This window comes from Candidatus Methylopumilus universalis (assembly GCF_006364435.1).
GTDB lineage: Bacteria > Pseudomonadota > Gammaproteobacteria > Burkholderiales > Methylophilaceae > Methylopumilus > Methylopumilus universalis.
On sequence record NZ_CP040977.1, the window covers coordinates 396,779 to 453,616 of the forward strand.

At 37.3% G+C, this 56,838-nt stretch carries 68 protein-coding genes and 7 tRNA genes (2 of these 75 only partly in view); 57 read left to right on the forward strand and 18 right to left on the reverse strand.

Annotated features, from left to right (window positions below):
* The 6 genes from FIT70_RS02240 to FIT70_RS02265 form a co-directional block, all read left to right on the forward strand.
* On the forward strand, nt 1-17 hold the final stretch of the coding sequence (locus tag FIT70_RS02240) for a 3'-5' exonuclease (protein ID WP_139874357.1). 760 nt of this gene lie to the left of the window's left edge; 17 of the gene's 777 nt are visible here — the last part of the coding sequence; the start codon falls outside the window, past its left edge; it ends in the stop codon at nt 15-17.
* A 10-nt stretch (nt 18-27) separates the two neighbouring features.
* Nucleotides 28-1,365, forward strand: a complete 1,338-nt coding sequence (rlmD, locus tag FIT70_RS02245) for a 23S rRNA (uracil(1939)-C(5))-methyltransferase RlmD (RefSeq protein WP_139884270.1) — start codon at nt 28-30, stop codon at nt 1,363-1,365.
* A 13-nt stretch (nt 1,366-1,378) separates the two neighbouring features.
* Complete coding sequence (locus tag FIT70_RS02250) at nt 1,379-1,861, forward strand: L,D-transpeptidase (protein WP_139874359.1); 483 nt, start codon at nt 1,379-1,381, stop codon at nt 1,859-1,861.
* A 2-nt stretch (nt 1,862-1,863) separates the two neighbouring features.
* Entirely contained in the window at nt 1,864-2,562 is a 699-nt protein-coding gene (locus FIT70_RS02255; RefSeq protein WP_139867272.1) for a queuosine precursor transporter, read from the forward strand.
* A gap of 27 nt (nt 2,563-2,589) precedes the next feature.
* Nucleotides 2,590-3,603 carry a beta-N-acetylhexosaminidase gene (gene nagZ, locus FIT70_RS02260; RefSeq protein WP_189340867.1) on the forward strand — a complete coding sequence of 338 codons (1,014 nt, stop codon included), beginning with the start codon at nt 2,590-2,592 and terminating at the stop codon, nt 3,601-3,603.
* An 81-nt stretch (nt 3,604-3,684) separates the two neighbouring features.
* Nucleotides 3,685-4,371, forward strand: coding sequence for a Bax inhibitor-1 family protein (locus tag FIT70_RS02265; protein ID WP_139884272.1), 687 nt, complete (start codon nt 3,685-3,687; stop codon nt 4,369-4,371).
* Between the two features lie 32 nt (nt 4,372-4,403).
* Here FIT70_RS02265 and tadA read toward each other — a convergent pair whose 3' ends face one another.
* The gene (gene tadA, locus FIT70_RS02270) at nt 4,404-4,865 is read right to left on the reverse strand and encodes a tRNA adenosine(34) deaminase TadA (protein ID WP_189340868.1); all 462 of its coding nucleotides are present in this window, start codon (nt 4,863-4,865) and stop codon (nt 4,404-4,406) included.
* Nucleotides 4,866-4,873: 8 nt separating this feature from the next.
* Nucleotides 4,874-5,341, reverse strand: a complete 468-nt coding sequence (locus tag FIT70_RS02275) for a phosphate-starvation-inducible PsiE family protein (protein ID WP_139868829.1) — start codon at nt 5,339-5,341, stop codon at nt 4,874-4,876.
* Between the two features lies 1 nt (nt 5,342).
* On the opposite strand from FIT70_RS02275, the gene FIT70_RS02280 reads away from it, so the two are divergent.
* On the forward strand, nt 5,343-6,023 hold the full coding sequence (locus FIT70_RS02280; RefSeq protein ID WP_317615463.1) for a nitroreductase family protein: 681 nt from the start codon (nt 5,343-5,345) through the stop codon (nt 6,021-6,023).
* A gap of 31 nt (nt 6,024-6,054) precedes the next feature.
* Nucleotides 6,055-6,444, forward strand: coding sequence for a thioredoxin family protein (locus FIT70_RS02285; protein ID WP_139867280.1), 390 nt, complete (start codon nt 6,055-6,057; stop codon nt 6,442-6,444).
* Here FIT70_RS02285 and FIT70_RS02290 read toward each other — a convergent pair.
* From FIT70_RS02290 to FIT70_RS02315, 6 genes are all read right to left on the reverse strand, one after another.
* Nucleotides 6,422-7,387 (reverse strand): peptidoglycan DD-metalloendopeptidase family protein, encoded by a 966-nt coding sequence (locus tag FIT70_RS02290; RefSeq protein ID WP_223257745.1) that lies wholly within the window; start codon nt 7,385-7,387, stop codon nt 6,422-6,424. The two genes, FIT70_RS02285 and FIT70_RS02290, sit on opposite strands and share 23 nt — an antisense overlap.
* Nucleotides 7,384-8,133 carry a 5'/3'-nucleotidase SurE gene (surE, locus tag FIT70_RS02295; protein ID WP_139930466.1) on the reverse strand — a complete coding sequence of 250 codons (750 nt, stop codon included), beginning with the start codon at nt 8,131-8,133 and terminating at the stop codon, nt 7,384-7,386. Before surE ends, FIT70_RS02290 begins: the two co-directional genes overlap by 4 nt.
* 1 nt (nt 8,134) lies before the next feature.
* Nucleotides 8,135-8,392: a DUF2069 domain-containing protein gene (locus tag FIT70_RS02300; RefSeq protein WP_420897687.1), complete on the reverse strand. Its 258-nt coding sequence runs from the start codon at nt 8,390-8,392 to the stop codon at nt 8,135-8,137.
* 74 nt (nt 8,393-8,466) lie between these two features.
* Nucleotides 8,467-9,060, reverse strand: coding sequence for an NAD(P)H:quinone oxidoreductase (gene wrbA, locus FIT70_RS02305; protein ID WP_139874366.1), 594 nt, complete (start codon nt 9,058-9,060; stop codon nt 8,467-8,469).
* Nucleotides 9,060-10,430 (reverse strand): adenylosuccinate lyase, encoded by a 1,371-nt coding sequence (gene purB / locus FIT70_RS02310; protein WP_139930468.1) that lies wholly within the window; start codon nt 10,428-10,430, stop codon nt 9,060-9,062. Before purB ends, wrbA begins: the two co-directional genes overlap by 1 nt.
* Before the next feature lie 31 nt (nt 10,431-10,461).
* Nucleotides 10,462-11,301, reverse strand: a complete 840-nt coding sequence (locus FIT70_RS02315; RefSeq protein ID WP_139930470.1) for a 23S rRNA (adenine(2030)-N(6))-methyltransferase RlmJ — start codon at nt 11,299-11,301, stop codon at nt 10,462-10,464.
* Between the two features lie 75 nt (nt 11,302-11,376).
* On the opposite strand from FIT70_RS02315, the gene FIT70_RS02320 reads away from it, so the two are divergent.
* The 42 genes from FIT70_RS02320 (at nt 11,377) to pqqA (ending at nt 44,295) form a co-directional block, all read left to right on the forward strand.
* Nucleotides 11,377-12,009 (forward strand): uracil-DNA glycosylase, encoded by a 633-nt coding sequence (locus tag FIT70_RS02320; protein WP_139874369.1) that lies wholly within the window; start codon nt 11,377-11,379, stop codon nt 12,007-12,009.
* Between the two features lie 2 nt (nt 12,010-12,011).
* The gene (locus tag FIT70_RS02325) at nt 12,012-12,191 is read left to right on the forward strand and encodes a tautomerase family protein (RefSeq protein WP_139874370.1); all 180 of its coding nucleotides are present in this window, start codon (nt 12,012-12,014) and stop codon (nt 12,189-12,191) included.
* A 4-nt stretch (nt 12,192-12,195) separates the two neighbouring features.
* Nucleotides 12,196-13,992 carry an excinuclease ABC subunit UvrC gene (uvrC, locus tag FIT70_RS02330; RefSeq protein WP_139930472.1) on the forward strand — a complete coding sequence of 599 codons (1,797 nt, stop codon included), beginning with the start codon at nt 12,196-12,198 and terminating at the stop codon, nt 13,990-13,992.
* A 13-nt stretch (nt 13,993-14,005) separates the two neighbouring features.
* Complete coding sequence (gene pgsA / locus FIT70_RS02335) at nt 14,006-14,584, forward strand: CDP-diacylglycerol--glycerol-3-phosphate 3-phosphatidyltransferase (RefSeq protein ID WP_139867299.1); 579 nt, start codon at nt 14,006-14,008, stop codon at nt 14,582-14,584.
* Nucleotides 14,585-14,653: 69 nt separating this feature from the next.
* Nucleotides 14,654-14,729, forward strand: a tRNA-Gly gene (locus FIT70_RS02340).
* Between the two features lie 54 nt (nt 14,730-14,783).
* Nucleotides 14,784-14,857 (forward strand) — tRNA-Cys (locus FIT70_RS02345).
* A gap of 69 nt (nt 14,858-14,926) precedes the next feature.
* Nucleotides 14,927-15,013 (forward strand) — tRNA-Leu (locus FIT70_RS02350).
* 22 nt (nt 15,014-15,035) lie between these two features.
* A complete protein-coding gene (locus FIT70_RS02355; protein WP_139930474.1) occupies nt 15,036-15,956 on the forward strand; it encodes a hypothetical protein in 921 nt (306 codons plus the stop codon).
* A complete protein-coding gene (gene recJ, locus FIT70_RS02360; RefSeq protein WP_139930476.1) occupies nt 15,946-17,628 on the forward strand; it encodes a single-stranded-DNA-specific exonuclease RecJ in 1,683 nt (560 codons plus the stop codon). Before FIT70_RS02355 ends, recJ begins: the two co-directional genes overlap by 11 nt.
* Nucleotides 17,629-17,697: 69 nt before the next feature.
* Nucleotides 17,698-18,450: a triose-phosphate isomerase gene (tpiA, locus tag FIT70_RS02365; RefSeq protein ID WP_028817755.1), complete on the forward strand. Its 753-nt coding sequence runs from the start codon at nt 17,698-17,700 to the stop codon at nt 18,448-18,450.
* A gap of 18 nt (nt 18,451-18,468) precedes the next feature.
* A complete protein-coding gene (secG, locus tag FIT70_RS02370; RefSeq protein WP_028817754.1) occupies nt 18,469-18,819 on the forward strand; it encodes a preprotein translocase subunit SecG in 351 nt (116 codons plus the stop codon).
* 19 nt (nt 18,820-18,838) lie between these two features.
* A tRNA-Leu gene (locus FIT70_RS02375) sits at nt 18,839-18,923 on the forward strand.
* 39 nt (nt 18,924-18,962) lie between these two features.
* On the forward strand, nt 18,963-19,319 hold the full coding sequence (locus FIT70_RS02380; RefSeq protein WP_028817753.1) for an NADH-quinone oxidoreductase subunit A: 357 nt from the start codon (nt 18,963-18,965) through the stop codon (nt 19,317-19,319).
* A 3-nt stretch (nt 19,320-19,322) separates the two neighbouring features.
* Nucleotides 19,323-19,799 carry a NuoB/complex I 20 kDa subunit family protein gene (locus tag FIT70_RS02385; RefSeq protein ID WP_028817752.1) on the forward strand — a complete coding sequence of 159 codons (477 nt, stop codon included), beginning with the start codon at nt 19,323-19,325 and terminating at the stop codon, nt 19,797-19,799.
* Nucleotides 19,800-19,802: 3 nt separating this feature from the next.
* Nucleotides 19,803-20,396 (forward strand): NADH-quinone oxidoreductase subunit C, encoded by a 594-nt coding sequence (locus FIT70_RS02390; RefSeq protein WP_139884277.1) that lies wholly within the window; start codon nt 19,803-19,805, stop codon nt 20,394-20,396.
* The gene (locus FIT70_RS02395; protein ID WP_028817750.1) at nt 20,389-21,639 is read left to right on the forward strand and encodes an NADH-quinone oxidoreductase subunit D; all 1,251 of its coding nucleotides are present in this window, start codon (nt 20,389-20,391) and stop codon (nt 21,637-21,639) included. The genes FIT70_RS02390 and FIT70_RS02395 overlap by 8 nt, the downstream gene beginning before the upstream one ends.
* A gap of 3 nt (nt 21,640-21,642) precedes the next feature.
* Entirely contained in the window at nt 21,643-22,116 is a 474-nt protein-coding gene (gene nuoE, locus FIT70_RS02400; RefSeq protein ID WP_139871220.1) for an NADH-quinone oxidoreductase subunit NuoE, read from the forward strand.
* Nucleotides 22,117-23,436, forward strand: a complete 1,320-nt coding sequence (nuoF, locus tag FIT70_RS02405; protein WP_139884278.1) for an NADH-quinone oxidoreductase subunit NuoF — start codon at nt 22,117-22,119, stop codon at nt 23,434-23,436.
* On the forward strand, nt 23,433-25,823 hold the full coding sequence (gene nuoG, locus FIT70_RS02410; RefSeq protein WP_139930478.1) for an NADH-quinone oxidoreductase subunit NuoG: 2,391 nt from the start codon (nt 23,433-23,435) through the stop codon (nt 25,821-25,823). The genes nuoF and nuoG overlap by 4 nt, the downstream gene beginning before the upstream one ends.
* 1 nt (nt 25,824) lies before the next feature.
* Complete coding sequence (gene nuoH, locus FIT70_RS02415; protein ID WP_139867313.1) at nt 25,825-26,856, forward strand: NADH-quinone oxidoreductase subunit NuoH; 1,032 nt, start codon at nt 25,825-25,827, stop codon at nt 26,854-26,856.
* Entirely contained in the window at nt 26,857-27,348 is a 492-nt protein-coding gene (nuoI, locus tag FIT70_RS02420) for an NADH-quinone oxidoreductase subunit NuoI (protein WP_046487522.1), read from the forward strand.
* A gap of 2 nt (nt 27,349-27,350) precedes the next feature.
* Nucleotides 27,351-27,977 (forward strand): NADH-quinone oxidoreductase subunit J, encoded by a 627-nt coding sequence (locus FIT70_RS02425; protein WP_139867315.1) that lies wholly within the window; start codon nt 27,351-27,353, stop codon nt 27,975-27,977.
* The gene (gene nuoK, locus FIT70_RS02430; protein WP_139867318.1) at nt 27,974-28,279 is read left to right on the forward strand and encodes an NADH-quinone oxidoreductase subunit NuoK; all 306 of its coding nucleotides are present in this window, start codon (nt 27,974-27,976) and stop codon (nt 28,277-28,279) included. Before FIT70_RS02425 ends, nuoK begins: the two co-directional genes overlap by 4 nt.
* Before the next feature lie 4 nt (nt 28,280-28,283).
* On the forward strand, nt 28,284-30,287 hold the full coding sequence (nuoL, locus tag FIT70_RS02435) for an NADH-quinone oxidoreductase subunit L (RefSeq protein ID WP_139930480.1): 2,004 nt from the start codon (nt 28,284-28,286) through the stop codon (nt 30,285-30,287).
* A gap of 1 nt (nt 30,288) precedes the next feature.
* Nucleotides 30,289-31,791 carry an NADH-quinone oxidoreductase subunit M gene (locus tag FIT70_RS02440; RefSeq protein WP_139874377.1) on the forward strand — a complete coding sequence of 501 codons (1,503 nt, stop codon included), beginning with the start codon at nt 30,289-30,291 and terminating at the stop codon, nt 31,789-31,791.
* Entirely contained in the window at nt 31,792-33,243 is a 1,452-nt protein-coding gene (nuoN, locus tag FIT70_RS02445) for an NADH-quinone oxidoreductase subunit NuoN (protein ID WP_139874378.1), read from the forward strand. It abuts the gene before it with no gap.
* Complete coding sequence (locus tag FIT70_RS02450; RefSeq protein ID WP_028817788.1) at nt 33,244-33,531, forward strand: DUF2818 family protein; 288 nt, start codon at nt 33,244-33,246, stop codon at nt 33,529-33,531.
* Nucleotides 33,522-34,370, forward strand: coding sequence for a sugar nucleotide-binding protein (locus tag FIT70_RS02455; protein ID WP_028817789.1), 849 nt, complete (start codon nt 33,522-33,524; stop codon nt 34,368-34,370). Before FIT70_RS02450 ends, FIT70_RS02455 begins: the two co-directional genes overlap by 10 nt.
* Before the next feature lie 40 nt (nt 34,371-34,410).
* A tRNA-Val gene (locus FIT70_RS02460) sits at nt 34,411-34,487 on the forward strand.
* A gap of 81 nt (nt 34,488-34,568) precedes the next feature.
* Entirely contained in the window at nt 34,569-36,476 is a 1,908-nt protein-coding gene (thrS, locus tag FIT70_RS02465) for a threonine--tRNA ligase (protein WP_028817790.1), read from the forward strand.
* A 106-nt stretch (nt 36,477-36,582) separates the two neighbouring features.
* Complete coding sequence (infC, locus tag FIT70_RS02470; RefSeq protein WP_478210059.1) at nt 36,583-37,077, forward strand: translation initiation factor IF-3; 495 nt, start codon at nt 36,583-36,585, stop codon at nt 37,075-37,077.
* 55 nt (nt 37,078-37,132) lie between these two features.
* Complete coding sequence (gene rpmI, locus FIT70_RS02475) at nt 37,133-37,330, forward strand: 50S ribosomal protein L35 (protein WP_028817792.1); 198 nt, start codon at nt 37,133-37,135, stop codon at nt 37,328-37,330.
* Between the two features lie 10 nt (nt 37,331-37,340).
* A complete protein-coding gene (gene rplT / locus FIT70_RS02480; RefSeq protein WP_028817793.1) occupies nt 37,341-37,703 on the forward strand; it encodes a 50S ribosomal protein L20 in 363 nt (120 codons plus the stop codon).
* A 60-nt stretch (nt 37,704-37,763) separates the two neighbouring features.
* Entirely contained in the window at nt 37,764-38,747 is a 984-nt protein-coding gene (pheS, locus tag FIT70_RS02485; protein WP_139930482.1) for a phenylalanine--tRNA ligase subunit alpha, read from the forward strand.
* A 12-nt stretch (nt 38,748-38,759) separates the two neighbouring features.
* Nucleotides 38,760-41,111, forward strand: a complete 2,352-nt coding sequence (pheT, locus tag FIT70_RS02490) for a phenylalanine--tRNA ligase subunit beta (protein ID WP_139874381.1) — start codon at nt 38,760-38,762, stop codon at nt 41,109-41,111.
* A gap of 35 nt (nt 41,112-41,146) precedes the next feature.
* The gene (locus FIT70_RS02495) at nt 41,147-41,449 is read left to right on the forward strand and encodes an integration host factor subunit alpha (protein WP_028817796.1); all 303 of its coding nucleotides are present in this window, start codon (nt 41,147-41,149) and stop codon (nt 41,447-41,449) included.
* Nucleotides 41,433-41,873: a MerR family transcriptional regulator gene (locus tag FIT70_RS02500; RefSeq protein WP_139874382.1), complete on the forward strand. Its 441-nt coding sequence runs from the start codon at nt 41,433-41,435 to the stop codon at nt 41,871-41,873. Before FIT70_RS02495 ends, FIT70_RS02500 begins: the two co-directional genes overlap by 17 nt.
* Before the next feature lie 20 nt (nt 41,874-41,893).
* Nucleotides 41,894-41,970, forward strand: a tRNA-Pro gene (locus tag FIT70_RS02505).
* Nucleotides 41,971-42,138: 168 nt separating this feature from the next.
* On the forward strand, nt 42,139-43,350 hold the full coding sequence (locus FIT70_RS02510) for a nucleoside recognition domain-containing protein (protein WP_223257746.1): 1,212 nt from the start codon (nt 42,139-42,141) through the stop codon (nt 43,348-43,350).
* Between the two features lie 19 nt (nt 43,351-43,369).
* Nucleotides 43,370-43,669, forward strand: coding sequence for a hypothetical protein (locus tag FIT70_RS02515; protein WP_139874384.1), 300 nt, complete (start codon nt 43,370-43,372; stop codon nt 43,667-43,669).
* Complete coding sequence (locus tag FIT70_RS02520; protein WP_139874385.1) at nt 43,666-43,935, forward strand: hypothetical protein; 270 nt, start codon at nt 43,666-43,668, stop codon at nt 43,933-43,935. The genes FIT70_RS02515 and FIT70_RS02520 overlap by 4 nt, the downstream gene beginning before the upstream one ends.
* A gap of 288 nt (nt 43,936-44,223) precedes the next feature.
* Nucleotides 44,224-44,295 (forward strand): pyrroloquinoline quinone precursor peptide PqqA, encoded by a 72-nt coding sequence (pqqA, locus tag FIT70_RS02525; RefSeq protein WP_012777389.1) that lies wholly within the window; start codon nt 44,224-44,226, stop codon nt 44,293-44,295.
* 57 nt (nt 44,296-44,352) lie between these two features.
* On the opposite strand, the gene FIT70_RS02530 is transcribed toward pqqA, so the two are convergent.
* A complete protein-coding gene (locus tag FIT70_RS02530) occupies nt 44,353-45,357 on the reverse strand; it encodes a Gfo/Idh/MocA family protein (protein WP_028817801.1) in 1,005 nt (334 codons plus the stop codon).
* 118 nt (nt 45,358-45,475) lie between these two features.
* On the opposite strand from FIT70_RS02530, the gene FIT70_RS02535 reads away from it, so the two are divergent.
* Nucleotides 45,476-45,856: a surface-adhesin E family protein gene (locus FIT70_RS02535; RefSeq protein ID WP_028817802.1), complete on the forward strand. Its 381-nt coding sequence runs from the start codon at nt 45,476-45,478 to the stop codon at nt 45,854-45,856.
* 4 nt (nt 45,857-45,860) lie between these two features.
* On the opposite strand, the gene FIT70_RS02540 is transcribed toward FIT70_RS02535, so the two are convergent.
* Nucleotides 45,861-46,175, reverse strand: coding sequence for a hypothetical protein (locus FIT70_RS02540; RefSeq protein ID WP_028817803.1), 315 nt, complete (start codon nt 46,173-46,175; stop codon nt 45,861-45,863).
* A gap of 63 nt (nt 46,176-46,238) precedes the next feature.
* Nucleotides 46,239-46,314 (reverse strand) — tRNA-Lys (locus FIT70_RS02545).
* Between the two features lie 215 nt (nt 46,315-46,529).
* Here FIT70_RS02545 and msrA point away from each other — a divergent pair.
* Genes msrA through FIT70_RS02555 form a run of 3 tightly spaced genes read left to right on the forward strand, consistent with a single transcriptional unit; the run spans nt 46,530 to nt 48,606 of the window.
* On the forward strand, nt 46,530-47,033 hold the full coding sequence (msrA, locus tag FIT70_RS02550) for a peptide-methionine (S)-S-oxide reductase MsrA (protein WP_139930486.1): 504 nt from the start codon (nt 46,530-46,532) through the stop codon (nt 47,031-47,033).
* A gap of 49 nt (nt 47,034-47,082) precedes the next feature.
* Nucleotides 47,083-47,241, forward strand: a complete 159-nt coding sequence (locus FIT70_RS06885) for a hypothetical protein (protein WP_189340869.1) — start codon at nt 47,083-47,085, stop codon at nt 47,239-47,241.
* 60 nt (nt 47,242-47,301) lie between these two features.
* Complete coding sequence (locus FIT70_RS02555) at nt 47,302-48,606, forward strand: PQQ-dependent sugar dehydrogenase (protein WP_139884282.1); 1,305 nt, start codon at nt 47,302-47,304, stop codon at nt 48,604-48,606.
* Nucleotides 48,607-48,707: 101 nt separating this feature from the next.
* Here FIT70_RS02555 and FIT70_RS02560 read toward each other — a convergent pair whose 3' ends face one another.
* Nucleotides 48,708-48,965 (reverse strand): hypothetical protein, encoded by a 258-nt coding sequence (locus FIT70_RS02560; protein WP_139930488.1) that lies wholly within the window; start codon nt 48,963-48,965, stop codon nt 48,708-48,710.
* Between the two features lie 182 nt (nt 48,966-49,147).
* Complete coding sequence (locus tag FIT70_RS06960) at nt 49,148-49,390, reverse strand: helix-turn-helix domain-containing protein (protein ID WP_139930489.1); 243 nt, start codon at nt 49,388-49,390, stop codon at nt 49,148-49,150.
* A gap of 148 nt (nt 49,391-49,538) precedes the next feature.
* Between FIT70_RS06960 and FIT70_RS02570 the strand changes: the two genes are divergently transcribed.
* On the forward strand, nt 49,539-49,772 hold the full coding sequence (locus FIT70_RS02570) for a hypothetical protein (protein ID WP_223257747.1): 234 nt from the start codon (nt 49,539-49,541) through the stop codon (nt 49,770-49,772).
* Between the two features lie 202 nt (nt 49,773-49,974).
* Nucleotides 49,975-50,103 (forward strand): hypothetical protein, encoded by a 129-nt coding sequence (locus FIT70_RS06940; RefSeq protein WP_262981976.1) that lies wholly within the window; start codon nt 49,975-49,977, stop codon nt 50,101-50,103.
* Between the two features lie 86 nt (nt 50,104-50,189).
* Here the strand turns inward: FIT70_RS06940 and FIT70_RS06890 are convergent, their stop codons facing one another.
* The 5 genes from FIT70_RS06890 to FIT70_RS02590 form a co-directional block, all read right to left on the reverse strand.
* Nucleotides 50,190-50,339: a hypothetical protein gene (locus tag FIT70_RS06890; RefSeq protein ID WP_189340870.1), complete on the reverse strand. Its 150-nt coding sequence runs from the start codon at nt 50,337-50,339 to the stop codon at nt 50,190-50,192.
* A 17-nt stretch (nt 50,340-50,356) separates the two neighbouring features.
* Nucleotides 50,357-51,886 carry a cryptochrome/photolyase family protein gene (locus tag FIT70_RS02575; RefSeq protein ID WP_139930491.1) on the reverse strand — a complete coding sequence of 510 codons (1,530 nt, stop codon included), beginning with the start codon at nt 51,884-51,886 and terminating at the stop codon, nt 50,357-50,359.
* A gap of 252 nt (nt 51,887-52,138) precedes the next feature.
* Nucleotides 52,139-53,194, reverse strand: a complete 1,056-nt coding sequence (locus tag FIT70_RS02580) for a histone deacetylase family protein (protein ID WP_223257748.1) — start codon at nt 53,192-53,194, stop codon at nt 52,139-52,141.
* 39 nt (nt 53,195-53,233) lie between these two features.
* Entirely contained in the window at nt 53,234-53,974 is a 741-nt protein-coding gene (locus FIT70_RS02585) for a TerC family protein (protein WP_028817814.1), read from the reverse strand.
* 73 nt (nt 53,975-54,047) lie between these two features.
* A complete protein-coding gene (locus FIT70_RS02590; RefSeq protein ID WP_139930493.1) occupies nt 54,048-56,186 on the reverse strand; it encodes a TonB-dependent receptor in 2,139 nt (712 codons plus the stop codon).
* Nucleotides 56,187-56,388: 202 nt separating this feature from the next.
* On the opposite strand from FIT70_RS02590, the gene tdh reads away from it, so the two are divergent.
* Nucleotides 56,389-56,838: the 5' portion of an L-threonine 3-dehydrogenase gene (gene tdh, locus FIT70_RS02595; RefSeq protein WP_028817815.1), read on the forward strand. The gene runs 585 nt beyond the window's last position; 450 of the gene's 1,035 nt are visible here — the first part of the coding sequence; the start codon lies at nt 56,389-56,391; its stop codon lies beyond the right edge, outside the window.

Sequence of the window (56,838 nt, forward strand, 5' to 3'; positions counted from 1 at the left end):
CCGCTTGGAAATCATAAGCATTTCTCAATGCAAGACGACATTAAACCTAAAAAAAAATTATTACTCGCCACAATAGAAAATATTGATCAAGAGGGTAGGGGTGTTACCCATATTGATGGTAAAGCTATTTTTGTGGAGGGTGCTCTTCAGGGCGAGCTTGTCGAATGCGAGTCCTATGTTAAAAAGCCAAGTTACGAAATCGCCTTTACAGAAAGAGTGATTCGGCAATCTAATTTAAGAGTTAAGCCCAAATGTGAACACTTTAATCGTTGTGGCGGTTGTTCTATGCAGCATTTTGAGTTCCAAGCTCAAATTGCAGCAAAGCAAAGAGTCTTTGAAAATACATTATCCCGCATTGGTAAAGTTAAAACTGAAACCATACTCACACCTCTTGCAGGACCCTCATGGCATTACCGATATAAGGGTCGCTTAAGGGTTAAGTTTGTTGTTAAGAAAAATAAAGCGCTTGTGGGGTTCAATGAAAAAAGGACACATTTCATTGCTGATATTTCTAGTTGTGAAGTGTTGCCTCAAACGCTTTCCGATATTTTGCCTCAACTTCAAGACTTAATAACTCAACTTTCGATTAAAGATAAGATTCCTCAAATCGAATTTGCTGCCGACCAAAACCATTTAGTACTCGTATTAAGAATACTAGACGTATTAAATACGAATGATGAGTTGCTCTTAAATACATTTTCATCTCAACACCCGGTGCAATTTTGGACCCAATCCAAAGGGCCTGATACGATAAAGCCTTTATCGCAGAGAGATGACGTTAAACTTTCTTATGCATTAAAAGAATTTGGGTTGCGATTTAGTTTTATGCCTTACGACTTCACGCAAATTAACCCCTTCATTAATCAAGTGTTAGTTAGAAGAGCAATGAGTTTATTAAAGCCTTCAAAAGATGATCGTATCTTCGATTTTTTTTGTGGTTTAGGAAATTTCACATTACCTATAGCAACAAGTGGCGCAAAAGTTATGGGTATCGAAGGATCAGCATCACTTATAGAAAGAGCAAAGCAATGCCGAGATGAAAATCATTTAAACGATTTTGTTGAATACCAATGTATGAATTTATTCGAAATCACTAAAGAATCCTTATTAAAGTTAGGTCACGCAAATAAATGGCTCATTGACCCGCCACGAGACGGCGCATTTCAATTGGTGCAACTGATTGATAATGACATTCAGCCATCAGTCATTGTTTACGTGTCATGTAATCCAGCGACGCTGGCAAGAGATGCTCAAATATTAGTGCATGAGAAGGGTTACAAATTAGATAAAGCTGGTATTGTAAATATGTTTCCACATACCTCACATGTTGAATCTATTGCATTATTTGTAAAGACGGAATCTTAAAAATCATTTAACTATGCATATTAAAATTTCAATTGCAGAACAGAAGCTTCATTTGTATCGTGACGATAATCTGTGGGTAAAATCTTTTATGATATCCACAGCCGAAAAAGGCACAGGTCAAAATAAAGGTAGTTTTTGTACACCATTAGGCCAACATATCGTTCGCGCAAAAATTGGTCAAGGCGCACCTCTGTATGCTCAGTTTGCAGCTCGAAGACTTACAGGAAAAATATGGCATCCATCGATGTCAGGAAACAACACGAAAGAAGATTGGATTTTAACGCGCATACTTTGGCTCTCAGGTCTCGAGATTGGATTTAATCGCCTAGGCAATCAAGATACGATGCAACGTTTTATTTACATTCATGGGACTAATGATTTATCGCGCCTAGGTAAGCCGGTGTCACATGGGTGTATTCGCATGGATAACCAAGACATCATTGATTTGTTTGAAGAGATTAATATAGGTGATCATGTATTGATCAATGAAATCTAAATATGTTTAAAAACCAATACCGATATTACGATCTTGTCATGGCAGCATTTGTGACTGTATTGATCACTTCAAACTTAATTGGACCTGCAAAAATTTCTCAATTAGAGGTTCCATTTTTTGGACTTCTTACCTTTGGTGCCGGAGTTTTATTTTTCCCTATCTCATTTATTTTTGGCGATATCTTAACTGAGGTTTATGGTTATGCCGCTTCAAGAAGAGTGATATGGGCAGGATTTGTCGCACTTGCTTTTGCATCTTTCATGGCTTGGATGATTGTGGCACTTCCACCAGCACCCTATTGGCACAATCAAGAAGCATATGAAATTGCATTTGGCTCTGCCTGGCGAGTTTCACTAGCGAGTTTGGTTGCTTTTGCCGCAGGCGAGTTTGTAAACTCTTTTGTCATGGCAAAAATGAAAATTATGACAAAAGGAAAATATTTATGGAGCCGCACGATCGGATCGACTGTTGCAGGGGAAGCGATTGATTCTATTTTATTCTATCCACTAGCTTTTTATAATAGTGGCGTGATTCCAAATGACAAGCTCATCCTTGTTGTGATTGCGCAGTTCATTGCTAAAACATCGATAGAAATTTTATTTACGCCAGCAATTTATAAGATTATTGCTTTCTTAAAAAAGAAAGAAAATCTAGATCATTTCGATACACACACCAATTTCAATCCTTTTATTTTTAAATAATATGAACGTGATGCAATCAAAATGAAGATGGGCCCATTAATGATTGATGTTGAAGGGATCGCATTAACCGATGAGGACGTTAAAAGAATTTCACACCCCTTGGTTGGCGGACTTATTTTATTTACAAGAAACTATCAAGACACTTCTCAATTAAAAACATTAACTGACGCTATTAGAAAGATCAGGGGCCATGACTTCTTAATCACTGTGGATCATGAAGGTGGGCGCGTACAAAGATTTAGAGAAGGCTTTACAGCCATCCCTGCCATGAGAAAGTTAGGTGAAATATGGGATAAAGATCCCAAAAGAGCGAATCACTTAGCTTTTTTAATTGGTCAAATTATCGCCATGGAATTAAGAGTATTCGATATCGATTTTAGTTTTACACCCGTTTTAGATATTGATTACAGCGAAAGCACCGTGATTCGAGACAGAGCCTTTCATGGGGATATAGAGGCTATTAAAGCTTTGGCATCTCATCTTTTGCAAGGTTTAAACGAAGGGGGTATGCATGGGGTTGGAAAACACTTTCCAGGGCATGGGTATATTAAGGCCGACTCACATCTAAGCATTTCAGAAGACACGAGAACGCTCGACGAGATTGAGTCTAAAGACATGAGTATTTTTATCTCATTAATCAAGCATGGATTAAATGCAGTCATGCCTTCCCACGTCCTATACTCTGCCGCAGATAAAGAACCGGCTGGGTTTTCGTCTTTTTGGCTTAAAAATCAATTGAGAGAAAAGGCTCAATTTAAAGGCGCTATTTTTAGCGATGATATGAGTATGAAAGGGGCTATACTTGGCGGTGAAATGAAGGATAGAATTGCTAAAGCACTCGAGGCTGGTTGTGACATGGTTTTATTATGTAACAGCCCTCAATTGGTAGATGAAGTTTTGGCTCAGCTAGACTGGAAGATGTCATCTGAAAGCATTGAAAGACTTCTTGCTATGAAAGGATTTAAAGCGCCTCATATAGCCCTAAAAACCACCCAAGAAAAAGGTTTCAAGGATATGACAGATCAAGTTAGGGCGATGTAAAAAAAATCACATGAATATTGAAACTATTTAGTAAGTTATATAATCTAAGAAATGTATTAAAAACTTTTAAGAGGAAAACATATGCAAGAAAATATAAGAATTGAAAGTCAGTCGCAATCAGTATTAGCGACAAATAAAGTACTGAGAAATACTTATGCTTTACTTGGTTTATCACTTATTCCAACAGCCGTAGGTGCTTACATAGGTATGAGCATGAATTTCATATTTGCTCAACAACATCCTATCATGTTTGCCATTATGCTTTTGGCAGGTATGTTTGGTTTATTTTTCGCAATTCAAGCAAATCGCAATAACAGCTTTGGCGTTGTTTTATTACTAGCGCTCACTTTATTTTTAGGTGTGATGTTAGGCCCGATTCTTCAAGTAGCCTTCAGTTTAAGTAATGGCGCTCAAATCGTAGGTTTAGCCGCGGGTGGCACAGCTGCAATATTTTTAACCTTAGCTACGATTGCTACCACCACTAAAAAAGATTTTAGCTTTATGGGAAAATTTTTGATGATTGGTATTATTCTTCTCATCTTAGCTTCCCTTGCTAATTTATTTTTCCAAATACCTGCGATGGCTTTAGCATTGTCTGGTGTAGCAGTTTTATTATTTTCTGGATTCATTCTCTACGACGTAAGCCGCATTGTGAATGGTGGAGAAACGAACTACATCATGGCAACATTAGCGCTTTATATGAACATCTATAACTTATTTGTAAATTTACTTCAGTTATTGATGGCTCTTTTAGGCAACAGAGACTAAGTTAATTTTGCTCAAAAAAAAGCCGTAGTTTTCTACGGCTTTTTTCTTTTTGAAAGAAAGAAATTTTTTAGTATTTGACTGCATTCCTTTTCTAAGACGCCACCCATAGCTTCTGCATGATGGTTAATTTCTTTAATGCCAATAAGATCAATCATACCTCCGCAAGCACCCGTCTTGGGGTCCGGAGCACCATAGATAATTTTTCCAATACGTGCATGCTGAATGGCACCTACACACATTGCACAGGGCTCAAGAGTCACATAAATCGAACAGCCTTTTAACCTATAGTTTTGGATAAATTTAGCCGCTTCTCTTATGGCATTAATTTCAGCATGTGAAGTAGGATCGTGATCGCTAATTGATGTGTTCATGCCACTACCAATCACTTTACCGTCCTGAACAATCACCGCGCCTACGGGTACCTCATCTTTTAATTCAGCTTTTTTTGCTAGCTCTAAAGCCAGATTCATAAACTTGAGATCTTCATCAGTCATGCAATAGTTTATTTTCTCTTAAGGTCGGGGATTGTTTTTCTAAACCGAATAACGAGGATATAGAGAACACCGATGAGAAATGCGCCTCCTACCCAAATACCCACTTCTTCAAGGGTTGGTTTTGTGTCCTGAACTGGAAGGACGATCAGCTTTCTAAGAAAGAGCACCATCACAACCTCAATAAAAGTTTCAACTTCCAATTTGCTTCCATTGAGATAGCGCATTTCAGCTGAAATAAGGGCTGATATCGACCAAAGCAACATTAATGTACCAAGTGCATGAATAAAGCCATGAATGAGGTTGTTAGCATGCGCTGCGACACTTATTTCAATGAAGAAAAGCCAAGTAAACATAATGATAGATGTCGCCAAAGCAAGACCAATGACAATATGAGCAAAGCCATTTAAATACAGCATAGCTTTAATAGCAAATCGATTAATACCTTTGAATTCGGAAGGGAGTTCAGTTTGAAGCATCATGGAATCCTTGTTAATTAAATTTGAAGGAAGTGAAAACTATCTTTATTATAGAGACAACTTTAAATATAAAGATACTTTCTCAATGAAAAAACCAGCAATTACTGAACAGCCTATCCATTCGATTTTGGCAGATAGATGGAGTTCAAGAGCTTACGATCCCACTCAATTTGTGTCTCAAGAATTGCTTTTATCTCTCATGGAAGCGGCACGATGGAGCCCTTCATGTATGGGAGATCAGCCGTGGCAATTTATTGTATTTAACAAGAAAGATGCGACCCCTTGGACACAGGCGCTTAATTGCTTGTCTATTGGGAATCAAAATTGGGCTATGGATGCATCTATATTAATTTTGGCTTGTGCCCATCAAAACTTCTCGAATAATGAGAAAACGAACCGATGGGGCCAATACGATACAGGCGCTGCTTCTGAAAATATCAGTCTTCAAGCCACAAGCTTGGGGTTGGTAGCTCATCAAATGGGTGGATTTGATGTTGAAAAAACCAGACAATTATTTCAAATTCCAAGCCAGTATGATTTAATGTCTTTTATTGCGATTGGTTATCCACTCGCCATAGAAAAAGTGAATGCTGAAGCATTAGCTAAAGAAAAAGAAGCTAGAAAGCGCAAACCCTTAAGAGAGATTTTTTATACCAACCAATGGGGCGAGCAGTCGTTATAGTTTTTTTAATTGAATATAACTAGGATACTCGATGGCAACAGTAAAGCTTACAAAAAAGAACTTTAAAAAAACAATCGAAGATAATGATTTTGTTATTGTTGATTTTTGGGCGCCATGGTGTGAGCCTTGTATTGAATTTACCCCATTATTTGAAGCAGCTTCAGAAAAGAATAAAGATATTATATTTGGCATGGTAGATATAGAAGCCGATCCAGAAATTGGTGAATATTTCCAAGTTGATAAAATACCAGGCCTTCTAATTATTAGAGAGCAAGCAGGTATTCATACTCAAATCGGTCAAATCGGTGACTCAGCGCTTGATGAAATCATCAAGTGGGCAAGAGAACACGATATGTCAACTGTCAGAGATTATTACGAAAGAGAAGCTAAAGGCGAAATTAAGGTTGCCCGAGAAAAGTAGTCGGATCGACTGACTGCCCTTGTTTTCTAATTTCAAAGTGAAGTTTCACTTTGTCAGCGCCAGAGTCACCCATCGTTGCGATCTTCTGCCCCTTCATAACCACCTGACCTTCTTTAACGAGAAGCTCTTTGTTGTGAGCATATACAGATAAGTAAGAGTTATTGTGTTTAACGATCACAAGTTTGCCATATCCTTTTAGATCTTCCCCGCTGTAAATGACTTTGCCTGGACCAGCTGCTTTAATTTCTTGACCAAGTGTTCCTACAATATCAATTCCTTTTTGGCCTTGCGCTTCATTAAAAAGATTTTCTAACTTACCTTTAGTAGGCCATTGCCAATCTAATTTATCTTCTAAAGCAATAGGTGCGCTTTCTTTAGGTGTGATTGATGCGACATTATTTGTAGTTTGGTTCGTCGTCTTAAGGTTATAGGCTTCATCGGTATATTTTTCTCTATAAGCCTTTGGGTTGTCTAAGTGAGTGATGCCATTTGGAACTGCTTTTGTTTGGGACTGCGGTGTAGATTCCGAATTAGCAACTGCTTCTTCATTGTTTTTTAATGGCGTAGTGACGACATCTTCATTTTTCTTAATTTCATTTGTAGTGACCACAGGGTTATTTGTTTTAACTTGATCGAATTTTATTTTTTCGCCCACTTTAATTGCATAAGGCTCTTTAATATCATTTGCCTGTGCAACTTCTTTGTAATAAAAACCACAATCAAGACTTAAGCTATAGAGTGTATCGCCTGGTTTGACGATATAAACATCTGGACATGGTTGGCTCGGATCTCTTTTTGCTCTTGCAACGGGTTTATTTTTTTGTATGGTAATTGATTTATCCGCAGGAATTTTTTTCTCTATGACGGGTGCTGGTGAATTCGATGCGCAACCGACGATCAACGAAAATAGTGCCATATAAATAATAAAAAAACTTAATCTCATTTAAAGCTATTCATCCATGTTTTTAAATCAGTAATTTGATTATGTCTTGTAAGGTCTGCGTGAATAGGCGATACAGAAACAAAACCATGGCCGACAGAATAAAAATCAGTACCTTCTCCTCCATCATTCGGCAAGCCTGCAGCACCAACCCAGTAAACGGTATTGCCATCGGCATCTTGTGTTTTATTAACAGGCTCTGCTTTATGTCTTTTTCCAAGTCTTGTGATGTGTATACCTTGAATTTTTTCTAAAGGCACATCAGGCACATTGATATTTAAGAGCATGGCTTCTTTAGGTTTATTATTTTGGTAATGCAAAATAAGATCATTTGTAATAGATGCAGCTGTTTCAAAATGAGTTGCTTCGTGTTGTGACATTGAAATAGCAAAGGAGGGAATGTCCAACAAGTAGCCTTCCATAGCCGCTGCTACCGTGCCCGAGTAAATAGTGTCATCACCCATATTAGCGCCATTATTGATACCTGAAATCACCATGTCTGGCATATGATCTAGTAATCCCGTCAATGCTAAATGCACGCAATCTGTTGGTGTGCCATCAATATAGTAATAATCTTTTTCAACCTCTGTGACTGTCAATGGACGATCAAGTGATAAGGAGTTACTTGCGCCACTTCTATTTCTATCAGGTGCCACGATAGTTACGTGCGCTATTTTTTTTAAATAGCTTGCAAGTTTTTTAATACCAGGTGCATCGTAACCATCATCATTAGATAAAAGAATATTCATATTACGTACGGCTGACTTTCACATAAAACGTTGCACATAGAAAAAATACAATACTTAAAAAAACTTCAAGAAGTGCTATTTTAGATGATAGACCCAGATCAGAATAGGATCTAACCACACCTTCAATAAAATAAATGAGTATGAGCATGCCAGACCATTTGTAGGTGTAAATTTTTCCTTTAAGAACACCCATTAACGGAATGAGAAGCGGTATGATTTTAAGCACAAGCCATGAGCTCTGATTTTTAAAGGGCGCCAAAAATAACTCCCAAGAGCATAAAAGAAAAATAAGACAGACAAGACTAACGGAAGCCCCTAACTGGAAATAGTTTTTCATACTGAAAGCTTAAGCGCGGTTTCAGCTAATCGCTTGCCCATAGCAAGACATATTTTTTTTTCGTCCTCAGATATAGGGGCTTTATTAGACTCACCAGCCACATGAGAAGGGCCGTAAGGTGTTCCCCCTGTTTTGGTGCTGCTTAATTCTGGAACTGAGTAAGGCACACCCAAAATGACCATACCTAAATGAAGTAATGGAAGTTGCATACTAAGAAGTGTTGATTCATTACCTCCATGGTGAGAGCCTGAAGACGTAAATACACAAGCAGGTTTTCCAATCAAGTTTCCACTTAACCATAAAGATATCGTGCTATCGATGAAATATTTAAGCGGCGCTGCCATATTGCCAAATCTCGTCGGACTTCCCATGGCAAGACCAATACATTCTTCAAGATCTTTGTGAACCACATAAGGAGGGCCTTCGCTAGGGATGCTGTCTTCCAAAGCCTGAACGGTAGATGTTATCTTAGGCACAGTTCGAATTCTGGCTTTAACACCAGGAATAGATTCAATACCTCTCGCAATAAATGTGGCCATTTCCCCAACCGCACCCCCATGAGAGTAGTAGAGTACTAAAACTTCTTTCATTAGATTTTTTTTGCCAGCTGAACGGCATCACCGATATAAGTTGCCGGTGTTAATTGAAGCAATCCATCTTTAGCTTCTTTAGGAATTTCAAGTTGCTGAATGAAAGCTTGAATTACTTCTTTCGTTATATGATCTTTGCCGCGTGTTAACTCTTTAAGTTTTTCATATGGATTTTCAATACCATACCTTCTCATAACAGTCTGAATAGGCTCTGCTAAAACTTCCCAAGCATGATCTAAATCATCAGATAATTTTTTTGCATTAATTTCTAATTTATTAAGGCCTTTAAGGCAAGAGTCAATGGCAAGCAGTGTATAACCAAAACCTAGGCCAATATTTCGAATGACAGTAGAGTCAGTTAAGTCTCTTTGCCATCTTGAGATAGGAAGCTTTTCTGAGAAATGAACCAACAGAGCATTTGCAATGCCAAGGTTGCCTTCTGAATTTTCAAAATCAATCGGATTAACTTTGTGAGGCATCGTAGATGAGCCCACTTCATTTTCTTTTAATTTTTGTTTGAAATAACCAAGTGATATATAGCCCCAAATATCTCGATTAAGATCGATGAGAATCGTATTCATTCTTGTCATATTTTGAAAGAGCTCCGCCATATAATCATGCGGCTCGATCTGTGTTGTATACGGGTTGAAAGTAAGACCAAATGACTCTACAAATGTTTTTGAAAATGCCTGCCAATTAAATTCAGGATACGTTGTGATATGCGCATTAAAATTACCTACCGCACCATTCATTTTGCCTAAAATCTCTTGGGCTTTAATTTGATCAATTTGTCTTTGTAATCTATAGGCGACATTAGCCATTTCTTTACCCATCGTTGTTGGGCTTGCAGATTGTCCATGCGTTCGGGCTAACATGGCGTGACCACTTAAATCATGTGCTAGATCTTTTAATTTTTTAATGATGTTTTCATAGTTAGGGGTTAAAACAGTTTCTTTGGCATGTTTAATCATGAGGGCATGTGAAAGATTATTAACATCTTCAGAGGTACATGCGAAATGAATAAACTCTGAAATACTTTTAATTTCTTGATTGTCTTTGAATTTATTTTTTAACCAATACTCAACTGCTTTGACATCGTGATTGGTTGTTTCTTCAATTTTTTTAATTTCAGCGGCATCAGTTTCGCTAAAAGATTGAATACTTTTTTGAAGTAACTCTCTTGTTGATGCGCTTAGATTGGTAACTTCTTTAATCGCTTTTTCATCAGACAATGAAATGAGCCATTTAATTTCAACTTCAACACGGAATTTAATGAGAGCAAACTCACTAAAGTACTGGCGTAAATTATCGACTTTTTTAGCGTATCTTCCATCTAAGGGAGACAGGGCATTCAGTGTTGATAATTGCATTTAAAAATCCTATGAGATATATAGTGTTATTTTAACTCGTTTTTGCATCAATTTCATAAGAACCATGGCCGTTAAGCCCTAATTGCTGGCTTAAATACGGCATGATTTCTTGTAATTGTTCTTTGAGTTTCCATGGTGGATTGATGATAAAAAGATAGCTACCGAACATCCCAATATCATCACTCGGTTTGGCAATTGAAAGGCTTACATAAAGCCACTCTTTAACATTCAATTTTTGAAGTTGTTTGAGCATCGTTAAGGGTTCCGTTCGATCAATCAAAGGACACCAAACCATATAGATGCCGGTTTCAAAACGTTTTAAGCTGTCTTTTAAGGATTCCACCACTTTTAGGTAATCGTTTTTAATTTCATAAGAGGGATCGGTTAAAACAAGGGCTCTTTTTGGAGGTGGCGGAATAAGGGCTTTTAATCCCTGGAAGCCATCTTCACCATAGATTTTAATATTATGCTTTTTACCTAACGCATGAAGAAGGGAAGTTAAGTCGGTAGGGTGTAATTCAAAGAGCCTGATTCTGTCTTCATGAGATAGCATCTGGCTTGCGATCCAAGGAGAGCCAGGATATTGCTTCAATTGATCGCCACCATTCAGATGCCTGATAACTTCAATATATTTTGCTAAAGCTAATGGTTTTTTTTCATCATGAAAGATTTTTTTAATACCATCTAGATGTTCAGATGTTTTATTAGAAAACTCACTTTCAAGCGAATACTTGCCTGCCCCTGCGTGCGTATCAATAAACCAATAAGGTTTATTTTTTTGTTTGAGGTAATCCAAGATAAGGGTTAGCACAATATGTTTTAACACATCTGCATGATTGCCTGCGTGAAAGCCGTGACGATAACTAAGCATGGATAGAGGACATGATGAACATGGGCTATTATAGAGTTTATAAATAAAATACGTGAATTCTCACGATATAAAATAATGACACAATATAAAGAAGACTGCAGAGAATGCCCTCGACTTGCAACATTTCTAGATCAAGTTAAATTAGAGCAGCCGCATTATTTTTGTAAGCCTGTCCCACCTTTTGGTGACACATCGATTCGTTTATTGATTGTAGGTTTAGCGCCTGGCATGCACGGCGCAAATAGAACAGGCAGGCCCTTTACTGGTGATTTCGCAGGCATTCTTTTATATAAAGCCTTATTTCACTTTGGATTTTCAAATCAACAAGAGTCGATCGCAGCTGATGATTCACTAAAGCTTATGGATTGTAGGATTACAAATGCTGTGAAATGTTTGCCTCCACAAAACAAACCCGAACCTAAAGAAATAAAACAATGCAATCATTATTTAAAATCGGAACTAGATTTACTAAAGCCTCGCACATTAGTTTTAGCTTTAGGCAGTATCGCGCATCAATCTGTCTTATCTGCTTTTCAATTGAAAAAATCTGATTATGTATTTTCACATGGCGCTCGTCATAATTTACCTAATCAATTAGTTTTATATGATAGTTACCATTGCAGTCGATACAATACGCAAACAAAAAGACTCACCGAAGAAATGTTTTTTAGTGTTTTTCAATCAATCAAAAAAGAAATGGAGAATTAAAAATGCCTTACATCAATATTAAATTAGCAGGAACCTTAAACCGCGATCAAAAAGAAACAATCGCAAAAGAAATCACAACGCTTATGGAAAAAGTAGCTCATAAACCAGCTTCGTACACCTACATTGTATTTGATGAAGTTAAAGGTGAAGATTGGTCAGTAGGGGGCAATTTGTTAGGCTAGTCAAATGGACATTAAACCCTTTTTAAAAACACTGCCTAATTTACCTGGTGTATATCGAATGATTAATCAGGCTGGGGAAGTCATTTATGTCGGGAAAGCCAAAGACCTAAAGAAGAGGGTTTCATCTTACTTTGTGAAAACGATTGTAAGTCCTAGAACTAAAATGATGGTGGGCCACATCGATCATATTGAAATAACAGTGACCCATTCGGAAGCTGAGGCGTTGATCTTAGAAAACAATATGATCAAGTCACATATGCCGCGTTACAACGTTATTTTTAGAGACGATAAATCTTATCCATACATTGTATTAACAAATGAAAAATATCCACGTTTAGCTTTTCATCGTGGTGCCCAGAAAAAAGGAAACCAATATTTTGGACCCTTCCCAAATACAAATGCAGTCAGAGAAAGTATTCAGCTTTTACAAAAAGTTTTTAAATTAAGAACATGCGAAAACTCAGTGTTCAAAAATCGATCAAGGCCATGTCTTCAATATCAGATTCATCGATGCACAGCGCCATGCGTCGATTTTATTCCAGAGGATGAGTATAAAAATGACATCAAGCATGCCTCACTTTTTTTAGATGGAAAAGACAGCGAAGTCATAAGCCAACTTACAAATCAAATGAATGAAGCAGCTACTTCGCATGCATATGAACATGCAGCTTTATACCGCGATCGCATTCAAAGTTTAAGACAAGTAAGAACAAAACAATTTGTCAGTGACTTTAGTGCTAGCGATGCTGACATTATTGCTTGCGTTGAAGAAGCTGGAGAATATTGTCTGAACTTAGTCATGATCCGAGCGGGCAGACATTTAGGTGACAAAAGTTTCTTTCCAAAAAACGCTGCTGATATTGAAACTCAAGATGTGATTGAAACTTTCATCGCTCAATACTATACAAATCAGACCATACCTAAATTGATCGTGACCCAACAGCATGTTAATCAATCGCTTCTTTCTGAATTTTTTAAATTAAATTACGACATTGAAGTGAAGGTGATTAACAAAGCAATTGGTGATAAGCGTGTATGGCTCGCTATGGCACAAAAGAATGCGCAGATTGCATTAAAACAAAAACTGATGCAAACAGAAAGCCAGGAAAATAGGGTAGAAGCATTGAAAGCGATTTTCAATCTTTCGGACTCATTTTCAAGAATTGAATGTTTTGATATTAGCCACACAATGGGTGAGGGCACCGTCGCCTCTTGTGTTGTATTTGATAAAGGCAATCTTCAAAATAAAGAATATAGACGTTTTAATATTCAAGATATTACGCCAGGCGATGATTATGCCGCCATGCGAGAAGTCTTAATGCGTCGCTATAAAAAAATTGCAACAGGTGACGGCGTTAAGCCGGATCTTATTTTTATTGACGGGGGCAAGGGCCAGCTCAATATAGCCATTGAGGTGATCCAAGAATTAGGCTTGAGCGATATTATGCTTGTTGGTATTGCAAAAGGTGAGGGAAGAAAGCCAGGATTGGAGCAGCTTTTTTTAGAGGGCAAAAGTGAGCCTATCATTGTGAGAAAAGATAATGTTGGATTTCATTTAATACAACAAATAAGAGACGAAGCGCATCGTTTTGCTATTTCAGGTCATAGAGCTAAGCGCGCTAAGAAAAGAATCACTTCATCTCTAGAAGATATTGAGGGTATTGGTTCGCAAAAGAGAAAAAATCTACTCGTCTATTTTGGCGGTATAGAGCGTATTAAAAATGCTAGTATTGAAGAAATAATCATGGTTGATGGTATTGATAAGAAATTAGCTGAAAAAATTTACGACTACTTTCATTAAAAAATAAATACATATGAAGATTAATGTTCCGAATGCGCTTACTTTTTTCAGGGTGTTTTTGATTCCTTGTTTTGTAGGTATTTATTACCTACCTCATACTTTAATTGGCCAGCCCCTAATGAATTGGATAGGCGCTGGTATTTTCTTGTTTGCGGCAATCACAGACTGGTTAGATGGATTCTTTGCCCGGTATTTAAATCAAGCCTCTAAATTTGGTGCTTTTTTTGATCCCGTAGCAGATAAATTGATGGTAGTTGCTGCCCTTCTTGTTTTGATTGAGCTTGATAGGGTCAACGCGATTATCTCTCTAATAATCATTGGTCGCGAGCTCTCCATCAGCTCATTACGCGAATGGATGGCCACTATTGGCAAGCCAGGCGGTATGGCGGTGATGTTTGTCGGTAAGCTTAAGACTACGATCCAAATGATTGCTATTTTGATGCTTCTTTACTACGACAATTTATGGTTTATCAATGTAAAGTGGATAGGCAATATATTGATTAATATAGCCGCATTGCTTACTGTGATTTCGATGGGTTATTACATCCGCATGGCATGGCCTACCTTAAGAAAGAGCATCAAAATAAGGTAAGCCTTAAGGTTTGGGCGAGACTTTAAATTGACACTAGCTCAAAAAACGCTAAAATACTCGCTTCTTTACGCGGGAATAGCTCAGTTGGTAGAGCGCAACCTTGCCAAGGTTGAGGTCGCGAGTTCGAGACTCGTTTCCCGCTCCAAACAAAATCGGGGAAGCATCGTCTTCCCCTTTTTAATTTTGGAGATATTGATGTGGCGCGATAGCAAAATGGTTATGCAGCGGCCTGCAAAGCCGTAGACGCCAGTTCGATTCTGGCTCGCGCCTCCACTTATTAGTAGTTGAGCCTATTTAAGAATAATTTAGTGATAAAATTCGGTCTTAGTTTTATTTCAAAAGGCCCGGGTGGTGAAATTGGTAGACACAAGAGACTTAAAATCTCTCGCTCGCAAGGGCGTGCCGGTTCGATTCCGGCCCCGGGCACCACATTCTATTATTTCCTTGTAGTTTGAATACAACACTTATTTGCAAAGCTTCTCTTGAAGATCATCCAATACTTGATCGATTTTTAACGATAGGAGAAGTGAAGTCTTTAAATTTTTCCTACGAAGAATTTTTATGTCATTTATTGGGCGTCAAACCTAATCCAGATTACCCATTAGCTTCGGTAGACTATCGGAAAAATCAAACACTTTATTATCTCTATGCAGACCCTGTGTATTTAAGTCTTCAAAGAGACACGTTTTTTTTGGAAAAAAAATTAACAGAGGAATTTACTCAAAACGAAATCAAAGGTTTATGCGAAGCCCTGAATGAGACATTTCAAGATGACGCTCGTGCATTTGTCTTCAACGATCAAGGGCAGTTATTTCTTGAGTTAAAAAAACAGCCTCATATTAAAACGACGTCGATTGCACATATCAAGCGCCAGTCTATTGAACTCTTTATGCCGCAAGGTGATGAAGCTATGGCATGGCATGCATTTATGAATGAAATTCAAATGTTTCTTTTTGATCATCCTTTCAATCAAGACAGGATTCGTCGAGAACTTCTACCGTCTAATAGCATTTGGTTTTCGGGCGGCGGTGTCATGCCTCAGGTTATTCAAAATCCATACAGAGCTATTTTTTCCAATAACGACTTCTTAAAAAAGTTACTGTCGATTGATACAAATATTTCTCTTCAAAGTTTAGATATGTTTCGTCAAGATGATAGTAATCAAGACACATTAATTGTCTTTGAAGATGAAGGTGAGATAAATCGTATTTTAGAAATGATATGGAATAATTTTAAAAAAAGAAAAATAAGGAATTTAAATATTTATTTGAGTTACCAAGATCAGCTTTTGCATATCAACAATCAATTCATACAGCTATTTAAAGTATGGAAAAAAACTAATAACGTAAAAAATTATTTCAATGTTCATTAAATCAAAAAAAATTGACCATACTGCTTTAGATGCACTTGTGAATGCAGGGGTTAATCGTCATTTGGCAAAGTTTTATTCAGCACGTGGCATTAAGCATATTGATGACGCCACACTCTTGATTGAGAAAATTATCCCACCGGAAGCTTTAACTAATAATACCTTGATGGCGTCTATCTTAGCTGACGCTATCTTACAAAAACATAAAATTCTTATCATTGGTGATTATGATACTGATGGTGCAACTTCAACGGCTGTAGGGGTGAGAGCGCTTAAGATGATGGGCGCTGAGGTAGATTACTTGGTTCCTAACCGGTTTGAATTTGGTTATGGTTTGACACCTGAAATTGTTGATTTAGCGAAAGAAAAAAATCCTAAAATTATTATTACCGTGGATAACGGTATCGCCAGTGTAGAGGGTGTAAATCAAGCAAATCAATATGGGATTGATGTGTTGGTCACAGATCACCATCTTCCTGGTGAAACATTACCGCATGCTAAATGTATTGTGAATCCTAATCAGCATGGCTGTTCATTTCCAAGTAAATACTTATGTGGGGTAGGTGTTATTTTTTATGTGATGCTAGCTTTGAGAGCTGAACTTAGAAAACGAGATTATTTTAAAGATAATATTGAGCCTAACTTAATGCAGTTAATCGACCTTGTAGCTTTGGGTACGGTTGCAGATTTAGTCCCTTTAGATCGGAATAATCGTATTTTAGTTGAATACGGCATTCGAAGAATCAGATCAGGCCAGGCTAATCCTGGTATTCGAGCACTGATGGCATTAACTAAAAAAAATCTATCGCAATTTCATACTTCTGATCTCGCTTTTAGCATTGCACCAAGACTTAATGCCGCAGGAAGATTAGATGATATGACTTTAGGTATTCAATGTCTTTTGTCTGAAAGTTATGAGGATGCCCGATTTATTGCATCATCACTTGAAGCTTTAAATCTCAAAAGAAGATCGATTGAATCTGAAATGAAAGATGGTGCATCTATTCAATTACATGATTTGAATTGTGAGGCTCAATTCAGTATCGCTCTCTATGACTCCACGTGGCATCAAGGTGTGATTGGTATTATTGCTTCCCGTATCAAAGATAAATATCATCGCCCCGTCATTGTGTTTGCTAAGTCTGAAGAAGGTATTCTTAAAGGCTCAGGCAGATCTATTCAATCGCTCCATTTAAGAGATGCACTTGATCTTATTTCGAAAAAGGATCCAAGCATTCTGATCACATTTGGTGGTCATGCGATGGCTGCTGGGCTCACTATCAAAGAAAAGGATTTTGATCGCTTCGTTCATTTCTTTGAAGAAACAGTCCAGGGTTTAATTACCTCAGAGGACCTTGAGTTAACTATTGAAGTTGATGATGCGCTTAATTTTTCAGAAGTAACTTATGAAGATGTAGAACATATCAATTCACAAGTGTGGGGACAAGGTTTTCCGCTTCCTATTTTTGAAGGTGAGTTTGAAGTTGTTGAGCAAAGAATCCTTGCAGATAAACATTTAAAGTTAAATCTTTTATTACAAAATAAGGTATTCGAAGCTATTTATTTTAATCACAGTGAGCACCTCCCTAGAAAGATTAAAGCGATCTATCAGGTTGATTCTAATGAGTTTAATGGCAATAAAAAAATTCAAATTCAATTAAGGATGTTGGCCTAAAGATGGCATCCTTAATTGCCCATCCTGCCCCAACAAAGTAAAATTCAACAAACTATTTAAGAGACTGTCATGAGACGTAAAATCGTTGTGGGTAATTGGAAAATGAATGGTTCCTTGGCGTCTAACGAAAGACTTCTTAAGGCCTTAGTAGAAAAGATCCCTCAAGCAATTTCGGTGGATATTGTGGTCTGTGCCCCTTACCCCTATTTATTTCAAACACAATCCTACCTCAAGCATTCACCTATCTTTTGGGGTGCTCAGAACGTGGCTAAGTTTGAGTCAGGCGCTTTTACAGGCGAAGTGAGCGTTTCTATGCTCAAAGAATTTGGTGCAAGCTATGTGATCATCGGCCACTCAGAGCGAAGTACAGCTTATTGCGAGTCCGATGAAAATATTGCCACTAAATTTATGATGGTTAAAAAAGCAGGTATGACGCCGATTCTCTGTGTAGGTGAAACTTTAATTGAGAGAGAAGCTGGCATCATGGAAAAGGTCGTATCTAAGCAGCTTGATACGATTATTGAAATGTATGGCGAAGAAATTTTCGACGAGACCGTGATTGCTTATGAGCCTATATGGGCTATTGGCTCTGATTTGGCGGCTTCACCTGAGCAAGCGCAAGCGATGCATCAATTTATTCGTGAGAAATTATCCTCAAATACTAAGGTCATAAAGAGCCTTAAAATCATCTATGGAGGGAGCGTAAACCCCCAAAATGCGTTACAATTATTCTCTATGCCAGACGTAGACGGCGGACTCGTAGGACGAGCATCTTTAAATGCAAGTGATTTTGAGTCTATTTGTCATTCAGCCGAAATATAAATCAAAGAAAATAGGATTATGGAAAATTTAGTAACAATTATTCATGTGATTGCATGCTTAGGTGTCATTGGTTTGGTGCTGATGCAACACGGCAAGGGCGCTGATATGGGTGCCGCTTTTGGAAGCGGATCATCAGGTAGTTTATTCGGCGTAAGCGGCTCATCGAATTTTTTAAGTAGAACAACAGCAATATTTGTTTTAGTCTTTTTTCTGACCAGCATTTCCTTGGCGTTCATCGCAGGTCAAAAATCAGGCACCGGAAGTGTGGTGAAAACAACTGGGTCATCAGAAGTGCAAAAACCTTCTGAAACTAAAAGCGGTGAAGCTCAGTCGAATTCATCAAGTGGCGCTCAAAATATCCCAAAATAGAGACTGTTAAATCTATAAAGCCGTCGTGGTGGAATTGGTAGACACGCTATCTTGAGGGGGTAGTGACGAAAGTCGTGAGAGTTCGAGTCTCTCCGACGGCACCAAATTAAGAAAATCATGTGGTATTTGTTTAAGGAATCGCTGTGCTGGAAAATTATTTTCCAATTTTATTGTTCATATGCGTAGGACTTGCGGTTGGTGCAGGGCCTCTTCTCATCGGCAGCATTCTCTCACCTAATAAACCTGATAGTGAAAAAAATTCTCCATACGAATGTGGCTTCGAAGCTTTCGAAGATGCGCGTATGAAATTTGATGTCCGATATTATCTTGTTGCTATCCTCTTTATTTTATTTGATCTTGAAATAACATTTCTTTTCCCCTGGGCAGTAGTCATTCAAAAAATTGGTATGTTTGGATTTATTGCCATGATGATTTTCCTAGCTATTTTAGTTGTTGGATTTATTTACGAATGGAAGAAAGGTGCCCTTGATTGGGAATAGCGAATGAGCATTGAAGGCATTATGGAAAAAGGATTTGTCACTACAAATCTAGATACCCTTATTAATTACACACGCACAGGATCTTTATGGCCTATGACTTTTGGCTTGGCTTGTTGCGCTGTTGAAATGATGCATGCTGGTGCAGCTCGATATGACCTAGATCGATTTGGTGTTGTATTTAGACCTAGCCCAAGGCAGTCAGATGTGATGATTGTGGCAGGAACGTTAGTGAACAAAATGGCACCTGCATTAAGAAAAGTTTATGATCAGATGGCGGAGCCTCGCTGGGTTATTTCAATGGGCTCTTGTGCAAATGGTGGTGGTTACTATCATTACTCTTATTCAGTGGTTCGTGGTTGTGATCGTATTGTTCCTGTAGATGTGTATGTGCCTGGTTGCCCGCCAACGGCAGAGGCTCTCATGTTTGGGATCATTCAGCTTCAAAACAAGATTAAACGAACCAATACGATTGCGCGCTAATTCATGAGCTCAGTTGAAACTTTACTTAAAGAAATAAAATCTATTTTTGGTAAAGAAATCATTCAAGCATCTATTAAGCATAATGAACTTACAATTGAAGTAAAGATCGATGATCTCCTACCTACTTTAAAAACTTTAAAACAACACAAAGCATTTCAATTTGCGCAGTTAATTGATCTTTGTGGAGTTGATTTCAAGGATTATGGCGAAGGGACTTGGACGAAATCTCGCTTTGCTGTCGTCTACCATTTCTTATCGATAGAACATAATCATCGGATTCGTGTAAGAACTTTTTCTCAAGAAGAAGATTTTCCATTGTTCCCATCAATTATAGATTTATGGCCAGCTGCTAATTGGTATGAGCGTGAAGCTTTCGATTTATTTGGTTTTATGTTTGCCGACCATCCCGACTTGAGACGCATACTCACTGATTATGGATTTGTAGGCTATCCATTCAGAAAAGATTTTCCGATGATTGGTAAAGTTGAAGTGCGTTACGATGATGTGCAAAAACGTGTGATTTACCAACCCGTCTCCATCGAAGAAAGAAATAACGTCCCACGAATCATTCGTGAAGAAGGTTTCCATAATGGCTGAGATTCGAAATTACACAATGAATTTTGGTCCTCAACACCCTGCGGCGCATGGCGTGTTGCGATTGGTATTAGAGCTTGATGGCGAAGTAATTCAGCGTGCAGATCCTCATATTGGATTACTGCATCGTGGCACAGAAAAGCTAGCTGAAAATCGAACGTACTTACAAACCGTTCCTTATATGGATCGTTTAGATTATGTATCCATGATGGCGAATGAACATGCTTATGTTTTGGCTATTGAAAAATTGCTCAATATAGATGTACCCCTTCGCGCACAATATATTCGCGTGATGTTTGATGAGATTACGCGCATCTTAAATCACCTATTATGGTTAGGTGCGCACGCACTTGATGTGGGCGCTATGACTGTCTTCTTGTATGCATTCCGAGAAAGAGAAGATCTCTTCGATTGTTATGAGGCGGCATCAGGGGCTAGAATGCATGCAGCATATTATCGTCCTGGCGGTGTTTATCGCGACCTCCCTGATCGCATGCCTCAATATGAATCCAGTTTGAAAAACAAAAAAGAATTGGATGGTTTAAATCAAAATCGCAGCGGATCACTTTTAGATTTTATCGAAGATTTTGCAAATCGCTTTCCAACATATGTAGATGAATATGAAACGTTGTTAACAGATAACCGTATTTGGAAACAACGTACAGTGGGTATTGGTGTTGTTGATCCTGATCGAGCAATAGCGCTTGGCATGACAGGCCCTATGTTAAGGGGATCAGGTGTTGCATGGGATTTAAGAAAAAAACAACCTTACGAAGTGTATGACAAACTTGATTTTGATATTCCTGTTGGTGTTAATGGAGATTGTTATGACCGATACCTCGTTCGTATTGAAGAGTTTAGACAATCTAATCACATTATTAAGCAATGCATAGACTGGCTAAGAAAAAATCCAGGCCCTGTAATTAGTGATAATCATAAAGTAGCACCTCCTCCAAGAGCTGCCATGAAAGAAGATATGGAAGCAATGATCCATCACTTTAAATTATTTACAGAAGGTTTTCATATCCCAGCAGGAGAGGCCTATGCTGCAGTTGAACACCCTAAGGGCGAATTTGGTATTTATTTAATTTCAGATGGTGCAAATAAACCTTACCGTTTAAAAATACGGGCTCCTGGCTTTCCTCATTTAGCAGCATTAGATGAAATGACACGTGGTCATATGATTTCTGACTTAGTTGCCATTATTGGCACACAAGATATTGTGTTTGGTGAGATTGATCGGTAAAAAATGATACACGCTGACGACATTAAATTAATTGATAAAGAGTTAAAGAAATTCCCGGATAGCCAAAAGCGATCCGCAGTCATTTCTGCATTACGTATAGTTCAAACAAGACATGGTTGGTTATCGCATGAACACATTTCTGATGTGGCACATTATCTTGAGATGCCAGAAATTGCAGTGATGGAAGTTGCAACTTTTTATAATATGTTCAATTTAGAATCAAAGGGTAAGTATCAAATTACTGTATGCACCAATATTTCATGCATGTTAAGAAATTCTGATGAAATTGTTCAGCACCTAGAAAAGAAATTAGGTATTCGTTTTGGTGAGTTGACCAAAGATAAAAAGTTTTCACTTAAAGAAGGTGAGTGCATGGGAGCATGCAGTGGTGCACCTTTATGCCTAATTAACAATCACACTATGCATGAACATTTGACTACTGAAAAAATTGACAAGCTGATAGCGAGCCTTAAATAAATGGTCAAGCAAATAGACATCATTAAGCCGCATAAAATTTTTCCTAATCAAGATTTGGTTTGTCTAAGAACTATGGTCCATGACGATCCAGGCTCAATAAGCACCTATTTAAAAGTAGGTGGGTATGAGCAGTTTAAAAAAATTCTTAAAAAGAAAATAAAGCCGGAAGAAATTCTAGCTGAATTAAAAACTTCAGGTTTAAGAGGTCGCGGTGGTGCAGGATTCCCAACTGCTATTAAATGGTCTTTTATGTCTCGGGATTACGATGGTATTAAATATCTTGTATGTAACTCAGATGAAGGTGAGCCTGGTACATTTAAAGATCGCGATATTCTTAGATATAACCCTCATCAACTTATCGAAGGTATGCTCATAGCTGCCTATGTGATGGGTACTCGCACTGGTTACAACTATATTCATGGCGAGATCTGGCGTGAATACGAGATTTTTGAAAAAGCACTCGATGAAGCAAGAGACCATGGATTTTTAGGCGAAGACATTTTGGGCTCAGATTTTAGTTTCGATTTGTACGCGTTCCATGGGTATGGGGCATACATATGCGGCGAAGAAACAGCCCTTATTGAATCGATTGAAGGTAAAAAAGGACAGCCACGTTATAAGCCACCTTTCCCAGCAACTTACGGTATTTACGGTAAACCTACTAATGTGAATAACACTGAAACATTTGCATCTGTTCCCTGGATTTTAGAGCACGGTGGTCAGGCATTTCAAGATTTAGGTGTTGAAAATTCAGGCGGTGTTAAATTATTTTCTGTATCAGGCCACGTTGAGATACCAGGTAATTACGAAATTAGAATGGGCACGCCTTTTAGTGAATTGTTAAATATGGCTGGCGGTGTGTGGAATCGAAGAAAATTAAAAGCAGTTATTCCTGGCGGACCTTCCACAGCAGTTGTTCCAGCTGCCCTCATTGAAAATGCAACCATGGATTATGATGGATTACAAAAGATTGGATCGAGTTTAGGTGCTGGCTCCGTGATTATCATGGATGATTCAACTTGTATGGTCACAGCTTTAAAACGTCTTTCTTATTTCTTTTATGAAGAGTCTTGTGGTCAATGCACACCTTGCCGTGAAGGAACAGGTTGGGTTTATCGTGTCATCAAAAGAATTGTCGACGGTAAAGGCACTATGGAAGACCTTGATCTTTTAACGGATGTTAGTAAAAAAATTTCTGGCAGGACAATATGCGCTTTAGGTGACGCAGCCGCGACGCCTGTATTAAGTTTTATTAAACACTTTAGACCTGAGTTTGAATATTTTATTCAAAATGGTCATTCTATGATTAAAGCTAAATGACAATCACAATTGAAATTGATGGCAAGAAGATCAAAGTAGAAAAAAATACGACGATCATTGCAGCTGCAGATAAAGCAGGGATTCCAATTCCTCGTTTCTGCTATCACAAAAAATTATCGATCGCTGCAAATTGCCGCATGTGTTTGGTAGAGGTAGAGAAATTTAATAAACCATTACCCGCATGCGCTACGCAAGTTTCAGATGGGATGAAGGTTTCAACAAAATCTAAAATTGCTGTCGAGGCACAGCAAAGTGTTATGGAATTCTTACTCATTAATCATCCTTTAGATTGTCCAATTTGCGATCAAGGTGGCGAGTGTGAGCTTCAAGATACTGCTGTAGCATTTGGTGGTGGTCAAACACGTTATCAGGAAGAAAAACGTGTGGTATTTAATAAAAATATAGGCCCACTTATTTCAACAGATATGACCCGATGCATTCAATGCACGCGATGTGTAAGGTTTTTACAAGAAGTCGGCGGCATGATGGAGCTAGGTATGGTCGGACGTGGCGAGCATTCAGAAATTACCGCTTACGTTGATCGATCCATTCAATCAGAACTCTCCGGCAATATTATTGATTTGTGCCCTGTAGGGGCACTTACAAGCAAACCATTTAGATATAAAGCGCGCACATGGGAGTTAATTAGAAGAACAACTTTTGCTCATCATGATAGTCTTGGCTCCCCTCTTGAAGCACATATTAAACAAAACAAAGTGATTAGAATGCTTCCTCGTGAAGAGGAGTCTATTAATGAATGCTGGATTTCTGATCGTGATCGTTTTTCATATGAAGGCTTAAATAGTGAAGATCGCTTACAAGTTCCTATGATTAAAGAAAAGGGTCAATGGAAAGAATCAGACTGGGAAACTGCTTTAGCACTTGTAAGTGAAAAATTAAAACATGTCGTAGATCATAACGGCCCTGAAGAATTAGGTATTTTAATATCACCTCAAAGCTCAATCGAAGAGGGCTTATTAGCTAAGCAAATAAGCAGCACATTAAAGTCACCTCACATTGACCATCGGATACGTCAATCGGACTTTTCAATAAAGCATCAAGGCTCGCCTTGGTTAGGTGGTCGTATTGATGAAATCGGTCACTTTGATCAATACCTTTTAATTGGTAGCAATATAAGAAATGAACAACCGCTTTTAGCATCAAGAATTCGTAAGGCCGTAAATCATGGCGCCAATCTTTTTATAGTCAACTCAATAGATGCAGATCCTCTTATGACCGTGTCTGAGAAAATGATACAGGCTCCACATAAGCTCCCTTATGCGCTCGCAAAAATTTTAAAATCGATGACAGAAATAAAAGGCATATTAAAAAAAGATATTAAATTTATAAAAGCTGATATCGAAAAAGTTAAAACAGATAAAACAAGCGACGCAATAGCAGAGCATTTAATGAAAAATGTTTTAGCAGGTAAAAAAAATAATACATCATTACTTTTGGGCCAAGCAGCGCAAGAGCATCCAGATTATGCAATCATCTATCAGCTTGCTTTTGAAATTTCAAAATTATCTCAAGCTACTTTTGCTCTATTGCCAAGCTATGCAAATAGTGTCGGACTTCATGCCATCAATGTGCTCCCTGAAAAAGACGGCTTAAATGCGCGTACGATGTTAGAGAAAAAATTAAAAGCTTATATTTTATTAAATATTGAGCCTCAATTAGATGCATCAAATGCACAGCTAATGGAAAATGCAATTGTTTCGTCAGACTTCACTGTTGCATTAACTTCATATAATTCGAAATACCTTGAAAATGTGGACGTACTTCTACCCATCTCACCATTTACAGAATCATCAGGTACGATCGTTAATATAGAAGGGCGAGTTCAAAGCTATACAGCTGTAACTCAGCCTTTAGGTCAATCAAGACCGGCCTGGAAAGTGTTAAGAGTATTGGCTAATCATCTTGACTTAAAAGGATTTGATTATGAATCGAGTCTAGATGTTAAAGAAGCGCGCATTAAATCTAATGTTCAATTCATCTCAAAAGAGCTTTCTAATGAAATCGATATCACAAGCGATTACAAAATACGCAACACGAAGCCAAAGCAATTCTCACGCATTGGTGAGATACATCAATACCTTATAGATCCAATTGTAAGAAGAGCCCCATCTCTTCAAACAGCGATTCAAAAATCAAAAGCACATGCAAAGTTACATCCCTTAGAAATGAAAACATTAAGACTTAAAGCGAACGATAAAATTAAAGTTATGCAAGGTAATCAATGGGCGAGTCTTATGGTTATTGAAGACATAACCATTCCAGAAGGCTCCATCTATATACCAAGCGGTATCGATGAAACGGCTAATCTGGCTGATATTTACGGTGATATCACAGTTCAAAAAATAATTCCAAGGGGCGCATCTTAAGATGGATGCTTTAATGACATCTATATTTGGAATTTGGTGGCCTGATATTGCCAAAACATTATGGGTGCTTTTAAAAATTGTAGCTGTCGTTTTGCCTTTGATGATATCTGTGGCCTACCTTACTTATTTCGAAAGAAAAGTGATTGGATACATGCAAGTCCGTATCGGACCTAATCGTGTCGGTTATTTTGGATTGCTGCAGCCTATTGCTGATGCATTAAAGCTTCTATTTAAAGAAATTATTCTTCCTACAGCATCAAATAAAGTTTTATTTTTCCTAGCGCCCATTTTGGCAATTGCTCCAGCTTTTGCAGCCTGGGCTGTCATTCCTTTCGATCTCAATGTGGTGATCGCAGATATTGATGCAAGTCTTTTATATATTTTAGCTATGACATCTATTGCTGTGTATGGGGTAATTATTGCTGGTTGGGCTTCAAATTCTAAATATGCTTTTTTAGGAAGTTTACGTTCCGCAGCTCAGATTGTGTCGTATGAAATTGCAATGGGATTTACTTTAGTAGGCGTTTTAATGTGTGCCAACAGCTTGAATCTAGGAAAAATTGTCATGGGACAAGAGGGTGGGTTTTGGCATTGGTATATCTGGCCTTTATTTCCTTTATTCATCATTTACTTTATTAGTGCTGTAGCAGAAACAAATCGAGCGCCTTTTGACGTGGCTGAAGGTGAGTCAGAAATTGTAGCTGGATTTCACGTAGAGTATTCAGGCATGGCCTTTGCAGTTTTCTTCTTAGCTGAATATGCAAATATGATTTTAGTATCGATGCTTGCAGCTTTAATGTTCTTAGGTGGATGGTTATCGCCCATTCCATTTATTCCAGATAGCTTTTTATGGCTTTTAATTAAAGTCGCATTTTTATTATTTTTCTTCTTATGGTTTAGAGCGACATTTCCTCGTTATCGATATGATCAGATTATGCGTCTGGGTTGGAAGATTTTTATTCCAATCACCATTGCTTGGATTGTATTTATTGGAGGCATGATGCAAACCTCATGGGGATATTTATTTCACTAAATGATTAAAAAAACTAAACAATTCTTATCAAGCTTGATGCTTATCGAGCTACTTAAAGGCATGCTCCTTACGGGCCGTTATTTCTTTGCAAGAAAAATTACTGTGCAGTATCCGGAAGAAAGAACGCCACAATCTAATCGCTTTAGAGGCCTTCATGCGCTCCGTCGTTATGCAAATGGCGAAGAGCGATGTATTGCATGTAAGTTATGTGAGGCTGTATGTCCTGCAATGGCAATCACTATTGAATCTGAAGAGCGCGAAGATAAAACGAGACGGACGACACGTTACGATATTGATCTTACTAAATGTATCTTTTGTGGTTTCTGCGAAGAATCTTGCCCAGTAGACTCGATTGTTGAGACGAGAATTTTTGATTATCACGGCGAATCGCGAGGCGATTTGCTTTATACAAAAGAAATGTTACTTGCGGTAGGTGACAAATATGAAAAACAAATTGCGGAAGATCGCGCTCAAGATGAGAGGTTTCGATAAACATGTTTGAGTTTAAAGATTTCGTCTTTTATGTTTTGTCTTTCGTCCTTCTAGCTTCAGGATTAAGCGTCATTACTTCCAGAAATCCTGTAACTGCAGCGCTATCTCTTGTTCTAGCATTTTTTAATGCTGCAGGTATTTGGCTTCTTTTGCATGCTGAATTTTTAGCGATTGCGTTAGTGCTTGTGTATGTTGGTGCTGTGATGGTCTTATTTCTTTTTGTGGTCATGATGCTTGATATTAATCTTGATAAATTAAGAGAAGGTTTTTGGGATTATCTGCCTATGGCAGGATTTATTGGCGTCCTCATGATGGTTGAAATGGTGATGGTATTTAAAACTAAACAATTTAATCTTTCACCTATTTCAGAATCAATTTCAAGTACATCGAATACAGAAATGATAGGCAATACATTGTATTCAACTTATGTGCTTCCATTTGAGCTAGCTTCTGTCGTATTGCTTATTGCAATTATTTCAGCCATTGCATTGACGCTTCGCGATCGTAAAGATAGTAAAAAGGCAAATCCTGGTGATCAGGTGGCTGTAAAACGTGAAGATCGAGTGCGATTAGTTCAAATGAAATCGGAAGAAAAATACATAAAACCTAAAAAGAAGGAGAGAACATGATTGGTTTATCGCATTATCTTATCCTTGCCGCGATTTTATTTACAATCAGTGTGGTGGGTATTTTTCTTAATCGAAAAAATATCATTATTTTACTTATGTCGATTGAGTTAATGTTGCTCGCAGTTAATATCAACTTTATTGCTTTCTCACATTATTTAAATGATATTGCTGGTCAAATTTTTGTTTTTTTTATTTTAACGGTGGCAGCTGCAGAATCTGCGATAGGTTTAGCAATTATCGTTTTAATTTTCAGAAATACTCGCTCTATTAATGTAGACGACTTAAATCGTCTCAACGGGTAATCATTTGAATTCTATCTATCCATATCTAACCGTTCCTTTATTGCCCCTAATCGCATCTTTTTGCGTGGGTATTTTGGGTCGAAAATTGCCAGAGTATTTTGCTTCAAGCATGACAATCGCCTCTGTCTTTTTTGCGTTTGTTATCTCATGCATAACTTTAAATGAGACTCTTAACGGTTTAGTTTTAAATCAAACCATCTATCAATGGCTTGTCACAGGCCACTATCAATTTGAAGTCGGATTCTTAATTGATAATTTAACTGCCATGATGATGGTGGTTGTGACTTTTGTATCTCTGATGGTTCATATTTATACGATGGGGTATATGAAAGGAGACCCAGGCTATCGAAGATTTTTTAGTTACATCTCCTTGTTTACCTTTTCAATGCTGATGTTAGTCATGAGTAATAACTTTATGCAGCTCTTCTTTGGATGGGAGGCGGTAGGTCTTGTTTCATATCTTCTAATTGGATTCTGGTTTGAGAGACCCACCGCAATCTATGCAAACTTAAAAGCCTTTTTAGTAAATCGCGTCGGCGATTTCGGTTTTATTTTAGGGATTGCCTTGATTCTATATTGGACAGGTTCTCTTGATTACGCGACGGTTTTCAAAAGTACAGGCATTATGGCGGCCCATACAATGCAGTTATTTGGTCAGCCTATTAATGTGGTTACCGTAATATGTATTTTGTTATTTATTGGAGCTATGGGCAAATCTGCACAAGTGCCTCTTCATGTGTGGCTTCCAGATTCGATGGAAGGTCCGACACCTGTATCAGCTCTGATTCATGCGGCAACCATGGTCACTGCAGGTATCTTTATGGTCTCACGCACATCACCTTTATTTGAGCTTTCTGATACAGCCCTTTCATTCGTTATGATCATTGGTGCTATTACAGCCTTGTTTATGGGCTTATTGGGCATCATTCAAAATGATATTAAGCGTGTCATAGCTTACTCAACACTTTCACAATTAGGTTATATGACAGTGGCGTTAGGCGCTTCAGCTTATTCGGTTGCTATGTTTCATCTCATGACGCACGCATTCTTTAAAGCCTTACTTTTCTTAGGTGCTGGTTCAGTCATTATAGGTATGCATCACGATCAAAATATTCAAAACATGGGTAACTTAAAAAAATACATGCCTGTGACTTGGATTACTTTTTTGATTGGCTCTTTAGCATTAATAGGGACGCCATTATTTTCAGGATTTTATTCAAAAGATAGTTTGATTGAGGCTGTGAAGTTATCCCACATTTCAGGAAGTCACTTCGCTTATTTTTCTGTATTGGTTGGTGTATTTGTAACAGCTTTTTATTCTTTCAGACTTTATTTCCTTGTATTTCATGGCAAAGAGAAGTGGCGTCTTCAAAAACTTACACATCATGACGATCATCATCATGGCTTAAGTCCAAAAGATAACCCACATGAGAGTTCGTTAAGCGTTACTTTGCCATTAGTGCTTCTCGCTATCCCTTCTGTTGTGATTGGCTTTATGACAATCGAGCCAATTTTATTCGGTAGTTTTTTTGCACAAAGTATTTTCTTAGATATTGAAGCGCATCCTACGATGGAACACTTAAGCCATCACTTTAGAGAAATTTATCATGGACCCTTTGGAATGGCTTTGCATAGCATCACAAGCTTACCCTTCTTATTCGCACTTAGTGGCGTTGCTTTCGCTTATTACTGTTATGAAGTGAATTTAAATTTACCTAAAGTAATTTTTAACCGCACACAAATAATTTACAAAGTGTTACAAAACAAATATGGCTTTGATTCATTCAATGAAAAGTTTTTTGCATTTGGCAGTCGTCTCTTAGGTGAGAAATTCTGGCAAATTGGCGATGTCAAAATTATTGATGGATGGCTTGTTAACGGAACTGCTAAATCAATTAGTAAGTTTGCAGAAAAAATACGTGTGATTCAATCAGGGTATATTTACCACTATGCTTTTGCGATGGTGATAGGCGTATTTTTATTCTTAACCTTCTTTATAAAAATATAAGATGAATTTAACTCACCTACTAAGCTTCTCAATTTGGACACCTATTTTTTTAGGCGGCCTTATACTTTTATTAAGTGGAAAAATGAGTGACACGCAAGCCAAATGGCTTTCACTTGTCAGTAGTGTGATTTCATTTTTAATTACCATCCCACTTTACACAGCATTTGATTTTTCATTTGGACAGTTTCAGTTTCAGGAATTCTTTCATTGGATTCCTGCCTTTCATATTAATTACCATTTAGGCGTCGATGGTTTTGCTGTGCCGTTAATTCTTTTAACAAGCTTCACTACCGTAATTGTTGTGATGGCTTCATGGCGATCAATACAAGACAGAGTTGCGCAATACATGGCAGCTTTCTTGATCATGTCAGGCCTCATGATTGGTGTTTTTAGTGCACTTGATGCCATGCTCTATTACATTTTTTGGGAGGCAATGCTTATCCCTATGTTCTTGGTGATTGGTATTTGGGGTGGACCTAATAGAATTTATGCCACGATCAAATTCTTTTTATATACCGTTTTAGGCTCATTATTAATGCTAGTCGCATTCATTTACCTTTACTTGCATACACATTCATTCGAGGTAGTAGATTTTTATAATGCCGGTCTAGGACTTTATCCGCAGATCTTTATTTTCTTAGCTTTCTTTATGGCTTTTGCAGTAAAAATTCCTATGTGGCCTTTACATACATGGTTACCTGATGCTCACGTTGAAGCACCTACTGGCGGATCAGTTGTTTTGGCAGCAGTGATGTTGAAATTAGGCGCATATAGTTTTATGCGATTTGCAATGCCGATTGCACCTGAAGCCGCGATTTATTTAAAAGATTTTATGGTGACTTTGTCACTCATTGCTATTTTATATATTGCATTGATTGCCATTGTGCAAAAAGATATGAAAAAATTGATCGCTTATTCATCGATATCACATATGGGTTTTGTCACGCTAGGTCTATTTATGTTTAATGCAATCGGTATTGAGGGTGCGTACGTTCAAATGATTTCTCATGGTTTTATTTCTGCAGCCATGTTCTTATCTGTAGGTGTTTTATATGACAGATTACACACAAGACAGATTGCAGATTATGGTGGTGTCATTCACGCAATGCCTACCTTTGCAGCTTTTGCTGTATTTTTTGCTATGGCCAATTGTGGGCTTCCTGGTACTTCAGGTTTCGTAGGAGAATTTATGGTGATCATGAGTGCGATGCAAAATAATTTTTGGATTGCATTAGTAGCGGCAAGCTCTCTGATCTTCGGTGCCGCTTATTCTTTATGGATGGTGAAGCGCGTATTTTATGGCGAACCACGTAATCAAAAAATTAGCGCACTTAAAGATATCTCATGGCGTGAATTCTTTATCCTGTCTATATTGGCAGTGCTCATTATTTTAGTGGGTGTTTACCCAAAAGTTATTACGGATATGACAAATGCAACGACAGTTCAATTTCTAGAGCATATGCATTTGATAAAACCAGTCACACCATTACCTCTGGATATATAAATGAATCAACTTATTCAATCCGATCTTTTTTTAATCTTGCCAGAAATTTTTGTGCTTTCAATGGCAATGGTTGTGCTGATGACAGATTTATTTATTAAGCCTTCTGCGCGTTGGATTATTTTTGCTTTATCTCAATTCACTTTATTAGGCGGTGCTTATTTAACTGGCCAACATTTTAGTCACGAAACACAATTTGCTTTCTCAAACATGTTTGTTCGTGACGGCTTGGCAGATTTTTTAAAAATGATAAGTTATATAGGCACCTCACTCATTTTTTTCTATAGCCGGTCTTACATGAAAGATCGAGATTTATATCGTGGCGAATACTTTGCGCTCGTTCTATTTGCATTGCTGGGCATGATGATTATGATCTCAAGCCATAACATGCTTCTTGTTTATATGGGCTTAGAGCTTCTCTCTTTATGTTTATATTCTCTTACCGCCCTTGATCGAGATAACCAAAAAGCCACTGAGTCAGCAATTAAATATTTTGTATTAGGTGCTCTTGCATCAGGTCTTCTTCTATACGGTATGTCGATGATTTATGGTGCGACATCAAGCCTAGATTTAAGCGTTATTTCAACAACATTATTGAATCATCCTACAGACCATGCAATTCTTATTCTAGGCCTGGTCTTTGTGGTTGCCGGCCTTGCATTTAAATTAGGCGCAGTACCTTTTCAAATGTGGGTCCCTGATGTGTACGAAGGATCGCCTTCATCAATCGCCATGCTCATTAGTTCTGTTCCTAAATTAGCAGCTTTTGCAATTACACTTCGTATACTAGGCGAAGGGCTTCAATCCATGATGGTTGATTGGAAACAAATGATGCTCATTATGGCGGTGCTTTCCATTGGCATTGGAAATATCACAGCTATTGCACAAAGAAATATCAAACGCATGTATGCATACTCAACGATTTCTCATATTGGCTTTATTCTTTTTGGCTTGATGAGCGGAACACTTAATGGTTATGCATCCAGTTTATTTTATGTTGTGAGTTATATGTTTATGACTCTTGTATCTTTTGGAATACTCATGATGATGTCTCGGAAAAACTTTGAGTGTGAACTACTTGAGGACTTTAAAGGTTTGAATAAGAGAAATCCTTGGTATGCATTCCTTATGCTCATTACTATGTTGAGCATGGCAGGTATACCTCCTACCATAGGGTTCTATGCAAAATTCATGGTGCTTCAAGCGGCCTTTGATGCGGGCTTTGCAATTTTTGTTGTCTATGCAGTTATGATGGCCTTGATAGGGATGTTTTATTATATGAGGATTGTAAAGCTGATGTATTTTGATGAGCCAAAATTAAAAGGTAAATTAGATGTCCCAATGGATATGCAATGGATTTTATCGGCTAACGCATTAGCACTTCTGATTGTTGGTTTAGTGCCACATACATTTATGCAAGCAACAACGCAAGCAGTAGCTTTGAGTCTTAATTAAATGACGCAATCAATACTTATTCTGATTACCATCATCATGGCCAATATCCCTTGGATGTTTAGTGACTTTCTTTTTATTAAGAAATTTTCATCCCATAAAAAACCTTTTTCTTGGGCTTTGTTTGAAGTGGTGATTCTGTATTTTATTACCGGTGGCATTTTACTTTTTGCAGAGCTTAAAATGATAGGACATATTCAATCCCAAGCTTGGGAATTTTATGCGGTGACTTTCTTTTTATTTTTAGTTTTCTCTTTTCCTGGATTTATTTTTAAAACGCTTTGGAAATAAAATCTCTTAAAATTTTAATTGTAGGCTGCGGCCAACTCGGTTTTTCAATCGTCAAAAATGCTGATCCTGATATATTTAAATTATATGGATTTAGTCGAAGTTTAAGAAAATCACCCCCTTCCATTGAAATGCATCAAGTTGATATTTTAAAAGCTGAAGCTATTGATGCCATTAAGTTAATAAATCCTGAAATTATTATCTACGCTGTTTCTGCAGACACTCAGTCTATTGAAAGTTACCAAGAGCATTACGTAGCAGGCTTAAAAAATACTTACGAAGCGATTTTAGAGCTCGATCACTTCAAGCATCTTTTCTTTGTTTCAAGCACAAGAGTTTATGGACAAAAAACGACTAAGATTTTAAGTGAGCTCGATATAGCAGAGCCTTCTGATTATGGAGGTGAAGCTTTATTAGAAGCTGAAACGGTTGCGCGCCAACTAAAAGATAAAGCCACTATATTACGTTTGTCTGGTATTTATGGCCCTAATCGAACGCGTATGATTCAATTAGCCCAAAGCAATCCAGGCAATTGGCCTGCAACTAATAATTGGTCTAATCGAATTCACGAAGAAGATGCTGCGCGTTTTATTGTATTTCTTATAAATCGAATTATGCTGAATGAACCTATCGAGTCACTTTATCTTGTGACAGATGGTGTGCCGACTAAACAATATGACGTATTAACGTGGATCAGAAATCGTCTGCAATTAACAACCGATACTATTGAAGTTCCTATCTTGGAAAGCGGGAAACAATTGCAATCTGTTTTGTTGAATCAAAGTGGATTTGAATTAAAGTACCCCGATTTTACATATGGTTACGAAGCGATCATTGATTAGGGTTCTTCAATAGGATAGAATCCAAACTCCTAAATTCTTTAGGCGCGTAGCTCAGCTGGTTAGAGCACCACCTTGACATGGTGGGGGTCGTTGGTTCGATTCCAATCGCGCCTACCAATTTTTTGCCTCATGGCTCAAGCTATCAAGAATGCTTAAAAGCTTATAAAATGATGCAATGCTAAATGATTCAATTCAACTATGCCTGAAATAAGATTACCAGACGGGTCTAAGCGACAATTTGAAGGTGACGTTACCGTCGCAGAAGTTGCACAAAATATCGGCGCTGGACTAGCGCGCGCAGCTCTCGCAGGCCGAGTGAATGATCAACTTGTCGATCTTTCATTCGTCATTCGTCAGGATAGCGATCTTGCAATCATTACTGACAAAAATCCTGAAGGGCTTGAGGTTATTCGTCATTCAACTGCCCATCTTTTAGCGTATGCCGTAAAAGAGTTATTTCCAGATGCACAAGTAACGATTGGCCCTGTCATTGAACATGGTTTTTATTATGACTTTTCATATACACGACCTTTCACACCAGAAGATCTAGAAAGTATTGAAAAGAAGATGACAGAAATTGCTAATCGCGATTTACCCATCACAAGAAAAGTATTGCTGCGTAATGATGCAGTTAAATATTTCAAATCAATTAAAGAAAATTATAAAGCTGAAATTATTGAATCTATTCCAGCAGATCAGGAAGTTTCTCTATACACCGAAGGTGAATTTACAGATCTTTGTCGAGGCCCGCATGTGCCATCAACTGGAAAATTAAAAGTATTCAAATTAATGAAAGTGGCTGGCGCATATTGGCGTGGCGACTCTAAAAATGAAATGCTACAAAGAATTTACGGCACTGCGTGGACCAATAAAGAAGACTTGCAAAACTATCTCTTCATGTTGGAAGAGGCGGAAAAAAGAGATCATCGTAAATTAGGAAAGCAACTCGATTTATTTCATATGCAAGATGAAGCACCTGGTATGGTCTTTTGGCATCCCAAGGGGTGGTCGATTTGGCAAGAAGTTGAACATTACATGCGGAAAATGTTCTTAGATTATGGGTATCAAGAAGTTAAAACCCCAACAGTCATGGATAAGACTTTGTGGGAAAAATCTGGGCATTGGCAAAACTATCGCGACAATATGTTTACAACCTCTTCTGAAAATAGAGACTATGCGGTGAAGCCTATGAATTGCCCTGGCCACATTCAAATTTTTAATAATGCTCTACATAGCTACCGTGACCTGCCTCTAAGACTTGCAGAATTTGGTTCATGCCATCGTAACGAACCATCAGGATCGCTCCACGGTTTAATGCGTGTTCGTGGATTTACGCAAGATGATGCCCATATTTTTTGTACAGAAGAACAAATTAAAGATGAAGTGGCTAAGTTTATTGTCATGCTATTTAAAGCCTACCAAGACTTCGGATTTAAGGACGTTTTAGTGAAATTATCCACTCGTCCTGAGAAGCGTGTAGGTGCTGACGAAACTTGGGATAAGGCGGAATCTGCCCTTAAAGCTGCTTTAGTGGAAAATAAGCTCGAATTTGACCTTCAGCCTGGAGAAGGGGCCTTTTATGGACCTAAAATCGAATTTACCCTAAAAGACAGCTTAAGTCGTCTTTGGCAGTGCGGTACGATCCAGCTCGACTTTAACTTGCCTGAACGCCTAGGCGCTGAATATGTCACGGAAGACAATAGCCGCAAACACCCTGTGATGCTGCATCGGGCTATTGTAGGTTCTATGGAGCGTTTTATTGGGATTCTTATTGAGCATTACTCGGGTGCTATGCCTCTTTGGCTTGCCCCGACACAAGCGGTTATCCTTAATATTGCTGACGCACATGCAAGCTACGCTTCAAAAGTCATGGATGAACTCAAGAAAAACCACATCCGATGCGATTCTGACTTGAGAAATGAGAAAATAACCTATAAAATACGCGAACATAGCTTACAAAAGATTCCTTATCTCTTAATTGTAGGGGAAAAGGAAATGGAAGCTGGGCAAGTTGCCGTGCGAACCCGAAAAGGCGAAGACTTAGGATCCATGTCGATTAAGTCATTGATTGATCGACTAAATCAGGAAGTTCAAACTAAAGTCTAGCAACAAGGTAGCGCGGTTTTTCTTTTATATTTACAGGGGATTTGTTATCGCTCAAGAGAAAGAAGTCAGAATTAACGGAGACATTACAGCTCAAGAAATTCGATTAATTGGCGTAAACGGCGAAGCGCTTGGCATAGTGACACTAGCTGAGGCATTTGCAAAAGCAGAAGAGATAGATATCGATCTAGTGGAAATTGCTCCACAAGCCCAACCTCCCGTATGTCGATTGCTTGATTACGGTAAGTTTAAATATGCAGAAAGTAAGAAGCAACACGAAACCCGCTTAAAACAGAAGCAGGTCAAGATTAAAGAAGTGAAGTTTAGACCGGGAACAGATGATGGTGATTACAACATCAAAATACGAAACCTCATTGGGTTCCTTTCAGACGGCGATAAGGCAAAGATCACCTTGCGCTTTAGAGGTCGAGAAATAACGCATCAAGAATACGGTTTAGCAATTTTAAAACGTGTTGAACATGATTTAATGGAATACGCAGTCGTCGAACAATTTCCGAAAATGGAAGGTCGACAAATGGTGATGGTTCTGGCTCCACAAAAAAAAGTCAAACCAAAAACCACTGAAGCAAAAGTTTCTGAGTGATACGGCTTAAACGGCATGCCTAAGCACTCTTATTACTCTAACTAAGGAGATCAAAATGCCAAAAATGAAAACAAAAAGTGGCGCGAAAAAGCGCTTCAAGTTTTTAGGAAGTGGTATGGTAAAGAGAACACGTTCTCATTTACGTCATATCTTGACCAAAAAAACAACGAAACAAAAACGTAATCTTAGAGGCACTGTCCTCATTTCAGCAACCGATATCAAACGCGTTCGCGCGATGATGCCAACTCAATAAGGGGAATAATATGCCTAGAGTAAAACGTGGTGTCACCGCTAGAGCGAAACATAAAAAAGTTTTAGCACTTGCTAAAGGTTATCGCGGCCGTCGTAAAAACGTATACCGTATAGCTAAACAAGCAGTGATGAAGGCAGGTCAGTATGCATACCGTGATCGCCGTCAGAAAAAACGTCAATTTAGAACACTATGGATTGCGCGTATCAACGCAGCATCTCGTGAATGTGGTCTTACCTATAGCCGTTTCATGAATGGCCTTAAGAAAGCTTCTGTTGAAGTGGATCGTAAGGTATTAGCAGATATGGCAGTATTCGATAAAGCAGCTTTTGCTAAGTTTGTCGAAATTGCTAAATCTGGTTCAGGAGCAGCATAAAAATTATTAATTTTTAAAAGGAGGCTTCTAGCCTCCTTTTTTTTATTAAAATAATAGTCAATGAATAATCTCGAACACACCTTAAAAGAAGCCCGTGAAGATTTTGATCAGTGCCATTCTGTGACGGACCTTGATCAAGCAAAAGCCAAATACTTAGGTAAAAGCGGTGTCTTAACTGAAGCACTTAAATCACTTGGTAAATTATCTGCGGAAGAAAGACCTAAAGTAGGTGCTGAGATCAATGTCGTTAAACAAGGCGTTGAAGAAGCTTTAGAAAAAAGACGAGAAGCTATTTTAAATGCCTCGCAAACGAAACAGCTTGCAGAGGAATCATTAGATGTGACTTTACCTTCAAGAAAAGAAGATCGAGGAAGCCTACATCCAGTCACACAAACGCTTCATCGCATTGAATCTCTTTTTCATTCCATCGGTTTCTCAGTAGCACACGGACCACAAATTGAATCTGATTTTTATAATTTCACTGCACTGAATATTCCTGAGTCACATCCAGCACGCGCGATGCATGACACATTTTATATTGATGAATCTTATGTATTAAGAACGCACACATCCCCTGTGCAAATTCGTCATTTAGAAAAAAATAAACCACCCTTAAAAATTATTTCACCAGGTCGCGTTTATCGCGTTGATTCAGATGCAACACATTCGCCGATGTTTCATCAAGTTGAAGGTTTATGGGTTGATCAACAAGTAAGCTTCGCAGACCTTAAAGGTGTCATCGAAAATTTTCTCCAAAACTTTTTCGAGAATAAAGATTTGAAAGTACGCTTCAGACCTTCATATTTTCCATTCACAGAACCTTCTGCTGAAATGGATATGAGTTGGAAGGGCGGTTGGCTAGAGATTGGTGGGTGCGGTATGGTGCATCCAGAAGTATTTAAACATGTAGGTATCGATTCAAATCAATATCAAGGATTTGCTTTTGGATTGGGTGTGGAGCGCTTAACGATGTTGCGTTTCGGTGTTCAAGATTTACGCCACTTTTTTAATAACGACTTACGCTTTCTTCAGCAATTTATTTAAAGATATCTCAATATGCAATTTTCTGAAAATTGGTTAAGGTCATATGTGAATACATCACTGGATAGTGATGCGCTTAACCACGTCATGATTATGGCAGGCTTGGATGTTGATGAATCCCATCCTCTAGGCGCATCTTTTAGTCATGTGGTGGTGGGTGAGATTGTTTCGATTAAAAAACATCCTGATGCTGATCGACTTCAGGTGTGCGATGTCAATATCGGAGACAAGACATTACAAATTGTATGCGGCGCATCAAATGCAAGACAAGGTATTAAAGTGGCGTGCGCATTAGTAGGTGCTAAATTACCTTCCATCGATATTAAGGAAGCAAAAGTACGTGGCATTGAATCATTCGGTATGCTTTGTTCGTTAAAAGAATTAGGATTGGCTGAAGAAGCTGAAGGCATTTTAGAATTAAGCCATGATTTAAAAAATGGTACTGATTTAAGAGTAGCACTTGATCTTAATGATCAAATTACGACATTAAAATTAACACCTAATCGAAGTGACTGTTTGAGTTTATGGGGTGTCGCCCGAGAAGTCGCTGCCATTAGTCAATCTTCACTATCTCCTATCACCTATGAAGTGAATCCGATCAAGCAAAGTGAAAAGAAAAATATAGTTGTCGAAGAAAAATCGGCATGCCCTCGTTACTGTGGTCGTATCATTAAAAATGTAGACAATACAAAAACATTACCTGATTGGATGGTCTCCAGACTCGAGCGCTCCAATATTAAATCAATTAGCCCCATTGTAGATATTACTAATTATGTATTGCTTGAAATTGGACAACCGCTTCATGCATTTGACCATGACAAATTGCAAGGTGATGTTGTGGTGAGATTCGCAAAACCTGAAGAGCCGATCCATTTACTCAATGACACAAAAATTAAATTGTCTAAAAAAGATTTGGTCATTGCAGATAACTCAGGTGCAATTGCATTTGCAGGTGTGATGGGTGGATTGCCATCGTCAGTCACTGAAGCCTCTAAAAATATTTTCTTAGAAAGCGCTTTTTTTGATCCTATTGTGATTGCTGGTAAAGCAAGAGCGTATAACTTATCTACAGATTCATCATACCGTTTTGAACGAGGGGTTGATTTTTCAAATACCCGACATGCATTAGAGCGAGCAACATCGCTTATTATCGAATACTGTGGCGGAGAAGCAGGTGAAATCTCAGAAGTTTTAAATGCTTTACCAAAGCGTAATGAAATCCATCTAAGACTTAAAAAATTAAATGCTATTTTAGGCATTGAAGTACCGAGCCAAGATGTTGAGCACATATTCCATCAGTTAGGTTTTGAAGTGAATAAAACCATTGAAGGCTTTAAAGTCACACCGCCTTCTTATCGATTTGATATTGCGATTGAAGAAGATCTTATTGAAGAAGTAGTTCGCTTATATGGTTACGACAAAATACCTTCTCATCATCCTGTAAGTCATCAGGCAATGTTACCCGCTTCTGGAGCTTGTCAGCGAGATCTTAAAGAAGCGCTCACATCACGCGGCTTTTACGAAGTAGTGACTTATAGTTTTATTGAAGATGAGATTGAAAAAGTGTTGCATGGAAATTTAAACCCTATTCAATTACAAAATCCAATAGCAAGTCAGATGTCGACGATGCGATCATCATTGTGGGGAAGTCATCTCGAAGTCTTAACTTATAATTTAAATCGACAAGTATCGCGATTAAATATCTTTGAAATTGCACAAACTTTCCAAGGCGCAAAAAAAGATTTTATTGAGACTGAAGTGATATCTGGTTTAAGTTACGGTAGCTTTTTGCCTGAGCAATGGGCTGACAAGATACGCGAGATTGATTTTTATGATATGAAAGCGCATGTTGAAGCTTTAACGTCTAAATCACTCACATTTAAAAGAAGTGATAAAACACCACTAGCGCTTCATCCAGGACAGTCTGCAGAAGTCTTTTTAGAGGGTCAGTCGATAGGTTGGGTAGGTAAATTGCATCCAAAATGGCAGCAACACTTTTCTCTTCCAAAAGCCCCCTTTATTTTTGAGTTAAAAATAGAGAAGCTTTTAGAAGGTAAAGCGTTTAAATACGAAGACATCTCAAAATTCCTTCCCGTAAGACGTGATATTGCCATTGTGGTAGATGACTCAGTCGAGGTTGATTCGATTTTAGATGCTGTATTTAAGGCTAAAATCCCGTTCTTAAATCGAATGGCTTTGTTCGATCTTTACCAAGGGAAAGGCATCGCCGAAAACAAAAAAAGTGTTGCATTTCTGATACTTATGCAGGATACTTCAAAGACATTAGTTGATAGTGAAGCTGATTCTTCCGTATCAAAAATCGTTGAATTACTTGAAAAACAATTTGGCGCAACGCTCCGCAACTAATCCCATATTTAATACCGATTTAAAAGTAGGCCGTTATGACATTAACTAAAGCAGATTTATCCGAAATTCTATTTGACCGTGTAGGTTTAAATAAGCGTGAAGCCAAAGATATGGTTGAAGCTTTTTTTGAAGAGATTCGCAACGCACTTGAAAATGGCGACAGTATCAAGCTGTCTGGTTTTGGCAATTTTGAATTAAGAAAAAAATCAGAAAGACCAGGTCGCAATCCTAAAACGGGTGAAGAGATTCCAATCAAAGCAAGACGTGTGGTTACTTTTCACGCAAGTCAAAAACTAAAAAGCAATGTAGAAGAGAACTACTCTGGAAAGAAAGCTTAAATCCCCCGTCTTACCTGAAATACCTTCAAAGAGATATTTTGCAATCGGAGAGGTAAGTGAGCTTTGTCTCGTCAAGGCGCATGTGCTGCGATATTGGGAGCAGGAGTTTGATCAGCTCAAAGATGTTAAGCGACGTGGCAATCGACGTTATTATCAATTACCTGAAGTGCTTCTCATTCGTAAAATTAGAGAGCTTCTACATGACGAAGGTTTTACGATTCAAGGCGCTAAACAGCGACTTAAAGATAAAAGTTTTGTTAAAGAAGTAAAGCAAGCTGAGCCACCTATAGAGCTTCAAGTGACTAAACAAGGTCAAGTTGAGTTGCCTTTAGAGAATCTCAATCAATCCAATTCACTTGCCGGCCTTAATATAAAGTCGATTAAAGATGAATTGCTCAGTATCATAGATCTGCTTAAAAAGTAATTCATCATTGTTTTAATTTTCGGGGCGTAGCGCAGCCTGGTAGCGTACTTGCATGGGGTGCAAGGGGTCGTGAGTTCGAATCTCACCGCTCCGACCAATTAAACCGATGAATTAGTTTTCAAAAATAGATTTCTTAGCCTTATAATTTTCATAGATCATTTTTAAGCCTATTCAATTTTTCAGGTGATTCATTATAAAACCTAAGCAATCCTCTAAAAACACAAGCACGCAGAATCGTAACAGTTCGATATTAAATACGTTGTGGGTGAGTTTTTTCTTTGTCGCTTTATTAAGTGCAATATGGAGATGGGTAGGTCAAGGAGACACTGAAGTGTTTGCCACTATGGTGGATAGCCTTTTTTCCATGGCAAAGCTATCGGTTGAAGTGATGGTATTACTTTTTGGAACCCTAACGCTTTGGCTAGGATTTTTAAAGATTGCTGAACACGCAGGTTTAGTTGAAAAAATAGCATCTTGGCTTTCACCACTTTTTAGGCGTCTCATGCCTGAGGTTCCTAAAAATCATCCAGCAGCAGGTCTTATCACCATGAATTTTATTGCAAATGGATTAGGTCTTGATAATGCTGCGACACCTATTGGGCTTAAAGCGATGCGATCATTGCAATCGCTTAATCCAACACCAAAGATCGCAAGCAATGCACAAATTCTTTTTTTGGTTATGAATGCTTCGTCACTCACCTTACTTCCAGTATCAATCTTTATGTATCGTGCACAGCAAGGAGCATTAGATCCTACACTCGTTTTTTTACCTATTCTTTTAGCAACAAGCGCTTCCACTTTGGCTGGTTTTTTCTCAGTCGCTTTTATGCAACGAATTAAATTAAACGACCCTGTAGTCATCACATGGATGTTAGCCATTGCAAGTTTATTAACTGTATTTATTTTATTCTTAAGTCATTTATCAGCATCGGCATTGGGCGCATTCTCATCTCTCTTAGGCAATGCTGTCCTGTTTGGACTGATTGTTACTTTTTTACTTATAGGTATATTAAAACGTGTGCCAGTCTATGAGTCATTTATTGAAGGTGCTAAAGAAGGTTTTGATGTATCTAAAAATTTACTGCCTTATTTAGTTGCGATGTTATGTGCAGTCGGTATTCTTCGAGCATCAGGTGCGCTTGATGTTGTATTGGATATGATTCGTTATCTTGCTAATAGCTTTCACTGGGATACACGTTTTGTAGATGCGCTACCAACAGCGCTTGTGAAACCTTTTTCTGGAAGTGCCGCAAGAGCTATGCTCATTGATACTATGACAACACATGGTGTCGATAGCTTCCCGTCACTTTTAGCAGCAACTGTTCAAGGCAGTACTGAAACTACTTTTTATGTTTTGGCAGTTTATTTCGGTGCAGTTGGTATTCAGCGTGCACGACACGCAGTTGCTTGCGCACTATTTGCAGATCTTGTTGGTGTGTTAGCCTCTATTGGTGTTTGTTATTGGTTTTTTGAATAAAATTATTTAATAAGGATAAATGATGTATGTATTTATGATTGTGATGTATGCCGGTATTCTTTTTTTAATAGCTGCTTTATCTTTCGGTTTTCTTTCATGGCTCATCTATCAAAAGAATAAAAAAAGTAAGCAATTAAAAAATTTATATTGGGCGCGCGTTATATCTGCAATTCTTTTAACCCCCTATATATTCTTCCAATATATATTTTCTGATCTGACTTATCTTCCAATCAGAATTTCTTTTGTAGTTTTTTCTTTTGTTATTCTTTATCTTCTTGTAAAAAGATGGGGTAAAGACGCGATACCAAAACGTAAATGATTACCGTTAAATCAATTAAGGAATCAGATTTTGAGGTAATAGTTGAATCGAAGTCGATCACACAACATAAAGTTCATGTCTCAAATGATTTCTATAATTTCCTAACTGATGGCAAAGTATCTTACGAACATTTAATTATTGCGTCGTTTGAATTTTTGTTAGAGCGAGAATCGAATAACTCCATACTTTCTCAGTTTGATTTAAAGGTCATCTCTCACTATTTCCCTGAGTATGAAAAAGAGATTAAGAAGCGGCTGAAGGCTTAATCTTTCGTATACAATAATCATTTAAACAACCTATTAAAGAGGCGATATATGGGCAGTAAAGACAAAAGAAAAGAATCTAAAGGTAAAAAACCACAACCTAAGCCAGCCAAGGTATAATTTTATAACCTATTGATTTATATAGTTTTTTTATAATTATCCCGGTTTAGTGTTACATCTCTCATGATTTTCATGAGACCTCATTCATGATCCTCAAGGTGTTTACTTTTTAAGTACGAGTAAGATTACATTTAAGTAATTTCTCATTAACTTAATAAAAGGATCAACATCATGTGGACAACTCCAGCTGCTACTGAAATGCGTTTCGGTTTCGAAGTTACAATGTATGTAATGAATAAGTAATTATTCAGATTTAACAAAAAAGCCCGCTTAATGCGGGCTTTTTTGTTTCTAATCCTTTTAAAAATTAACCCAAGCTTTTGTTCTGATAGAGGCTTGAGCGGCTTCTAATACTTTTGTATTCCAAAGGGCATCATCTAAAGAAAGTTTGGGCGCAGTATTGTTGATAATGCATTGGTTAAAATGATCAATCTCAAGTGTAAAGTGATTCGCTTTTTCAATAAGCTCATTCTTTGATCCGTCTTTGTCAGTTGTTATGGTTAATTGTGCCTCATCATTTTCATGCTGCCACACCGTGTGGCACATCAACTTTCCTTTTTCCCCAAAAATTTCAAATTGAGAACGTCTCACGCATTCAAAGCTAATATCAAATTGAGCACGTCGATTCAGGCCAAAATTAATCATGCCCGAAGTTGTGAGATCTGCCCCATGATCATTCAGATGGCTTGTTGCAACAACTGATAGAGGGTTCTGATTAAAGCATTGTCGAATCGTATGGATAGCATAAGGTCCAATGTCCCAAAGAGCGCCACCACCATTTTCAATGGATCGATCGATACGATAAAAACGCGCAGGCTGGATTGGGAAAGAAAACATAGAATGCACATACTGCACATCACCTAATAATCCTGAACTAATAATTTCTTTTATACGATTAAACTGTGGATGAAAGACATACATAAATCCTTCCATCACTTTGACGTGATTTTGATGAGCCGCTTCCTGAATTAACTCAACTTCCTTTGAATGAAGTGCGATAGGCTTTTCTATGAGTACATGTTTTTTATGATTGATTGCTTGAAGAGCGGGCTTGGTATGCTCCTCGTTTGAAAGTGGGATATATATAGCGTCTATATCAGGATGATTAATCACTTCATCTAAAGAATTGAAGGTCTGAACTTTACCTAAAAGTGATGGCTGGTATTTTTCTAAACATTCTGCCGCTGCATTGACTCTTCGACTTCCAATAGCAGCAAGCTCACCAAAAGGGCTATTTGCAATAGCGGGAAGAAGTCGCTCATTGACACGTGCTGCCCCTAGAATACCCCAACGTACTTTTTTCATTTTTTTGTCTTAAATTAAACGATGTTTTATTATGCTTAGCCTTCAGTGAATAGACAAGCCATCATTTCTAAGAAGTTTCAGGTTGAGAAAAGCCTTATTAAATGCGATCATTTGATCCATGAAATTTTTACTACTTCTTTCATTTCTCATTCCAATTTATTCCTTTGCTGATTGGTCTTTAGTGCATCAAGATGATGCTGATCATTATATTGATTATAAGTTGATGAGCAAAAGTGGACATAAGACAAGGGCGTGGTATTTGCAAAATTATGCTGAACCACAAACCATTAAAAATCTTCAATACCACTCTGTTAAAAATAGATCAGAATTTGATTGCAAGGCTCGAAAAATGAGAATTTTAGCTTATGCTTTATATCCAGAACCTATGGGTCAAGGCCACGCTTTATTTAATAAAGGCGAAGCATTAGATTGGCAAGCCATCAAACCTAAGACACTTAATGATTTATATTTAAAGCGGGTCTGTAGCAAAAAGAAATAGAGTTTTATTTACGTCCGCGTTTAGGTAATACAACACCAAGTCTTTGAGCGGCCATTTCATTATTACCTTCTGAGTCTGCTAAAACCCATCCAGTCATAAACATACGCGTCATATATTGTCTGTTGTATAAAAAAGCCACAATCACCTGCCATAGTCCCAGTGTGATAATTGAAAAAAGCATATGAAGTGCTGCCACACCTAATTCACCTCTAAAAAGCGGCACAAACCATCCAAAAAAAAGATAGGTCCAACTAAAACCATAGTAACCAATTTTGATCATGCCCGAATTCGGGTGTTTAATAATTACGGCAGTAGCCATTGTTATCCCTTGTTTTAGAAAATTAAATTTTAGTAGAGATTATGAGAAATAAACTAATTGTAGTGGTGGGGGATGCGAGGGTCGAACTCGCGACAAACGGATTAAGAGTCCGCTGCTCTACCAGCTGAGCTAATCCCCCAATAACGGATATTTTACAGTATTTGTCTGCTAGGCAGAAGGTTCAAGGCAGGGGTTTTTGGCAGGGCTGTAATAGGTGTGTGTTAGAAAACATCCAGAATTAGGATATTTTGGATTGAACTCACTAGCTTAAATGAACTCTTAAAAACAGTATGATTAAAAAAACTATTAACTATAAAGATGACTTAAATCAAAGTCCGATTGTGTTGGATTAATATGGCTATTGAAACAGTATATTTGGCAGGAGGGTGCTATTGGGGGTTCGAAGATCTTTTAAGTAAAATACCGGGTGTTGTTGATACAACGGTAGGCTTCTCCGGCGGGCATGTTAAAAATGTATGTTATCGAGAAGTCACAACAGGAACTACAGGGCATGCAGAGACAGTAAAAGTTGTTTTTGATTCTGATATTTTAAGCTTTAAGGACTTACTTCTATTTTTTTTTAAAATACATGACCCCACAACACTTAATCAACAAGGTAATGATATAGGTACTCAATACCGATCAGCTATTTTCGCAACAAACAATGAGCAATTCTTGTTAGCTGAAGATTTGATTAAAAAGATTGATGTATTAGGCGTGCTTAAAAGTAAGATTACGACAGAAGTAAATACATTCAACTCATTTTTCTCAGCTGAAGAAAATCACCAAAAATACTTAAAGAAATTCCCCGATGGTTACTCATGCCATTTCATTAGAGATATTAATTTTTCTTTTTAATTGATAATGATTCATTCTAACTTTATTAAATATAATGTAATTTATGACTATGGAAGATAAAAGATGTTGTGGAAGAGGGGTATGTATTATTAATGCTCAAGGTATTTGTTGGTGTGGTCAGAAGTGGGATGGCGAGAAAATGATTTCTGCAAAACCAGATAACAACAAAAAAATAGAATTAGATAAAAAACAACTATCAAAAAAATAATGTTCATTTAGATTTATTTTAATCTATAAAAATATAGTAATTATTCTATAAAATAAGACTATGAAAAAAATTGCATATATTTTTTTGCTAGCCGCTCTCTTTTCTTGTCAAACAATACCTTCTGCAGACTCACCTGGTTTGAGTTTAGGTAAAAATCCTAAATTACCTGAACCAAGCTCATCAATTATCCCTACAGTAAGTATTGCAAAAGCATCGCAATGGCCAGAAGGTGTCATGCCAAAAGTCATAGATAGTTTTGTGATTAGTCTTTATTCAAAAGAACTAACACATCCTCGATGGTTATATGTTTTACCTAACGGCGATGTTCTTGTTGCACAAAGTAATAAACAACCCCCTAAAAAAACACAAGGATTAAAAGACCTTGTATCAAGATATTTTATGAATCGTGCTGGAGCAGGCAAAGATAGCCCAGACAAAATTACATTACTTCGAGACTCTAATGATGATGGTGCTGCCGAATTGGCTAATGATTTTTTAACTCACCTACATTCGCCCTTTGGAATGACTTTGATTGGTAATGATTTATATGTAGCTAATACTGATGCTATTTTGCGCTTTCATTATGAGGTAGGCGACATAAAAATTGATACTAAAAAATATCCCCCAGAAAAAATTGTAGATTTGCCAGAAGGAGAGATCAACTCACATTGGACAAAAAATATTATTGCATCTTTGGATGGTACAAAGCTTTATGTAACAGTTGGGTCGAATAGTAATATTGGAGAGCGTGGATTAGACCAAGAAAAAGATAGAGCGGCAATTATAGAAATTGATCTTGAAACAAAACAAAAAAGAATTTATGCATCAGGCTTGAGGAACCCTAATGGCCTCGCATGGCATCCATCTTTAGGCCAATTATGGACGGTAGTGAATGAAAGGGATGAATTAGGTAATGATTTGGTGCCTGATTATTTAACTTCCGTTAATGACGGCGATTTTTTTGGATGGCCTTATGTGTACTTTAAAAATTATAAAGACCCTCGTGTAAAAGAATCTATGCCAAAAAATCTTAAGCCTCGTTCACCCGATTATGCTCTAGGAGCGCATGTTGCAGCTTTAGGCTTAGTTTTTTCTAATACATCACAATTTAAATCACCCTATAACAATGGTGTATTTATAAGTGAGCATGGCTCATGGAATAGAAAGCCACGTAGTGGCTATAAAGTTGTTTTTATACCTTTTGAGAATAATGAACCTCAAGGATTACCCATAGATATTGTCACCAATTTTGTGGTCGGTGACGAAGCGTATGGAAGGCCTGTAGGATTGGCTATTGATAAAAAAGGAAATCTTCTTGTTGCTGACGATGTAGGAAATCGTGTTTGGAGAATTACTTCAAAATGATAAAAAAATTAGACCGCCAAAAATTTTGATGTTCAAATAAAAAAAAGCCACTCGAAAGTGGCTTTAATAAGTAACTATTAAGTTATGAATTAAATTTAATATTACTTACTTTCATATTCAGATCCAGGGTTAAAGCCACCATTACCACCAATCAATAATGCATCTGTAGGGTGAAATGGTTTAAAGTCAGGTTCTACTTCAACCTTATTTCCATATTCAGTGCCAGGATTAAAGCCGCCATTACCACCAATCAATAATGCATCTGTGGGATGAAAGGGTTTAAAACCTAAATCTTCTTCCGCGAAAAGAGGAACGTTTAAGAAAGAAAGTAAAAAAACAAAAGCTAATATTTTTTTCATAATACTTACTCCGGTAATTTAAACAAATCTAAATGTGCAAAATATTGAATATTTTTTGACCTTTAGATAATAATCGTATTCCTGAGATATATAGATGTCAACAATGAGCATCATTTATATTAAATTAATCTGGCTGGGACGATTTAGGTCCGTGATTTTGGCAGGAGCCAAAAAGAAGTGTGTTAAGAAATGCTAATTGCCTGTTCAATTCCATTGATAAAAAAACTAGGATTCACTTTCAAGGCGTCGGCCAATTTAAATATAGTGAATAAGCTTGGATCTTTTTTGCCCATTTCTAACTCGCTGATATAAGGCCTTGATAATCCCGACTTTAGACCAAGCTGTTCTTGAGATAAGTTTGAACTGAGCCTTCTTGATTTAAGACTTTTTCCGAAAGCACCATCTAATTTAGTTAATAGTACCAAGACAGTACTATGCTCTTTATCCTGTTAATAGCTAGTAATAACTTATTTTTTTTAGGGTTAAATACAGAGCGTGCTCTAAAGCGGCAAATGCTATCACTTTAGAGGTATTTAATGATTTTTTGCTTGACAGTAAGGGCCTAAAAAATACATGCTGACAGTATTCTTTAAATTACAAGAAAATGGATTTATGAGTTTTAGAAAAAAAATCGCTCGTGTTACATTTTTGTTAGCCGTAATTTCGCTAGCATGGTTAATTTTAGGAATTTTAGAATTAGCCCCCTTATTATTTCAAATACCTGGCGAGACAAGTTTTAGAACTCATGCTTCAGCAACTGTTTTATTCTTGCTCTTTGCTTCATGGGCCTTTTGGAACGAAAAATAGTAAAAATCTTTAAATGATTAGGAGAACTTATGCTTAAAATGTCCGATATATGTATTTTGTTGTCTGTCTTTGTGGCTTTTATTACTACAGCTTACTTATGGTTTAATGGCCAACAACAGGAGGGGTTATTTACAGCTACCTGGATTCCTTCTATTTTGTCCTTCGCAATATACTTTAAAGTTATCTCGAGAAAGGGATAAACATGACTAATCCAATATTATTTGGCACAGGCTTATTCTGTTTTTTTCTTGCAATTGTTGGTGTTGTTTTAACAGTTCAAGAATTTAAAAACATGGAATTAAAAGAAAAATTAAAAAACAAAAGTAAATAATTAGCTTTTAATTAGATTTGATGTTCTAGAAGAGCATTTTTGCAAGAGTATCATAGGGGCGTGCCTCGGAGCATGCCTACTAAACTTTACTTGTTAAGAAGATGCAGCATTAAACCAAAGTATAGAAATGCAAAAATAGCGACAATCCAAAATACTTTTAGCATATTCGTATTAATGTCTGATAGCTTTTGATGAATTTTTTCTAGCAATTCCACTTGTTTTAATTTTTTTGTCATATATCCCCTTTGAATGTTTAGATATTTTCAATATTTTTGATTAAATTTTTAGCCTGTAATTTAATATCTTCAATGAGATTAGGATCCATATCTCTGATCTGTTTATTGACGATCGCTAATCTTGGGTTTTTGCTTAGTTGTTGTGAGTTCGCAATAAAAAAATTCCAGTATAGGCTGTTGAACGGACATGCCTTATCACCAACCCTCTCATTTTTCGAATAATAACACCCCTCACAATAGTTACTCATTTTGTTTAAATAGTTCGCTGTTGATACATAAGGTTTGCTTGCTAGCTTGCCACCATCGGCAAACTGACTCATGCCCAGTGTATTAGGCATTTCAACCCATTCAAATGCATCAATATAGATACCTAAATACCACTCATGAAGGCTTTTAGGATGAAGGCCTGCAAGTAGAGAAAAGTTACCAACAATCATCAGTCTTTGGATATGGTGCGCGTATGCTTCATCAAGAGATTGGTTGATTGTATATTTAAGACAATTCATTTTAGTTTGCCCATTCCAAAACCAATTGGGCACTGGCAATTGATGGTTGAAATAATTCTGATCGCCAAGAGCTGGCATATGAGCCCAATAATATCCCCTAATATATTCTCTCCAGCCTATGATTTGTCTGATAAAGCCCTCGGCAGTATTGATTGATAATTGATTAGATAAATATGATTTTTCAACAGCTGATACAACCTCTTTAGGAGAAAGCATTTTAGTATTCAACGCAAAAGAGATTAAAGAATGAAACATTTTTGTTTCATCTTTATGCATCGCATCTTGATAGTCGCCGAAGTAAATGAGTATATGTCCAATAAAAAAATCTAAATGCTTTAATGCTTCTTTTCTATTTAAAGGCCAACGAAATTGAGATGCATTATGATTTCCAAAGCTCTTTATTCTAGCCGTTGTAATTTCATCCCATAATTCACTATGATCATGAATAGGCCTATGATCCTCAAAGACTTTGGGTTCTCCTTTCCAAGCTTTTCTATTCTCGTGATCAAAATTCCATTTTAAGCCAACAGGTTTTCCATCTTCAGACATGAGGACACAGTGCTTTTTCCTCATAGCACGATAGAAAGATTCCATCAGCCACTGCTTCTTTCCCGCAAACATTTCTCTAACCTCGAAACGATGTGTAAAAAAGTGTTCTGACGGAAAGCGCTCAGATTGTATAGAGACTTCATTACAAAGCTCCATTAAATCTTGATCAAGTCTATATTCGTCAGGCTCTTGATACTCAAACTTTTGAACATTGTATTGATCAAATAAATTTTTTAAATTTGCTTTAAAGGAATGAAGATTGGACTTCTCATTTATCCCAAGATAAATAACTTGATGGTTTTTTTTGGTAAGCATACTTTTAAAATCTCTCATCGCTGCAAAAATACCTAAAATCTTTTGCGCATGGTGAAGAACATAATTTGTTTCTTGCTTAACCTCCATTAAGACATATAGGATTTCATCATCTAGTTTTTTAAACCAAGAATGGTTAGGATTAAGTTGATCTCCCAGAATGAGTCTAAGGATTTTCATTTTTGAGTTCTAGTAATAGAATTGGCACGTTTAAGATTAAATGGTACTTAGATTTAAGCTGGGCTTATCTCTCAGATTCAAATATTTTACAGTATTTATAGATTTCTAGAGGGTCTGGGCAATCGTTTTTGGGAGAGAAAGAATAGAGCGGGTGGTGAGAACACATGACAGAATAAAAAAAGCTTCTTTTAAAGAATTATAGAAACTGCTAAAAGATGCTATTAATTAATACAACGCGGAATTATCTCGCTCTCACCGGCCAGTCAGTTTTTTATTTTTCGAAATAATTACATTTAGAATACTTTCAGAAGCTTCTTTGATATTTGTAGGTTCATACCCGCCTTCTAAAACAAACAATAGACGATTAGACGCATATTTTTCTGCAATGGTAGATAAAATATCTGTAGCTTTCCTATAGCCATTATTTGTATATTTCAATTGCCCTAGTAAATCATTTTCATGCGCATCAAACCCTGCAGATACCAATATAAATTCTGGCTTGAATTTATCCATGGCAGGAATTAATTGGCTTTTTAAGCCATGAATAAATTCTTCATCGCCGGCACCTTTTGGCAAATCAATATTTAATGTATATCCATAACCTTCACCACTCCCTTTTTCATCAGGGCGACCTGTGCCAGGATAGAAAGGATGTTGATGGATACTGAAATAGAAAACCGTATTGTCACTGTAAAAAATATCTTGGGTTCCGTTGCCGTGATGAACATCAAAATCAACAATTAATATTCGATTGATGCCATATTTGTTTTGTAGATATTTTGCTGCAATGGCGACATTATTAAAAATGCAGAATCCCATGCCTCTATCTTTAGTTGCATGATGGCCAGGTGGCCTTGAAAATACAAAGGCACTTGAAGCCTTACCCTGCATCATTTGATCAACCCCTTCAGTAATCGCTCCTACTGATTTTCTGGCAACTTGATACGAATGTTTTGATATAACAGTATCACCGGTACTAAGCTTTGTATTAGACTCAGCAAGTTTTTCAGATTCGCGCTTAACAAGATGAATATATTCTTTTGAATGTACGAGGCTTATGACTTCTGTGGATGCGTAACCAAAGGTAGGCCAAATTAAATTGGGCTGTAATTTAGAATCATTTTTGAGAAAATTAATTACACTTGAGAGTCGATCAGGGTTTTCTGGATGATTAGGGCCGGTGTTATGAAGAATAAATTCATCATCATAAAGAACTGCAATTTTTAATTTACTTCTTTCTTGATCCGCAATTAAATTAATTGGTTGAAAAAGCGATATGAGAAGTAAACAGTTAAGTATGTATTTCACTTAAAAGTGTCTTAATTAAGTATGAGTTAGTTTCATTATCTAACCGCCCTTTTTTTGTCGAGCACGGATATTTAGAACTTCGACAGCAAGAGAAAAGGCCATTGCGAAATATACATATCCTTTGGGAATATGAACATCAAGACTTTCAGCAATTAAAACAAAACCAACAATCATTAAGAAAGACAGTGCTAAAACTTTAATTGATGGATGATGGTGTACAAAATCACCAATAGGTTTTGCAGCCCACAGCATGAAAATGACAGAGATCAAAACAGCGGCAACCATAATTGAAATTTCATCGACTAAGCCAACTGCAGTAATAACACTATCGAGTGAAAAAACTATATCAAGGATACCTATTTGGAAGATAGAGCCCCAAAAAAGGTTCTGAATTGATTTAGATTTGGTACTGGAGGCATTAATTTCACTTGCGGTTTTTTCTTCTGCCTCAACCTCAAGATAAATTTCCTTGCTAGCTTTCCATAAAAGAAATAAGCCCCCGAAGAATAGGATTAAATCTCTCCCACTAATTTCTTGGTTATAAAAAGAAAAAAGTGCTTCTGTTAATCCCATTACCCAAGATAAGCTTAATAGCAATAGGATGCGTGTAACCAAAGCGAACAATAATCCAAAACGGCGGACTGATTCTCTTATTTCTATGGGTAGGCGGTTGGCAAGAACGCTAATAAAAATAATGTTATCAATGCCTAATACAATTTCAAGAGCTACAAGTGTTAAAAAAGCAATGATTGTATTTGGGTCAAGAATGAATTCAAGCATTTTGTACCTATTCTAGTTTTTAGTTGTTTGTGTATGTTTATTTTATAGTTTTTAGATAAAAACTATACATCTTTTAAAAAGTATACGTGACTGTCGCTCGAGCAGTAAGTGGGTAGCCATACATAATGTTGTTATTGTTATGAGCCGACTGATAGTAGGTTTTATCAAGTAAATTTTCTATATTTAACTGAAGTTTAGTTTGTTTATTAATATTTGCATAAATGGCAGCATCCAATCGAGTGTATCCAGGAAGATTTACTGCTGTTGTTGTGGTTGGTGTAGCAGCATACATATCACCGCGGCTTACAACACCTAAAGCTGCGCTCCATGTTTCATTGATTTCATATTTATTCCATAATGAAAATGTATGTTTTGGCACGTGACCTAAAGTTGTACCTGGTGCAATTGGAGTAGACCCACCTTGATTTTTCGTAATTTCTGCATCTTGGTAAGTGTATCCCCCATACATACTGTATGAATCAAATAATTTTCCTGCAACACCCAATTCAAAACCTTTTGTTACCTGGCCGTCAACAATAATGGTATTGGAAGAATTTGAAGGGTCTGTAATTGCCATCTTCGATCTTTCTAAACGATAAATAGCAGAACTAATTGAAAAGCTTTGTAATAAGTCATACTTTATTCCTGCTTCAATATTTGTAAATTTTTCTGGGTCAAATGATTTGATAGAAGATGTAAGTGACGTTAATTGTTCTCCAGTTCGAGGGAGGTAACTTAGACTATAGTTTGTGTATAAAGAAACGGGTTCAATAGGTTTATATACCAAACCAACTCTAGGAGAGATAAATTGATCATTGATGGTGGCGCTATTTGCAGGAGCAACGCTATCATTAAATTTAGTTTTAAATTTATCATAACGTAAGCCCGCGATGATTTGAAATTGTTCATTCAAATATATTTGATCTTGAAAATATATGGCTTGGTTGTAAATATCAGTTGCAGTATTTCGACTCTTAGTTGATTGCCAATTTAATAAAGCGTATGGGTTTGAAGCTAAAGGGGTAGGGTCACTACCACTATTTACAATTCTATAATTTTGATTTTCTTGCAATCCAATTTCCAAGCCCGTTAGAAGCTTATGGGAAACTGATCCCGTCTTAAAGTTATAAGTTAAGTCTGTTTGGTTGAAAAAATTTTGTCTTTGCGTATTGTCATAATATCCATCAATAGTGACTAGCCCATTTGAGACCTGACTATTTGCATATACATTTTGATAATATTTGTCGTAATCAGAAAATCGTGTGTGATTTTTAACACTCACACCATTATCAAAAGTATGGTCAATAATTGCATAACCATTTTTAACTATCGCTTCATTTGGGCTTTGTGATGCATTTCCAAAAAATGTTGATCGACTCGTTGAATAGGGGTAGCTTTTAAGCCCATTGTCGACAGAAGGAATGCCTCGATCACTCGTTCTTTTATCATTAAAATATTCCATACCTACAACAACCTTCGTTTTGTCTGATGGCTTAAATGTAAAAGTTGGATTAATGGCTTTTCTTTCGCTTTCAACGCCTTGTCTAAAACTTCCAGAATCTTCAATCATAGCGTTGACTCTTACAGCAAGTGTTTCATCAATGCGGTTGTTAAGATCTATTGATGAGCGTTTATGGTCATATGCGCCACCTTGTATTTTTATTTCATTTTTATTTTCCCAGGTAGCCTCTTTGACAACGCGATTAATCACGCCACCAACCCCACCCCGACCGAAAATCATTCCGTTAGGACCCATTAACACCTCAACGCGATCTATATTGTAGAGATCTCGGTAATATTGAACGTCATCTCTCACACCATCTACAAATAAGTCTGATGTACTTTGGTTGCCTCTAAACCAAATACTGTCTCGATTGCCCTCTCCTTGACCTGCCATGACACCAGGGGAGTATTGAATTGCATCTTTCAGCCCAAGTAGAGATTGATCTTTGATTTGTTCTTCAGTGATCACTGAAATTGATTGGGGAATATCGCGAATACGCGTATCTGTTTTTGTAGCAGTACTCGTTGTTTTTTTAAGGTATGTTTTAGCTAAATTGTCCTTAACTTCAATCTCATGTAATTCAATTCTCTTATGGTATAGATGATCTTTTGAAGATGTATCAGCCATTGACAGGCTCGGTAACATACCTCCAATAAAGAGGTAAGCCCATATCTTTTTGAAATATTGGGGTTTTTTGTGTATTTCCATATCTAAATGATAATCATTCTCATTTAAAATAGCAAGAAAAATTATGCCCAAATCGCTTCGGATGAGAGGGTTTTAACTGGAGAGGAGTAGGGTTGAGTAACAAAAAACAGTTATTCATACTAAAAGCCGGTATCAAAAAAAATAATCTTCAATATAATTAAAAGACTTCTTTTATTGTCTTAAGAATGGCGAGGTCTACTAAATGAAAGCATTAGTCAAAAAATACGCTAAAGAAGGTTTATGGCTAGAAGATATGCCAGAACCTGAAATGGGTAATAACGACGTACTAGTTAAAATAAAAAAGACAGCTATTTGCGGCACAGACATTCATATTTACAATTGGGATGAGTGGGCTCAGAAAACAATTCCCGTTCCTATGATTACTGGGCATGAGTATGCCGGAGAAATTGTAGATATCGGCTCTAATGTAACGGACTTAAAAGTAGGTGATATTGTCTCAGGAGAAGGTCATCTAACATGCGGCCGTTGCAGAAACTGCTTAGGTGGCAGAACGCACTTATGTCCCAATACAATAGGCGTAGGCGTAAATCGAACAGGATGCTTTGCAGAACTTTTGTCAGTTCCTGCTAAGAATATCTTTAAACCCAGTCGTGAAATTTCAACTGACTTACTTGCTATTTTTGATCCTTAT

Coding starts and splice junctions, on each gene's coding strand:
- purB (WP_139930468.1), bottom strand. CDS start 10,430: ATGCAATTATCAACACTGAATGCCCTGTCTCCCTTAGATGGAAGATAC.
- nuoK (WP_139867318.1), top strand. CDS start 27,974: ATGATTGGTTTATCGCATTATCTTATCCTTGCCGCGATTTTATTTACA.
- nuoF (WP_139884278.1), top strand. CDS start 22,117: ATGGTCAAGCAAATAGACATCATTAAGCCGCATAAAATTTTTCCTAAT.
- FIT70_RS02540 (WP_028817803.1), bottom strand. CDS start 46,175: ATGGCTACTGCCGTAATTATTAAACACCCGAATTCGGGCATGATCAAA.
- FIT70_RS02255 (WP_139867272.1), top strand. CDS start 1,864: ATGTTTAAAAACCAATACCGATATTACGATCTTGTCATGGCAGCATTT.
- FIT70_RS02590 (WP_139930493.1), bottom strand. CDS start 56,186: ATGGAAATACACAAAAAACCCCAATATTTCAAAAAGATATGGGCTTAC.
- nuoG (WP_139930478.1), top strand. CDS start 23,433: ATGACAATCACAATTGAAATTGATGGCAAGAAGATCAAAGTAGAAAAA.
- FIT70_RS02570 (WP_223257747.1), top strand. CDS start 49,539: ATGCTGACAGTATTCTTTAAATTACAAGAAAATGGATTTATGAGTTTT.
- FIT70_RS06885 (WP_189340869.1), top strand. CDS start 47,083: ATGGAAGATAAAAGATGTTGTGGAAGAGGGGTATGTATTATTAATGCT.
- FIT70_RS02275 (WP_139868829.1), bottom strand. CDS start 5,341: ATGCTTCAAACTGAACTCCCTTCCGAATTCAAAGGTATTAATCGATTT.
- FIT70_RS02560 (WP_139930488.1), bottom strand. CDS start 48,965: ATGAAAAAAATATTAGCTTTTGTTTTTTTACTTTCTTTCTTAAACGTT.
- FIT70_RS02495 (WP_028817796.1), top strand. CDS start 41,147: ATGACATTAACTAAAGCAGATTTATCCGAAATTCTATTTGACCGTGTA.
- FIT70_RS02530 (WP_028817801.1), bottom strand. CDS start 45,357: ATGAAAAAAGTACGTTGGGGTATTCTAGGGGCAGCACGTGTCAATGAG.
- uvrC (WP_139930472.1), top strand. CDS start 12,196: ATGGACATTAAACCCTTTTTAAAAACACTGCCTAATTTACCTGGTGTA.
- FIT70_RS02285 (WP_139867280.1), top strand. CDS start 6,055: ATGGCAACAGTAAAGCTTACAAAAAAGAACTTTAAAAAAACAATCGAA.
- pgsA (WP_139867299.1), top strand. CDS start 14,006: ATGAAGATTAATGTTCCGAATGCGCTTACTTTTTTCAGGGTGTTTTTG.
- FIT70_RS02520 (WP_139874385.1), top strand. CDS start 43,666: ATGATTACCGTTAAATCAATTAAGGAATCAGATTTTGAGGTAATAGTT.
- nuoN (WP_139874378.1), top strand. CDS start 31,792: ATGAATCAACTTATTCAATCCGATCTTTTTTTAATCTTGCCAGAAATT.
- surE (WP_139930466.1), bottom strand. CDS start 8,133: ATGAATATTCTTTTATCTAATGATGATGGTTACGATGCACCTGGTATT.
- FIT70_RS02315 (WP_139930470.1), bottom strand. CDS start 11,301: ATGCTTAGTTATCGTCACGGCTTTCACGCAGGCAATCATGCAGATGTG.
- FIT70_RS02290 (WP_223257745.1), bottom strand. CDS start 7,387: ATGAGATTAAGTTTTTTTATTATTTATATGGCACTATTTTCGTTGATC.
- nuoI (WP_046487522.1), top strand. CDS start 26,857: ATGATTAAAAAAACTAAACAATTCTTATCAAGCTTGATGCTTATCGAG.
- FIT70_RS02575 (WP_139930491.1), bottom strand. CDS start 51,886: ATGAAAATCCTTAGACTCATTCTGGGAGATCAACTTAATCCTAACCAT.
- tadA (WP_189340868.1), bottom strand. CDS start 4,865: ATGACTGATGAAGATCTCAAGTTTATGAATCTGGCTTTAGAGCTAGCA.
- nagZ (WP_189340867.1), top strand. CDS start 2,590: ATGGGCCCATTAATGATTGATGTTGAAGGGATCGCATTAACCGATGAG.
- rlmD (WP_139884270.1), top strand. CDS start 28: ATGCAAGACGACATTAAACCTAAAAAAAAATTATTACTCGCCACAATA.
- rplT (WP_028817793.1), top strand. CDS start 37,341: ATGCCTAGAGTAAAACGTGGTGTCACCGCTAGAGCGAAACATAAAAAA.
- rpmI (WP_028817792.1), top strand. CDS start 37,133: ATGCCAAAAATGAAAACAAAAAGTGGCGCGAAAAAGCGCTTCAAGTTT.
- FIT70_RS02440 (WP_139874377.1), top strand. CDS start 30,289: ATGAATTTAACTCACCTACTAAGCTTCTCAATTTGGACACCTATTTTT.
- FIT70_RS02325 (WP_139874370.1), top strand. CDS start 12,012: ATGCCTTACATCAATATTAAATTAGCAGGAACCTTAAACCGCGATCAA.
- FIT70_RS02280 (WP_317615463.1), top strand. CDS start 5,343: ATGGAATCCTTGTTAATTAAATTTGAAGGAAGTGAAAACTATCTTTAT.
- tpiA (WP_028817755.1), top strand. CDS start 17,698: ATGAGACGTAAAATCGTTGTGGGTAATTGGAAAATGAATGGTTCCTTG.
- FIT70_RS02585 (WP_028817814.1), bottom strand. CDS start 53,974: ATGCTTGAATTCATTCTTGACCCAAATACAATCATTGCTTTTTTAACA.
- pheT (WP_139874381.1), top strand. CDS start 38,760: ATGCAATTTTCTGAAAATTGGTTAAGGTCATATGTGAATACATCACTG.
- FIT70_RS02250 (WP_139874359.1), top strand. CDS start 1,379: ATGCATATTAAAATTTCAATTGCAGAACAGAAGCTTCATTTGTATCGT.
- thrS (WP_028817790.1), top strand. CDS start 34,569: ATGCCTGAAATAAGATTACCAGACGGGTCTAAGCGACAATTTGAAGGT.
- nuoH (WP_139867313.1), top strand. CDS start 25,825: ATGGATGCTTTAATGACATCTATATTTGGAATTTGGTGGCCTGATATT.
- FIT70_RS02395 (WP_028817750.1), top strand. CDS start 20,389: ATGGCTGAGATTCGAAATTACACAATGAATTTTGGTCCTCAACACCCT.
- nuoE (WP_139871220.1), top strand. CDS start 21,643: ATGATACACGCTGACGACATTAAATTAATTGATAAAGAGTTAAAGAAA.
- FIT70_RS02385 (WP_028817752.1), top strand. CDS start 19,323: ATGAGCATTGAAGGCATTATGGAAAAAGGATTTGTCACTACAAATCTA.
- FIT70_RS02535 (WP_028817802.1), top strand. CDS start 45,476: ATGAAATTTTTACTACTTCTTTCATTTCTCATTCCAATTTATTCCTTT.
- FIT70_RS02425 (WP_139867315.1), top strand. CDS start 27,351: ATGTTTGAGTTTAAAGATTTCGTCTTTTATGTTTTGTCTTTCGTCCTT.
- FIT70_RS02555 (WP_139884282.1), top strand. CDS start 47,302: ATGAAAAAAATTGCATATATTTTTTTGCTAGCCGCTCTCTTTTCTTGT.
- FIT70_RS02265 (WP_139884272.1), top strand. CDS start 3,685: ATGCAAGAAAATATAAGAATTGAAAGTCAGTCGCAATCAGTATTAGCG.
- FIT70_RS02450 (WP_028817788.1), top strand. CDS start 33,244: ATGACGCAATCAATACTTATTCTGATTACCATCATCATGGCCAATATC.
- pheS (WP_139930482.1), top strand. CDS start 37,764: ATGAATAATCTCGAACACACCTTAAAAGAAGCCCGTGAAGATTTTGAT.
- FIT70_RS06940 (WP_262981976.1), top strand. CDS start 49,975: ATGACTAATCCAATATTATTTGGCACAGGCTTATTCTGTTTTTTTCTT.
- FIT70_RS02320 (WP_139874369.1), top strand. CDS start 11,377: ATGACACAATATAAAGAAGACTGCAGAGAATGCCCTCGACTTGCAACA.
- wrbA (WP_139874366.1), bottom strand. CDS start 9,060: ATGAAAGAAGTTTTAGTACTCTACTACTCTCATGGGGGTGCGGTTGGG.
- secG (WP_028817754.1), top strand. CDS start 18,469: ATGGAAAATTTAGTAACAATTATTCATGTGATTGCATGCTTAGGTGTC.
- FIT70_RS02515 (WP_139874384.1), top strand. CDS start 43,370: ATGATGTATGTATTTATGATTGTGATGTATGCCGGTATTCTTTTTTTA.
- recJ (WP_139930476.1), top strand. CDS start 15,946: ATGTTCATTAAATCAAAAAAAATTGACCATACTGCTTTAGATGCACTT.
- FIT70_RS06890 (WP_189340870.1), bottom strand. CDS start 50,339: ATGACAAAAAAATTAAAACAAGTGGAATTGCTAGAAAAAATTCATCAA.
- msrA (WP_139930486.1), top strand. CDS start 46,530: ATGGCTATTGAAACAGTATATTTGGCAGGAGGGTGCTATTGGGGGTTC.
- FIT70_RS02390 (WP_139884277.1), top strand. CDS start 19,803: ATGAGCTCAGTTGAAACTTTACTTAAAGAAATAAAATCTATTTTTGGT.